The sequence below is a fragment of the Nonomuraea sp. 3N208 genome (genome assembly GCF_052245935.1).
Lineage (GTDB): Bacteria > Actinomycetota > Actinomycetes > Streptosporangiales > Streptosporangiaceae > Nonomuraea.
Genome location: NZ_JBQQBR010000031.1, coordinates 53616 through 108974, shown reverse-complemented (window position 1 = coordinate 108974; position 55359 = coordinate 53616). Strand labels below are relative to the sequence as shown.

Annotated in this window: 60 protein-coding genes (1 of these 60 cut by a window edge); 37 read left to right on the top strand and 23 right to left on the bottom strand. The window is 68.9% G+C overall.

Annotated elements, in window-relative coordinates; genetic code table 11:
• Positions 1–461, top strand: partial view of a LacI family DNA-binding transcriptional regulator gene (locus ACTWPT_RS39110; RefSeq protein WP_443182554.1) — the 3' portion only. It extends 568 nt beyond the left edge of the window; only the last 461 of its 1029 coding nucleotides appear in the window; its start codon lies beyond the left edge, outside the window; its stop codon occupies positions 459–461.
• Positions 462–481: 20 nt separating this feature from the next.
• Here ACTWPT_RS39110 and ACTWPT_RS39105 read toward each other — a convergent pair whose 3' ends face one another.
• On the bottom strand, positions 482–1909 hold the full coding sequence (locus ACTWPT_RS39105) for a ricin-type beta-trefoil lectin domain protein (protein ID WP_443182553.1): 1428 nt from the start codon (positions 1907–1909) through the stop codon (positions 482–484).
• Positions 1910–2107: 198 nt separating this feature from the next.
• Here ACTWPT_RS39105 and ACTWPT_RS39100 point away from each other — a divergent pair, with 198 nt between their 5' ends.
• Both ACTWPT_RS39100 and ACTWPT_RS39095 read left to right on the top strand, forming a co-directional pair.
• On the top strand, positions 2108–2566 hold the full coding sequence (locus tag ACTWPT_RS39100; protein WP_443182552.1) for a GtrA family protein: 459 nt from the start codon (positions 2108–2110) through the stop codon (positions 2564–2566).
• A gap of 207 nt (positions 2567–2773) precedes the next feature.
• Positions 2774–3502, top strand: a complete 729-nt coding sequence (locus tag ACTWPT_RS39095) for a YoaK family protein (RefSeq protein WP_443182551.1) — start codon at positions 2774–2776, stop codon at positions 3500–3502.
• Between the two features lie 27 nt (positions 3503–3529).
• On the opposite strand, the gene ACTWPT_RS39090 is transcribed toward ACTWPT_RS39095, so the two are convergent.
• A complete protein-coding gene (locus ACTWPT_RS39090; protein WP_443182550.1) occupies positions 3530–4624 on the bottom strand; it encodes a sensor histidine kinase in 1095 nt (364 codons plus the stop codon).
• Positions 4625–4651: 27 nt separating this feature from the next.
• Between ACTWPT_RS39090 and ACTWPT_RS39085 the strand changes: the two genes are divergently transcribed.
• Positions 4652–4927 carry a hypothetical protein gene (locus ACTWPT_RS39085; RefSeq protein WP_443182549.1) on the top strand — a complete coding sequence of 92 codons (276 nt, stop codon included), beginning with the start codon at positions 4652–4654 and terminating at the stop codon, positions 4925–4927.
• Here the strand turns inward: ACTWPT_RS39085 and ACTWPT_RS39080 are convergent.
• The 4 genes from ACTWPT_RS39080 to ACTWPT_RS39065 form a co-directional block, all read right to left on the bottom strand.
• Positions 4911–5048 carry a hypothetical protein gene (locus ACTWPT_RS39080; RefSeq protein ID WP_443182548.1) on the bottom strand — a complete coding sequence of 46 codons (138 nt, stop codon included), beginning with the start codon at positions 5046–5048 and terminating at the stop codon, positions 4911–4913. The genes ACTWPT_RS39085 and ACTWPT_RS39080 overlap by 17 nt on opposite strands.
• Before the next feature lie 82 nt (positions 5049–5130).
• Positions 5131–6582 (bottom strand): MFS transporter, encoded by a 1452-nt coding sequence (locus tag ACTWPT_RS39075; protein ID WP_443182547.1) that lies wholly within the window; start codon positions 6580–6582, stop codon positions 5131–5133.
• Between the two features lie 71 nt (positions 6583–6653).
• A complete protein-coding gene (locus ACTWPT_RS39070; RefSeq protein WP_443182546.1) occupies positions 6654–7142 on the bottom strand; it encodes a MarR family winged helix-turn-helix transcriptional regulator in 489 nt (162 codons plus the stop codon).
• Between the two features lie 67 nt (positions 7143–7209).
• Positions 7210–7941, bottom strand: coding sequence for a dienelactone hydrolase family protein (locus ACTWPT_RS39065; protein WP_443182545.1), 732 nt, complete (start codon positions 7939–7941; stop codon positions 7210–7212).
• Positions 7942–8296: 355 nt separating this feature from the next.
• On the opposite strand from ACTWPT_RS39065, the gene ACTWPT_RS39060 reads away from it, so the two are divergent.
• Together ACTWPT_RS39060 and ACTWPT_RS39055 are read left to right on the top strand one after the other, a co-directional pair.
• Positions 8297–8689, top strand: coding sequence for a hypothetical protein (locus ACTWPT_RS39060; RefSeq protein ID WP_443182544.1), 393 nt, complete (start codon positions 8297–8299; stop codon positions 8687–8689).
• A gap of 220 nt (positions 8690–8909) precedes the next feature.
• Positions 8910–9215: a DUF3817 domain-containing protein gene (locus ACTWPT_RS39055; RefSeq protein ID WP_443182543.1), complete on the top strand. Its 306-nt coding sequence runs from the start codon at positions 8910–8912 to the stop codon at positions 9213–9215.
• A 312-nt stretch (positions 9216–9527) separates the two neighbouring features.
• Here ACTWPT_RS39055 and ACTWPT_RS39050 read toward each other — a convergent pair whose 3' ends face one another.
• Both ACTWPT_RS39050 and ACTWPT_RS39045 read right to left on the bottom strand, forming a co-directional pair.
• Entirely contained in the window at positions 9528–11414 is a 1887-nt protein-coding gene (locus ACTWPT_RS39050) for an adenylyl cyclase (RefSeq protein ID WP_443182542.1), read from the bottom strand.
• A gap of 221 nt (positions 11415–11635) precedes the next feature.
• Positions 11636–12094, bottom strand: coding sequence for a MarR family winged helix-turn-helix transcriptional regulator (locus tag ACTWPT_RS39045; protein ID WP_443182541.1), 459 nt, complete (start codon positions 12092–12094; stop codon positions 11636–11638).
• A 62-nt stretch (positions 12095–12156) separates the two neighbouring features.
• Between ACTWPT_RS39045 and ACTWPT_RS39040 the strand changes: the two genes are divergently transcribed.
• Positions 12157–12639, top strand: coding sequence for an SgcJ/EcaC family oxidoreductase (locus ACTWPT_RS39040; RefSeq protein WP_443182540.1), 483 nt, complete (start codon positions 12157–12159; stop codon positions 12637–12639).
• A 72-nt stretch (positions 12640–12711) separates the two neighbouring features.
• Here the strand turns inward: ACTWPT_RS39040 and ACTWPT_RS39035 are convergent, their stop codons facing one another.
• The 3 genes from ACTWPT_RS39035 to ACTWPT_RS39025 form a co-directional block, all read right to left on the bottom strand.
• Positions 12712–13086, bottom strand: a complete 375-nt coding sequence (locus ACTWPT_RS39035; protein WP_443182539.1) for a chorismate mutase — start codon at positions 13084–13086, stop codon at positions 12712–12714.
• A 281-nt stretch (positions 13087–13367) separates the two neighbouring features.
• Positions 13368–14576 (bottom strand): sensor histidine kinase, encoded by a 1209-nt coding sequence (locus ACTWPT_RS39030; protein ID WP_443182538.1) that lies wholly within the window; start codon positions 14574–14576, stop codon positions 13368–13370.
• 24 nt (positions 14577–14600) lie between these two features.
• Positions 14601–15416: a sensor histidine kinase gene (locus tag ACTWPT_RS39025; RefSeq protein ID WP_443182537.1), complete on the bottom strand. Its 816-nt coding sequence runs from the start codon at positions 15414–15416 to the stop codon at positions 14601–14603.
• A gap of 271 nt (positions 15417–15687) precedes the next feature.
• Between ACTWPT_RS39025 and ACTWPT_RS39020 the strand changes: the two genes are divergently transcribed.
• Positions 15688–16902, top strand: coding sequence for a low temperature requirement protein A (locus ACTWPT_RS39020; RefSeq protein ID WP_443182536.1), 1215 nt, complete (start codon positions 15688–15690; stop codon positions 16900–16902).
• Positions 16903–16925: 23 nt separating this feature from the next.
• On the opposite strand, the gene ACTWPT_RS39015 is transcribed toward ACTWPT_RS39020, so the two are convergent.
• A complete protein-coding gene (locus ACTWPT_RS39015; RefSeq protein ID WP_443182535.1) occupies positions 16926–17843 on the bottom strand; it encodes an RNA polymerase sigma-70 factor in 918 nt (305 codons plus the stop codon).
• Between the two features lie 432 nt (positions 17844–18275).
• Here ACTWPT_RS39015 and ACTWPT_RS39010 point away from each other — a divergent pair, with 432 nt between their 5' ends.
• The 10 genes from ACTWPT_RS39010 (at position 18276) to ACTWPT_RS38965 (ending at position 25834) form a co-directional block, all read left to right on the top strand.
• Positions 18276–19025: an SDR family oxidoreductase gene (locus ACTWPT_RS39010; RefSeq protein WP_443182534.1), complete on the top strand. Its 750-nt coding sequence runs from the start codon at positions 18276–18278 to the stop codon at positions 19023–19025.
• A gap of 31 nt (positions 19026–19056) precedes the next feature.
• A complete protein-coding gene (locus tag ACTWPT_RS39005) occupies positions 19057–19494 on the top strand; it encodes a cupin domain-containing protein (RefSeq protein ID WP_443182533.1) in 438 nt (145 codons plus the stop codon).
• 77 nt (positions 19495–19571) lie between these two features.
• Complete coding sequence (locus ACTWPT_RS39000) at positions 19572–20366, top strand: class I SAM-dependent methyltransferase (RefSeq protein ID WP_443182532.1); 795 nt, start codon at positions 19572–19574, stop codon at positions 20364–20366.
• Positions 20363–20602 (top strand): hypothetical protein, encoded by a 240-nt coding sequence (locus ACTWPT_RS38995; RefSeq protein ID WP_443182531.1) that lies wholly within the window; start codon positions 20363–20365, stop codon positions 20600–20602. Before ACTWPT_RS39000 ends, ACTWPT_RS38995 begins: the two co-directional genes overlap by 4 nt.
• Before the next feature lie 55 nt (positions 20603–20657).
• On the top strand, positions 20658–22469 hold the full coding sequence (locus ACTWPT_RS38990; RefSeq protein WP_443182530.1) for a ferritin-like domain-containing protein: 1812 nt from the start codon (positions 20658–20660) through the stop codon (positions 22467–22469).
• A complete protein-coding gene (locus ACTWPT_RS38985; RefSeq protein WP_443182529.1) occupies positions 22466–23428 on the top strand; it encodes an alpha/beta hydrolase in 963 nt (320 codons plus the stop codon). The genes ACTWPT_RS38990 and ACTWPT_RS38985 overlap by 4 nt, the downstream gene beginning before the upstream one ends.
• Positions 23425–24150 (top strand): alpha/beta fold hydrolase, encoded by a 726-nt coding sequence (locus ACTWPT_RS38980; protein ID WP_443182528.1) that lies wholly within the window; start codon positions 23425–23427, stop codon positions 24148–24150. Before ACTWPT_RS38985 ends, ACTWPT_RS38980 begins: the two co-directional genes overlap by 4 nt.
• 268 nt (positions 24151–24418) lie before the next feature.
• Positions 24419–25141 (top strand): hypothetical protein, encoded by a 723-nt coding sequence (locus tag ACTWPT_RS38975; RefSeq protein WP_443182527.1) that lies wholly within the window; start codon positions 24419–24421, stop codon positions 25139–25141.
• Between the two features lie 54 nt (positions 25142–25195).
• On the top strand, positions 25196–25696 hold the full coding sequence (locus ACTWPT_RS38970; protein ID WP_443182526.1) for an Ohr family peroxiredoxin: 501 nt from the start codon (positions 25196–25198) through the stop codon (positions 25694–25696).
• A gap of 12 nt (positions 25697–25708) precedes the next feature.
• A complete protein-coding gene (locus tag ACTWPT_RS38965) occupies positions 25709–25834 on the top strand; it encodes a thioredoxin family protein (RefSeq protein WP_443182525.1) in 126 nt (41 codons plus the stop codon).
• Positions 25835–26024: 190 nt separating this feature from the next.
• Here ACTWPT_RS38965 and ACTWPT_RS38960 read toward each other — a convergent pair whose 3' ends face one another.
• Positions 26025–26954 carry a LysR family transcriptional regulator gene (locus tag ACTWPT_RS38960; protein ID WP_443182524.1) on the bottom strand — a complete coding sequence of 310 codons (930 nt, stop codon included), beginning with the start codon at positions 26952–26954 and terminating at the stop codon, positions 26025–26027.
• Positions 26955–27022: 68 nt separating this feature from the next.
• Here ACTWPT_RS38960 and ACTWPT_RS38955 point away from each other — a divergent pair, with 68 nt between their 5' ends.
• Positions 27023–28510 (top strand): sensor histidine kinase, encoded by a 1488-nt coding sequence (locus ACTWPT_RS38955; protein ID WP_443182523.1) that lies wholly within the window; start codon positions 27023–27025, stop codon positions 28508–28510.
• On the opposite strand, the gene ACTWPT_RS38950 is transcribed toward ACTWPT_RS38955, so the two are convergent.
• On the bottom strand, positions 28492–29055 hold the full coding sequence (locus tag ACTWPT_RS38950) for a CGNR zinc finger domain-containing protein (RefSeq protein ID WP_443182522.1): 564 nt from the start codon (positions 29053–29055) through the stop codon (positions 28492–28494). The two genes, ACTWPT_RS38955 and ACTWPT_RS38950, sit on opposite strands and share 19 nt — an antisense overlap.
• Between ACTWPT_RS38950 and ACTWPT_RS38945 the strand changes: the two genes are divergently transcribed.
• The 6 genes from ACTWPT_RS38945 (at position 29054) to ACTWPT_RS38920 (ending at position 37480) form a co-directional block, all read left to right on the top strand.
• Positions 29054–29434, top strand: a complete 381-nt coding sequence (locus ACTWPT_RS38945; protein ID WP_443182521.1) for a DMT family transporter — start codon at positions 29054–29056, stop codon at positions 29432–29434. The genes ACTWPT_RS38950 and ACTWPT_RS38945 overlap by 2 nt on opposite strands.
• 79 nt (positions 29435–29513) lie before the next feature.
• On the top strand, positions 29514–32351 hold the full coding sequence (locus tag ACTWPT_RS38940; protein ID WP_443182520.1) for a BTAD domain-containing putative transcriptional regulator: 2838 nt from the start codon (positions 29514–29516) through the stop codon (positions 32349–32351).
• Positions 32352–32537: 186 nt separating this feature from the next.
• The gene (locus tag ACTWPT_RS38935; RefSeq protein ID WP_443182519.1) at positions 32538–32672 is read left to right on the top strand and encodes a hypothetical protein; all 135 of its coding nucleotides are present in this window, start codon (positions 32538–32540) and stop codon (positions 32670–32672) included.
• Between the two features lie 24 nt (positions 32673–32696).
• A complete protein-coding gene (locus ACTWPT_RS38930; RefSeq protein ID WP_443182518.1) occupies positions 32697–34079 on the top strand; it encodes an NAD(P)/FAD-dependent oxidoreductase in 1383 nt (460 codons plus the stop codon).
• Positions 34080–34157: 78 nt separating this feature from the next.
• Positions 34158–34493, top strand: coding sequence for a hypothetical protein (locus ACTWPT_RS38925; protein ID WP_443182517.1), 336 nt, complete (start codon positions 34158–34160; stop codon positions 34491–34493).
• Between the two features lie 119 nt (positions 34494–34612).
• Complete coding sequence (locus ACTWPT_RS38920; RefSeq protein ID WP_443182516.1) at positions 34613–37480, top strand: AfsR/SARP family transcriptional regulator; 2868 nt, start codon at positions 34613–34615, stop codon at positions 37478–37480.
• Between the two features lie 71 nt (positions 37481–37551).
• Here the strand turns inward: ACTWPT_RS38920 and ACTWPT_RS38915 are convergent, their stop codons facing one another.
• A complete protein-coding gene (locus tag ACTWPT_RS38915) occupies positions 37552–38397 on the bottom strand; it encodes an acyl-CoA thioester hydrolase/BAAT C-terminal domain-containing protein (RefSeq protein ID WP_443182515.1) in 846 nt (281 codons plus the stop codon).
• 206 nt (positions 38398–38603) lie between these two features.
• On the opposite strand from ACTWPT_RS38915, the gene ACTWPT_RS38910 reads away from it, so the two are divergent.
• Together ACTWPT_RS38910 and ACTWPT_RS38905 are read left to right on the top strand one after the other, a co-directional pair.
• Entirely contained in the window at positions 38604–39626 is a 1023-nt protein-coding gene (locus tag ACTWPT_RS38910; protein ID WP_443182514.1) for a CehA/McbA family metallohydrolase, read from the top strand.
• A gap of 85 nt (positions 39627–39711) precedes the next feature.
• Entirely contained in the window at positions 39712–39891 is a 180-nt protein-coding gene (locus tag ACTWPT_RS38905; RefSeq protein WP_443182513.1) for a hypothetical protein, read from the top strand.
• A 72-nt stretch (positions 39892–39963) separates the two neighbouring features.
• Here ACTWPT_RS38905 and ACTWPT_RS38900 read toward each other — a convergent pair whose 3' ends face one another.
• Positions 39964–41334 (bottom strand): NAD(P)/FAD-dependent oxidoreductase, encoded by a 1371-nt coding sequence (locus tag ACTWPT_RS38900; protein WP_443182512.1) that lies wholly within the window; start codon positions 41332–41334, stop codon positions 39964–39966.
• Between the two features lie 93 nt (positions 41335–41427).
• Positions 41428–42372, bottom strand: coding sequence for an RNA polymerase sigma-70 factor (locus ACTWPT_RS38895; protein WP_443182511.1), 945 nt, complete (start codon positions 42370–42372; stop codon positions 41428–41430).
• 389 nt (positions 42373–42761) lie between these two features.
• Here ACTWPT_RS38895 and ACTWPT_RS38890 point away from each other — a divergent pair, with 389 nt between their 5' ends.
• The 4 genes from ACTWPT_RS38890 to ACTWPT_RS38875 all read left to right on the top strand — a co-directional run bounded on the left by ACTWPT_RS38890 (position 42762) and on the right by ACTWPT_RS38875 (position 45368).
• Complete coding sequence (locus tag ACTWPT_RS38890; protein WP_443182510.1) at positions 42762–42887, top strand: hypothetical protein; 126 nt, start codon at positions 42762–42764, stop codon at positions 42885–42887.
• A gap of 205 nt (positions 42888–43092) precedes the next feature.
• The gene (locus ACTWPT_RS38885; RefSeq protein WP_443182509.1) at positions 43093–44487 is read left to right on the top strand and encodes a hypothetical protein; all 1395 of its coding nucleotides are present in this window, start codon (positions 43093–43095) and stop codon (positions 44485–44487) included.
• Positions 44488–44706: 219 nt separating this feature from the next.
• On the top strand, positions 44707–45198 hold the full coding sequence (locus tag ACTWPT_RS38880; protein ID WP_443182508.1) for a hypothetical protein: 492 nt from the start codon (positions 44707–44709) through the stop codon (positions 45196–45198).
• 17 nt (positions 45199–45215) lie between these two features.
• Positions 45216–45368 carry a hypothetical protein gene (locus ACTWPT_RS38875; protein WP_443182507.1) on the top strand — a complete coding sequence of 51 codons (153 nt, stop codon included), beginning with the start codon at positions 45216–45218 and terminating at the stop codon, positions 45366–45368.
• On the opposite strand, the gene ACTWPT_RS38870 is transcribed toward ACTWPT_RS38875, so the two are convergent.
• On the bottom strand, positions 45323–46345 hold the full coding sequence (locus tag ACTWPT_RS38870; RefSeq protein WP_443182506.1) for a hypothetical protein: 1023 nt from the start codon (positions 46343–46345) through the stop codon (positions 45323–45325). The two genes, ACTWPT_RS38875 and ACTWPT_RS38870, sit on opposite strands and share 46 nt — an antisense overlap.
• 161 nt (positions 46346–46506) lie before the next feature.
• Between ACTWPT_RS38870 and ACTWPT_RS38865 the strand changes: the two genes are divergently transcribed.
• Entirely contained in the window at positions 46507–46656 is a 150-nt protein-coding gene (locus ACTWPT_RS38865; protein WP_443182505.1) for a hypothetical protein, read from the top strand.
• Between the two features lie 614 nt (positions 46657–47270).
• Here ACTWPT_RS38865 and ACTWPT_RS38860 read toward each other — a convergent pair.
• From ACTWPT_RS38860 to ACTWPT_RS38850, 3 genes are read right to left on the bottom strand one after another with little or no spacing between them, the layout of a single operon-like run.
• Complete coding sequence (locus ACTWPT_RS38860) at positions 47271–47468, bottom strand: hypothetical protein (protein WP_443182504.1); 198 nt, start codon at positions 47466–47468, stop codon at positions 47271–47273.
• Between the two features lie 13 nt (positions 47469–47481).
• Complete coding sequence (locus tag ACTWPT_RS38855; RefSeq protein WP_443182503.1) at positions 47482–47898, bottom strand: S26 family signal peptidase; 417 nt, start codon at positions 47896–47898, stop codon at positions 47482–47484.
• Entirely contained in the window at positions 47895–48236 is a 342-nt protein-coding gene (locus tag ACTWPT_RS38850; protein WP_443182502.1) for a MauE/DoxX family redox-associated membrane protein, read from the bottom strand. Before ACTWPT_RS38850 ends, ACTWPT_RS38855 begins: the two co-directional genes overlap by 4 nt.
• A 380-nt stretch (positions 48237–48616) precedes the next feature.
• Here ACTWPT_RS38850 and ACTWPT_RS38845 point away from each other — a divergent pair, with 380 nt between their 5' ends.
• The 5 genes from ACTWPT_RS38845 to ACTWPT_RS38825 all read left to right on the top strand — a co-directional run bounded on the left by ACTWPT_RS38845 (position 48617) and on the right by ACTWPT_RS38825 (position 51910).
• Positions 48617–48979 carry a hypothetical protein gene (locus ACTWPT_RS38845; RefSeq protein WP_443182501.1) on the top strand — a complete coding sequence of 121 codons (363 nt, stop codon included), beginning with the start codon at positions 48617–48619 and terminating at the stop codon, positions 48977–48979.
• A gap of 52 nt (positions 48980–49031) precedes the next feature.
• Complete coding sequence (locus ACTWPT_RS38840) at positions 49032–49556, top strand: hypothetical protein (protein ID WP_443182500.1); 525 nt, start codon at positions 49032–49034, stop codon at positions 49554–49556.
• Between the two features lie 31 nt (positions 49557–49587).
• The gene (locus tag ACTWPT_RS38835) at positions 49588–50079 is read left to right on the top strand and encodes a hypothetical protein (RefSeq protein WP_443182499.1); all 492 of its coding nucleotides are present in this window, start codon (positions 49588–49590) and stop codon (positions 50077–50079) included.
• 325 nt (positions 50080–50404) lie between these two features.
• On the top strand, positions 50405–50785 hold the full coding sequence (locus tag ACTWPT_RS38830) for a hypothetical protein (protein WP_443182498.1): 381 nt from the start codon (positions 50405–50407) through the stop codon (positions 50783–50785).
• A 192-nt stretch (positions 50786–50977) separates the two neighbouring features.
• Positions 50978–51910 (top strand): zinc-dependent alcohol dehydrogenase, encoded by a 933-nt coding sequence (locus ACTWPT_RS38825; RefSeq protein ID WP_443182497.1) that lies wholly within the window; start codon positions 50978–50980, stop codon positions 51908–51910.
• A 267-nt stretch (positions 51911–52177) separates the two neighbouring features.
• Here ACTWPT_RS38825 and ACTWPT_RS38820 read toward each other — a convergent pair whose 3' ends face one another.
• Both ACTWPT_RS38820 and ACTWPT_RS38815 read right to left on the bottom strand, forming a co-directional pair.
• On the bottom strand, positions 52178–54838 hold the full coding sequence (locus tag ACTWPT_RS38820; RefSeq protein WP_443182496.1) for an ATP-binding protein: 2661 nt from the start codon (positions 54836–54838) through the stop codon (positions 52178–52180).
• Positions 54839–54987: 149 nt separating this feature from the next.
• Positions 54988–55293 (bottom strand): tannase/feruloyl esterase family alpha/beta hydrolase, encoded by a 306-nt coding sequence (locus tag ACTWPT_RS38815; RefSeq protein WP_443182495.1) that lies wholly within the window; start codon positions 55291–55293, stop codon positions 54988–54990.
• Positions 55294–55359: the final 66 nt, after the last annotated feature.

Here is a 55359-nt window from a genome sequence, read left to right as displayed (position 1 = left end):
GGCACATCGCCGGTCCGGCGCGGTCGTTCGCGGCGGCCGCGCGGGCGAAGGCGTGGAAGGAGACCTTGCGTGCGTCCGGCGTCCGCCCGCCGCGCGTGCTCGGCGGCGACTGGACCACGCAGTCCGGCTACCGCCATGGGAAGAGCCTGGCCGCGGACAGGTCGGTCACGGCGATCTTCGCCGCCAACGATCAGATGGCGCTCGGGGCGATGCGTGCGCTGCACGAGGCACGACGGGCCATCCCGGGCGAGGTCAGCGTGGTCGGCTTCGACGACATGGAGGACTCGGACTCGTTCTGGCCCCCGCTGACCACGGTCCACCAGAACTTTGACGAAATCGGGCGGCTCTGCGTGGACAGCCTGCTGGACGAGATCCGCCACCACACCGGTGCGCTGCGCACGCACATCGTGCCGACCTCTTTGGTCGTACGGCAGAGCACCGCGCCTCCGCCGGCCGGGTGAGGCGCGGTGCTCCTTGCTCCCTAGGAGCGCCTCCACTGCTGGTGGGCGGTGCCGGCGCACTGTCCCACGTCGATCAGCGTGCCGTTGCCTGTTCCGGCGCCCGCGGCCTGCAGGCACAGGCCGGTCGCCGGGTTGGTGATGGTCAGGTCGGCGTTGATCCCCCATTTCTGGGCCGGTGTGCCGGCGCAGTCATTGATTTGCACGGGGCTGCCCGGCGAGACGCCGTCGCCGCCGATCTCCATGCACTTGTTGCCGTAGACCATGAGCGTGCCGTCGGCGGTGTGGTTCCAAGACTGGTTGGCGCCGCCGTTGCAGTCCCACAGATCGAGCTGGGTGCCGTTGGCGGTGCTCCATCCGGGCACGTCGACGCATCGGTCCGAGCCGGCTCCCCTGATCACCTCGCCCGGGGGAGCCGGCGGGTCGTCGTTGACCGGCGGCTCGTCCCCGAAGCCCCAGCCCCACCTCAGCTGGGCGAGACCGGTCGCGCTGTTGGGCGTCAGGCTGCCGTCGGCGTTCTGCGAGAGCAGCGAGTAGGCGTCTCCGGCACGCAGTCCGGGCCAGTAGACCAGGCCCATTCGCTGCTCCCTGGCCGTGTTGGTGGTGGCGGCGAAGTAGGAGGTGTAGATGTTGCCGTTCCACGCGCCGTAGTTGAGCCCCGTGGTCATCGGCGCGCCGGCCTCGTCGATGAGCGTGCGGTAGGCGTATTCACCGAGCCGCGCGGCCAGATCGGCCTTCCACTCGGCCTCGGTGGTGTGGGCGGCCCAGAAGCCGTAGAAGTGCAGGGACAGCAGGGTGCCCTGGAGCTCGGGTGCCGCGCCGACCCCTGTGACGTTGTCGTTGTAGCCGGTGCCGCTGACAATGACTCGGCCGCGCGGCACATGACGGTGCGCGGCCAGCCAGTCGGCGCCGATGGTGACCCATTCGTCCAGGCCGTAGCCGAACGGCTCGTTCATGGGCTCGAAGTACACGCGGGAGTGCTTGCCGTACTTGCGGACGATGGTGTCCCACATGGCGTTCCACGCCGCCACGTCGTCGATCTTGCCGTCCTTGCTGGTGCTCGCTTCCCAGTAGCTGAGGATGACCTTCACGCCACTACCGAGTGCGGCGTCGATGGCGCCCGTGTAGGAGGACCACCAGGCGGTCCCCACACTGGAGGGGTTCACCGGCATCCGTACGGTGTTGGCGCCCAGCACCGACTGGAATCCTGAGACGATCCGCTTCGCCTTGGCGTGGGTGGCGGCGTAGCCGTCGGAGGTGGACAGGCCGGTCGGCACGACCTGGTCGGCCGCGTAGTTGTCCCGCGGGTCGGCCCAGTTCACTCCGCGGAAGTCGCTCGTTCCGCGGGAATGTGCGTCGGCCGGCTGGGCGAGTGCGGCGGTGAGCGCGCTCGCCAGCAGGACGGCCGCCGCCACCGCGCGCGGGACCAGCCCGCGTGTCAGCGCAGCCATGCGTGTAGGTCTCCTTCATTGGGGGTTCACGGGGGTGGAGAAAGAGCTGTGATGGTTGCGCAACCATTGAACGGATACTGATGCGCTGCGGTCACCGTGTCAACACCCTGCGTGCGTGCACCTGCTTCGCGGGATTTCTCACCTGCGTTTAATGCTTGGCCAAGGGGGCTCCCATGCCGGCTCTCGATCATCGACGTCATGAGCGTCCTGACCACCACTCCTCACATCCCGGCCGCCGCATCGGGCTCCGCCCCCGCCGCGCTCTCCCGCCGGCTGCCGTCCTACGCGGTCGTCGGGGCCTCGTGCACGGTGGCCTATCTGGTGCTGTTCTGGGCGCTCTCCGCGATCCTGCCGTCGATGGCCGCCAACACCGCCGCCATGCTCACCACGGCGATCGCGAACACCGCTGCCAACCGGCGATTCACGTTCGGGGTGACCGGCAGGGCGGGAGCCGTGCGCGACCATCTGGGCGGGCTCATCGCCTTCCTCATCGGCTTGGGGATCTCCACGCTGAGCCTGGCCGTCCTGCCGTCGGGCTCGTCGGCGACGGCGGAGCTGATCGCGGTGATCCTGGCCAACGGGCTGGCGTCGGCGATCCGGTTCGCTCTGTTGCAGGGATGGGTGTTCAACCCGAGGCTGCGTTCAACGACGCACTGACCACCTGCGGGATGGCTCCGATCGTCAGGGGTCACCCGCTTTCGCGGCACCGGCAAACTGGACGAGAAGCTCACCTGGACGAACGACAAAGGAAGGGAACAAGAGGGTTCCCGCCTGTTTGACCTGGACATGATCAGGCACGGCTGCAGTCCTGAGGGCTGACGTGACGGCGGCCACCGTTCTCGGCTGGACAGGGGAGGACGCGGCATGTCACCCAAGGAGATGAGGCCGCCCGAGGACGCGTCGAGCGGGGCGGGTCCAACGGTGTCCGAGCGGCTGGTGGTACGTCTGCTCGTGGTTCTCGCCGCGGCCGCGGGTTGTCTGGACGCGGTGTGCGTGACGCGGCTCGGAGGCCCGTTCGCCAGCGTCGTCACCGGCAATCTCGTGCAACTAGGGCGTGGCGTCGCGACGCTGGACGGTGCGCTGGCGGCGGGCGCCACCACAGCCGTCGCCGGTTACGCTCTCGGCGTCGCGGCCGGCAGCGCCGGGCTCGGCCGCAGCACGGGCGGTTGGCGCCGGCGGGCCTGCTTGATCGCCGTGGCCGAGCTGGCGCTGCTGGCATGCGTGTGCGCGGGATGGTTGGCCACCGACGGGCAGCCGAACGCGAACATCGCCGTGCTGCTGCTCGCGCCGGCATCCACGGCGATGGGTGTGCAGAGCGCGCTGACGATCAGCTCCGGCGTGCCCGGAGCATCGACCACCTACCTGACCGGTACGCTGACCAGCCTCATGCGCACCGGCAATGGGACGCTGCACGGGCGCGCCGCCCTCGCGGGCGGCGTGGGCAGGCTGGCAGCGCTGCTGTGCGGCGCCACTGTCGGCGCGCTGCTGCTGCGCGTGGCGCCGTTGTGGGCCCCGGCCCTGCCGGCGGTGCTGGTCGCCGCCGTCGTTGCGATCACCGCGATCTCCACCCGTGGGCGGACGGAGGGCTCGTGAAACCGCCCGCCAAGATGTGAAACGCGGTCAACCTTGCGGAAGGCGAAGGATCAGCCGCCCTCCTGAGCCGCCTCCGACCTCCAGCGTGCCCCCATGAGCCCTGGCGATGTCACGGGCGATCGGCAGCCCCAGCCCGCTCCCCCCGGTATCCCGAGACCGGCTGTGTTCGAGCCGGGTGAACCGTTCGAACACCCTCTCCCGCATCTCCTCAGGAATCCCGGGCCCGTCGTCCACCACCTCCACCACGGCCTGATCCGCGTGTCCCCGGACGGAGATCCACACGCGGGAATCGCCGTACCGATCGGCGTTGAACAGCAGATTCGTCAGCAGCCGCCCCAGCCGCAACCGGTTCCCCCGGACGCACACTCCGGGCTCCACGTCGATGCTCATGGGCAATCGGGAGGGCCGCCGCGCGATCTCCTCCTCGACCAGCTGCCCGAGATCGAGCCGCTCCTGCTCCATCGGCGCGTCCGTGTCCAGCCGGGCCATCAAGAGCAGGTCGTGCACGATGTCCGACAGCCGCTGCGCGTCCTTGATCGCCGCCCGCCACTCCTTCTCGTCCAGGTCCCCAAGCCCCGACTCCAGCCGTACCAGCAGCCCCGCGATCGGTGTCCGCAGCTCGTGGGAGGCGTCCGAGACGAAGCTCCGGTGCCGCTCCACGGCGTTCTCCAGCCGCGCGAGTGTCTCGTTGACGGTGGTGGCCAGCTCGGCGACCTCCGTGTCCGGCACGTCGATGCGCCGGCTCAGATCCTTGGCGCTGATGTGCTCAAGCCCTGACCGGATCCGCTCCACGGGAGCGAGCACCCGGCCGGTGCCGTACCACGCGCCCCATCCCATCAGCGCCACCAGCACCGCCGCCGAACCCGACAGGACCACCGGCAGGAACGGCGATCTCAGCAGGAACGGCTCCCGCATGGCCGCGTAGGCGACGACGGGCCCGTACACGCTGGTGGGGTTGCTCGTTCCCACCACGACCATGCAGCTGTCAGGCCGGCACACGCGGTCCTCGACCCGGGAGTCGCCCCCGGTGGGCCGGGCATGGGTGAGGATCCGCCTGGCGGCGGGTCCGTCGTTGGCGGCCAGCACCTGGCCGGACGCGTCAACGATCTGCCTGATCTGCACACACCGTCCCACGGCGGGATGGGGCCGGTGAAACGCACGTTGTCGATGGCGGTGGCGAGGTGGCGGCTGGCCTCGTCCGCCTGCGCGACGAGGTCGGCTCGGGCGCGGACCGGGTACATCACCGAGATCGCCAACACCCACGCCGAGAAGATGGCGCTGAACAGCGCCACCGTTGCGATCGTCATCCGGGCCCTGATCGAGCGGCCGCACACCATGCTCATACTGTGTCACTTACCGGAGAAATCCCAGGTAAAGCGGCACACACGCCCGTGGGGCGCCGATCTCCTCAGTCGCGCGGGATGATCAGGGCGGGCCGGAGTGCGAGGAGCACGCCGAGGGTGGCGTAGCCGAGGAGCAGATGTCCGCCGCCCACCCAGCGAGAGGCGTCCTCGCCGACCAGGATGAACAGCGGCACCGTCACCACGGCCCAGCTCTCCGCGAGCAGCGGCCACCTGCGCGCCTGACCGCCCGGCGGGCCGCAGCGCGCCGGGCGGAATGGCCTCCTGTCAGGAGGTCGCAGAGGTCTCCCTGGCCGCCGCTTTCTCCTGCGTGGGCCCGTCGACGGCGGGCTGGCGCAGGACGGCGAGTGCCACGGCGAACGCCGCGAGCAACAGCCCGGCGGAGATGCCGAACGCCAGCCGGTACCCTCCGGTCAGCGCGGCGGCCTGGCCGGCTCCGGAGGCCAGCAGCTCACCCGTGCGTGAGGCGGCCATCGTGGACAGCACTGCCACGCCGATGGCCATGCCGACCTGCTGGGTGGTGTTGAACAACCCGGACGCCAGACCCGCGTCGCTCTCCCGCGCGCCGGACATGCCCAGCGTGGCCAGCGCCGGAAGCACGAGCCCGCCGCCGGAGATCAGCAGCATCGCAGGGAGCAGATGAGTGACGTAGCCGGCGTTCACCGTGACCTGGATGAGCAGGAGCATGGCCCCGATGAGCAGCGCCAGGCCGGCCATCAGGACGGCGCGGGGGCCGAAGCGGGCACTGAGCCGGGCCGAGACGAACAGCGAGATCGAGCCGATGCCCACGGCGGCGGGGAGCATCGCCAGCCCGGTGTCCAGCGCCCCATACCCCAGGACCCGCTGCATGTAGAGCGCGACGAGGACCTGGAAGGCGAACATCCCCGACAGGGCGAGCATCTGGGCGAGGTTGGCGCCGACCACATTGCGCGACCGCAGGATCCGCAGCGGCATGAGCGGGGCCTTGGCCGTGGCCTGCCGGGCCACGAACGCGGCGAGCAGGGCCAGCGACACCGCGCCGAGGCCGAGGGTGTGGGCGGCGAACCAGCCGTACTCCTCGACCTTGACGACGGTGTAGATGCCCAGCATCAGGCCGGTGGTCACCAGCACAGCCCCGAGGACGTCCGCGCCGGCGGCCAGCCCGATCCCGCGGTCGGCGGGCAGCGCCAGCAGCGCGAGCACGACGGTGATCACGCCGATCGGCACGTTGATGAAGAAGATCCACGGCCAGCTCAGGGCATCGGTGAGCACACCGCCCAGGACTTGGCCGATCGAGGCGCCGGCGGCCCCGGTGAAGCTGAAGATCGCGATGGCCTTGCCCCGTTCGCGCGGGTCGGTGAACAGCGTCACCAGGATGCCCAGGACCACGGCGGAGGCCAGCGCGCTGCCCACGCCCTGCAGGAACCGGGCCGCGATCAGCAGGCCCGGGCCGGTGGCCGCGCCGGCCAGGAGGGAGGCGCCGGCAAAGATCATGTTCCCGGTCAGGAACATCGTCCGACGCCCGATCAGGTCGCCCAACCTGCCCGCCAGGAGCAGTAATCCGCCGAAGGGGATCAGGTAGGCGTTGACCATCCAGCTCAGCTCCGCGCCCGAGAAGCCGAGGTCCTCCTGGATGGCCGGCATCGCCACCGTCACGATGCTTCCGTCCAGGATCGTCATCAGTCCCGTCGCGGACAGCACTCCCAGGGCGGTCCAGCGCGAGTTACGCACGTACGACATGGTCTCTCCCGTCTCAAGTCGACATGAGAGACCGTAGCAGATAGTTCCGTAATAGACGATCCTCTTCGGACCTACTTTCCGCGCTCCCGTGCCCTGCGCGCCTGCTGGGCCCCCTCGGCGGGGGCGGCAAGATGCCCGCTGACCAGGCGATTCAGGGCGCGGACCAGGACCTCGCGCTCGTCCTCGGGCAATGCGGCCAGCGCAGCCCGATGCACGCCGTCCGCGATCTCCTGGCTGCGCCTGGCGATCACCGCGCCTGTGTCCGTGACCGCGATGATGCGCGCGCGGCGGTCGGTGCTGGACGGGCGGCGCTCCGCGTACCCGGCCTTCTCAAGTGCGTCGACCGTCACCACCATCGTGGTCTTGTCCATGTCGCCCAGCTCGGCGAGCTGGATCTGGGTGCGCTCCTCCTCCAGTGCGTGGACCAGCACGCAGTGCATGCGCGGCGTCAGCCCGATCTCGGCGAGCGCCGCCGTCATCTGGGTGCGCAGCACGTGGCTGGTGTGGTCGAGCAGGAAGGACAGGTCTGTTTCTGTGCGCGCGGGAGCCATCGCTGTCATGTCATCAGCCTACCCAAGTCGTCCCAGTGCGGATTATCTGCGATGGAACGATGGGGTGCCGCCCACGTCACCCGTTGGCGACGTACTTGTCGAAGAAGGCGAAGGTGCGCTGCCACGCGTCGTTCGCGGCCGGCTGGACGAGGCCGTGCCGCAGCGGGAACAGCGCGAGTTTCGCGAGGGGGTGGTGGCCGTCGGTCATGAAGGAATGCCCGGCCGCCGAATAGATCTCGACGTCGTGCTCGAGGCCGAGCGCCCTCATATGCTCCACCAGCCGCGTGCCGTGCGCCCGGAAGCCTCGGTCCCGCCCGCCGTAGGAGCCGACGACCGGACACACCCTCCGCAGTTCTTCCTGGTCGCGGGGAACCGCGCCGTAGTTCACCGATGCGGCCCGCACGCCGGGGGGCGTGCTCGCCGCGTAGGCGAGGGCGAACCCACCGCCCATGCAGAATCCGATGACGCCGAGCCGGCTGCCGTCGACGTCATCGCGGTCGGCCAGCCATTGCCGGGTCGCGTCGATGTCGGCGGTCGGCCGCCCCGGCTTACCGGTCGTGAACTGGTGCATGGCCCGCGCCAGGCATGCGATTCTGGTGCCGTGGCTGTACAAGTCAGGCAGGATTGCCGCATATCCATGCTCGGCGAACCGGTCCAGGACATCCAGCATGTCCGGTTCGATGCCGTAGATCTCATGCACGACCACCGCCCCCGGCCATCCGGTCGCAGGTGCGGCCCCCTCCGGCAACGCCACAGTCGCGGCCAGTGAACTGCCGTCCGGCAGCGGAATGCGCACGTGTTGCCTCATCAGCGTCCTTAGCCGACCCGGTTCGAGAACCGTAACGTAACAGACGCCGCGATCAGAGGTCCGCGGCGCCGGGCAGAACGCGGAAGCGCAGCCACCGCATATCCCGCGAGCGTGTGCTGAGGCAGCTCAGCGCCTTGACATGCCGACGGTTGAGTGGATCAATTGCGGACTTGTGCGCATTCCTATAGGAACACTGGTGGTCGCTGTCACGGTCGCAGGGTGCTCGAGCGGCCCCGTCGACGCGTCGCCGCCTGCCGCGCTCGCGCCCCCTTCGCCCACCGCCGCGAGCCCTCGGCCGCCCGCGGCGGCTGTGACTCGTTCGCCGACCCCTTCGTCGCGAGCGACGCTGAGCCCGGTGCCGCTGACCGTCAAGCAGGCGGCCCGGCGTTATCTGGGCATCGTTCGGCCGTACAACATCGCGCTCGAGCGACTCGAGCAGGCGATCAACGGCGGCCAGCCGGTTTCGGCGCTACGCCGCGGAGCAGCGCAGGTCGCGGCCGCGAACAGCACGCAGATCCGGCGCCTGACCGACACCGCCTGGCCCAGGGCGCTGCGCGGGCCGATGAGGCAACTCAAGGCCGAATCGCTCAAGGCGCAACGGCACTGGCTCCTGGCCGCTCGTGCCCGTGCCCGCGGCCCGCTCATCCAGGAGGTGCTGAACGCCGCCCGCTACGACGGGAAGCCGGCGGTGGGAAAGATTCGCACCCTGCTAGACCTGGAGCAGTACGACGAGGACGACTACTCGTGACCGGTGCTGCCGGAAAGTCATCCACTACTGCCACGCCCGCCCCGGAACCGACGTCTGAGGGGCCTGGCGATCACGGCCGGTCGTTCTGCCGGTGTTACCACAGTGCTCTACGCGTCGTAGAGTAAGTGACGTTGCCTCCAGGAGTCCCGACGGCCCTCAGGGCGCGGTGGGCCTGGGAAAGTCGCTGTAAGTCTGGGGAATCAAGGAAAGGTGGCGTGTGGTGGAGCTTCGTCTGTTCCGACTCGTGGCGATCGCTGAGGCGCTGTCGTGGACGGGGCTGCTCGTCGGTATGTTCTTCAAGTACATCGTGGTGGCCGGCGAGCTCGGCGTGAAGATCTTCGGTCCGATCCACGGCGCTCTGTTCCTGCTGTACGTCGCCGCTGTGATCTCCACCGGGCGCGCCCACGGCTGGCGTACCGGGACGATCGTGCTCGGCCTGGCCTGCGGGGTGCCGCCGTTCGCCTCGGTATGGTTCGAGCGGCGCATGTCCCGCCGGGCGGCGGAGGTCGCCCCCGAAGCCGTCTGACCCAGCCCCCGTTCGTACACCGTCGCGATGTACGGCGGCTACCCGCCTGCCGATCCTCCGGCCCGGCACGTCCGGGCCTTCTGTTCCTGATCAGGTGCTCTGACGGACACGGCGCAGGAGGCGGGCGATCAGCGCACTTTCCGCCCTTTACTGTCTCCGCTGCCGCTCTGATCGGACGCCCAGCTGCAGGCAGAGCACGCATCTCGTCAGGCACCGGCGGTGGTGTGACCGTACGGTGCAGGCCGTCGGCGATCGTCACGACAGCGTCCCGGTGGGCCGGGGCGCGGAGACTCCGGCCCACCTGGGCGGGCCCTAAGGGGCCGGGTAGTCCGCGAGGTAAACCGGCACACCGACCTTGGTCGTGTCGGCCGCATCGCCCACGCCGTTGACGACGTGGTCGATCGTTCCGGCGCTGAGGTTGACGGTCATGATGTGGTGCAGCTTGACGCCCGTGGTCTCCGGAACCTCGAAGCCGTTCTCGGTGTGGATCTGCGGGTTGTTCTGGTTGAAGACGTAGACCCCGCCGCCATAGAGGCTGTGCGTCTTCACGCGGTTGCCGACCTTGTAACCGGCCCAGCCCTCGACGTCGCCGTTCATCCAGTCGACCTGGGTCGGCGGGTCGTACGGCAGCTCGTTCTGGTAGAGGATCGTCGTGCCGTCGTCGCCGTTCCAGACGGTGTTGTACTGCTGGAAGTGCTCGACGAACAGGCCGGTCGCGGTCACGTGGTCGCCGTTGATGACGGCGCCGTTGCGGCCGATGTTGGTGTTCCAGCGCTGGGTGTCGGTGAAGCCCTCGACACCGTGGTCGGCGCGCCACACCCAGGCGTGGTCGATGAGCACGTTGTCGCTGTTGACCTCGAGCGCGATGTCGGACTTGCCGACGTGCGGTCCGCCGACCCGGAAGTACACGTCGGACAGGGTCGTGGGGTTGTCCGCCGAACTCCAGCGGTGCCCGTTTTTCTTGCCCACCCTCAGCAGAACCGGCGACTTCTCGAGACCCGCGTCGACGGTCACTCCGGCGACGACGACGCCGGGGACGTCGGCGACGTCGAGCGGGATCGAGCCGTGGGCGGCGGTGAGCGTGGCGTGCCCGAGACCGAGGACGACCGTGTTGGGGCGCTTGATCTCGATGCTCCGCGCGATGTCGTACACGCCGGGTGTGAGCAGCAGGTGCTTGCCGCGCGCGAGCTGGTCGTTGATGGCCTGCACCGAATCCGACGGCTTCGCGATGAAGAAGTCGGTGATCGGCAGCGTGCGGCCCGGCGTCATGCCGTCGGCCCACGAGATGCCCCGCGTGTCCTTCCGGGCGGCGGGCACGCGGACCTTGTACCTGCCCTGCGCGTCGACGTACAGGTAGGGCTTCTCCCGGCTGACGGGAGTGGCGTCGAGGGTCGTGTAGGGCGGACTCGGGAACCCGGCGTCGTCCGGTGCGCCGACGACGCCTGAGAAGACCTGGTTCCACACGCCGTTCGACCAGCCGGCGACCTCGCTGTTGCGGGTCAGCCACTGCTGTTGCGATCCGTTCGTGACGGACGGCAGTTTGGAATCGGCGATGAACCCCCCGCTGGCGTACTGCGGGCCGGCGGTGCAGTAGTCCATCAGCGACAGGTTGCCGCCGCTGACGTTGAGACGGCGCAGGGACACCGCCTGGGAAACGGCCCAGAAGTTCGCCGACGCCCGGCAGCCGTCCTGGCCGGCCGCGTTGACGTTGATCGACAGGTTGGACAGGGTGCGCCAGAAGTTGACGAGCGCGAGGCAGTTGCTGGTGCCGCCGTCCGCCAGGCAGCGGTTGTAGACCTCGACCTTGCCGTTGATGACGACGTCGGTGGGCGAGGCGCCCAGGCCGGCGATCTCGGTGTAGTAGCCGACCTTGATCTGGAGCGGGTGCTCCGTGGTGCCGTACGTGCCGGGCTTGAAGAGGTACGCGTGGCGCGTGGTGCCCATCTCGTTGTCGACCTGGGCGGCGTGGGCCGCGTCGAGGGTCGCCTGGATTTCGCTGACCGGCGTGCTCGGATCGAAGAGGGTGACGTTCGGCCCGAGGTCAGGGGCGCCGGGGGCCGGCGATGCGGCGATGGCGGCCGGTCCCGCCGTCATGACGGCGCTCGCCAGAACGAGACCGAGCGTTAACGCCCGGCCGATCTGCAGGCGGCCGGGGCGCCGCCTCGTGAGACTCCCATCGCCGGGAGGCTGGGTCGTCATACGGTTCGTCCTTTCCGCTGCGTGTGCAGCGCACCATGGACAGTGGACATCGGGGTGGATGAGACCCTTCGACGGGCGGCCGGGACACCACCGGATCGTGAGAGAGCGCTCTCTCGCGGACTAGCGCTTGTATCAAGGCCTGAAAAATGTGTGGGACGTTTCTATCGCGTGGATTGGGCGGATCACAAGTACATGGACCGTTCATGGGGACTCAGAGGATTTCAGTGCAGTGCTGCGACGCGGGCGGTCTGTTCTTCCTGGACCCGCAGGACGGTTTGGAGGAAGTCCACGATGACGGTGAGCTGGTCATCGTTGTAACGGGTCAGGGCGTGGGTGCCCGCCTGACCGACCGGGGCGAATAGTTCCGCCTCTGCCGCCCGGGCGGTTTCGGTCGAGGCGACCAGGACGAGGCGGCGGTTGCCGGGGTCGCGGGTACGTGAGACCAGCCCGGCGCGTTCCAGCCGGTCGATGGCAGTGGTGGTGGCCGCTGGGCTGAGCTTCAGCGCGACGCTGAGCTGTCCGGCGGGCAGTGGGCCGTCGCCCAGCACTATGTCAAGACAGCGCAGGTCGGTGCGGTTGAGGCCGAGCCGCGCGGCGGCGGCCTCGTCGAAGGTGTCGAAGCTTTGCTGCAGCTGCCGCAGGAGCATGGCGATCTCCCGGAGAACCTCATCTTTCGACATTCGAATCTTTCTGATAACGTACTTTTCGTTGGTCGAAACAACCTTACCTTGGAGGCGCCGCCATGAACACCACCGACGACACCCAGATCAAGAACCTGTTCCAGGCATTCATGCAGGCCTGGACCGACAACGACGCCCACGCCTTCGGCGCGCTGTTCACCGACGACTCCGACTACGTCTCCTATGACGGCACCATCGCCCGCGGCCGCCAGCAGCACCAGCACAACCACGACCTGCTCTTCCGCGGCGTGCTGGCCGGCTCGGCCCTGGTCGGCGACCTGGAGTCGATCCGCTACCTCACCCCGGACGTGGCCATCGTCTACGGCACCGCCTCGGTCCTGATGCCCTGGCGGAGCAGACTGCCCAAGCGGCGTCTGTCCCGGCAGACCATCGTCTTGGTCCGCACCCCCGCCGGCTGGAAGATCAGCGCCATCCACAACGGCCGGGTTCGGCCCATCGGCGTCCCCGCACCCGACGCCTTCCCGTCCAAGATGTCCCAACTGATGAGCCGTGTCGCCCGCCGCCTCGGCCTCGGCCGACGCTGAACCCGCCCCCGCATCGGACGTGTACGGTAATGCGCAAATCGCCTGAACGGTCGGCGCCCGCTGAGTCGATAGCTAATCTTCGCGAGCCGCCGACATGCTGTCGGCGATCAACTCGTGGTGGCGAACCACCTCTTCGATGATGAAACCCAGAAACCTTTCCGCGAAAACTGGGTCGAGTTTCGACTCCTCCGCCAGTTGACGCAACCGCCTTATCTGCTGCGTCTCGCGCTCGGGATCCGCCGGTGGTAGCCGGTATTGCGCTTTGAGGCGGCCGACTTCCTTGGTGTGCTTGAATCGCTCTGCAAGAAGGTGGACCAGGGCGGCATCGAGGTTATCAATGCTGTCGCGGAGTCGCTGGAGTTCTTTTCGGGCGAACGCGTCCGGGAGGGACAGATCTTCGGCTGCGGCTTCACCGGATTCCCGAGTCCGCCCATGGAAGTTTTCCATGCAGATATTCCCACTCATCCCCGTCGCGACTCTAAAGGAGGGATCTTACCATAGTATCCAGCAGGCATTATGTGGCCAGTGTGGTCTCGTCGCCCCGACGGCGGACGACCGCCGTCGCTTCGGGCAATTCGCAGCAGTGCGTTCGCCCGGTCCACGTTGGTCGCCGCTGGTCTGGTCATAGTGCACCGGTAATTTCATTCCCCGGTGCTTTCCCTGCGGTGATTGTTCCATGGGGCGCGCGACCAGATGACGCCGCGCATGCCGGCTCCGGGAGTATCCGATCAGTGGACGAGGGGAATGCGGAGGACAAAGCGCGCGCCCCCGTCGGCCGAGTCCTCGACGTGCAGGGTGCCGTGGTGAGCTGACGCGATGTCACGGGCGATGGCCAAGCCCAGGCCGGTGCCTCCGCGGTGACGGCTGCGGGCGGTGTCCAGGCGGACGAAACGCTGGAATATGCGTTCGCGGTCGGCTGGAGAAACTCCTTCCCCGTCGTCGGCCACGGTCAGCTCGGCATGGTCACCGGCGCGGCGCAGGTCCACCTCTACTCTGCGCGTGGCATGACGCCGGGCGTTTTCCAGCAGGTGGGCGAGTAGTCGGACGATATGCGTGGAGGTGCCCTTCACCGTCACCTCGGGGTCGAGGCCGAGTCGTACGTCATGGCTCTCGACCCACCGAGCCGCCTCCGTCCTCACCAATCCCGTCAGATCCACTTCCTCCAGCGTTCTGTCGAAGTCGGCCTCGAGCCTGGACAGAAGGAGCAGATCGGTGATGATGTCCTCCAGCCGATCGAGGTCGTCCGTAAGGTGGTTCAGCAGGTCGGGCAGGTCGATGTCGTCCGGGTGCAGTTGCGCCGCCTCCACTTGCACACGGAGCGCGGCGAGCGGCGTACGCAGCTCGTGTGAGGCGTCGGCGGTGAATTGACGCTGCCGATCCAAGAGCCGCTCCGTATCTGCTTTCGCCTCCCTCACCTGCTGGTCCAGCTTCCGTAGCTCCTTGGTGCGCGTGTCGAGCTGGGCCCTCATCTCCTCCTCGCGCGCGCCCGGTCCGCTCACTCGCGAGCCGTTCCGTTGCCGCTGCCGCTGCCGGATGAACGCGGTCACGTCGTCGGTGCGGTGGACGAAGAGCACCGCCGCTCCGCTCGGGCCGAGCACGGGAAAGTTGATGGTGCTCCAGTACCGTTCCTCGAAGAGGTGCGCGCTGCCCAAGATGGGCGTGCCGTATTTCTGTGGTGCCATCACGTCCGGTTCGCCGGTCGCCCGGACCCGGCGCAGCGAGGCTTCGAGGTTGCGCAGCGCCGTCAGCTTGCGAGGGTCGGCGCGGTCATGGGTGGGCGGGTCGAGGACACGCCGGCCCAGCAGCTCCTCCCGCCTGCGTCCGCAGAGGTCGAGGTAGGCCTGGTTGACGGCCACGATCGTCATATCCAGCATCATGACCAGGCAAGGGCTTGGCACGGCCGCGAACAGGGCGGCGTAGTCGACGTTCTGTCTCATCAGGCTTCCCTTCCAGGCCCAGGCTCATGGATCCATTGCTTCGTGCAGGCACCGCTCGGCCGGAGCAGCTGAGCCTGCGAGGGGAAGCCGCAGGACGAAGCGTGCGCCACCGGTCTCGGACTCCTCGGCGTGCAGGTTGCCGAGGTGGGCCCGGGCGATGTCGCGGGCGATCGCCAGGCCCAGGCCAGTACCGTTGCCATTGAGGCGGCGTGCGGCCGGCAGCCGGGTGAAGCGTTGGAAGATCCGTTCCCGTTCGGATTCCGCGACTCCTCCTCCGTCGTCGGTCACGATCACATCGGCGTGGTCGCCGTCGCGGCTCACCCGCACTTCGACCATGTGCCGCGCATGCCGTTGGGCGTTGTCCAGCAGGTTCGTGAGCACCCGGCCGATCCGGATCGGGATGGCCTCGACGATCACCCCGGGTTCCAGCCGGAGTTGGATCGCGATGCGGTCGACCCTGCGGGCGATTTCGTCGCGAACCAGTTCGGCGAGGTCGACCTGCTGTGGCTTCACGGGCGGGCCGGCCTCCATCTCGGCGAGGATGCGCAGGTCGGTGATGATCGCGTCCAGCCGGTCGACGTCCCTCAACGCTCTGACGAGCAGGTCGCCGAGCTCGGTCTCGTCGGGATACAGGCGGGCCTCTTCCAACCCGGCGCGTAGCCCGGCGACCGCCGTGCGGAGCTCGTGCGAGGCATCGGAAGCGAATCGCCGTTTCTTCTCCAGTTCACGTTCCAGCTCGCGTACCGCCTCGGAGGGTGTCTGCGTGATCATCGCGGTCGGGCCCTCGTCGGCCGGGAGGAGAATCGTGCGGTCGCACAAGGGCGTCAGTCGCGCTGTCACAGCGCACACTCCTTTCGTTCGCATTCTGCGTGGGGTGTCACCTGAAAGCCGCCATGGTGCAGATGCCTTGCCGTCGGGGCGTCCGTCGCCATCCGGCCACCAGCTAAGACAGGACAGGTTCGCGGGTTGTGACGGTTGATCTGTGTATCTTTGTGCTGCGTTGTCACAGGTTTTACCCCTGTGCTGTGCTCCTAGCTAGAGGACGGACTCACGGGGTGACAGGAGCGGGATCTTGCCGGTAGCCAGCAGCAGAAGTCGGATCCGAGTTCGGATGAGCGCGCGTCCCATCGACGAGCCTCACCGCGTTGCGAGCCAGCTCGAGCTCCTGTTCGACCTCACCTTCGTGGTCGCGGTCGCGGCTGTCACCGCCCAGTTAGCACATAGCATCGCCGACGGTCACGCCCTCGCCGGTCTTGTCCCGTTCCTGCAGGTGTTCTTCGCGATCTGGTGGGCGTGGATGAACTTCACCTGGTTCGCCTCCTCCTACGACACCGACGACGTCGCCTACCGGCTGCTGACCATGGTGCAAATGGGCGGCGTACTGGTGCTCGCCGTAGGTGTGCCCGCCGCGGTCGGCCACTCCGATTTCGGCATCGTCACGCTGGGCTACCTCATCATGAGGATCGGACTCGTCGCCCAATGGCTGCGGGCCGGGCTCGAAGACCGCGCGAGCCGTCGCACCGCGCTGCGTTATGCCGCCGGCATCAGCATCGTGCAGGTGGCATGGGTGCTGCGACACTTCCTCGCAGAGACGGGGATCCTGCCCTCATCCGCCCAGGTGCCCCTCTTCGCCTGCCTGGTCGTCCTGGAACTCGCCGTACCCCGGTGGGCGGAGCGGGTCAGGACCACCAACTGGCACCCGCACCACATCGCCGAACGCTACGGCCTGTTCACGATCATCCTGCTCGGCGAGAGCGTCCTCGCCGCGAGCAGAGGAGTCGAAGCAGCGCTCGAAGCAGGCGAGATCAGCAGTCCGTTCGTCGTCATCTCCGTCTCCGGTCTTGTGCTGCTGTTCGCCCACTGGTGGCTCTACTTCCTCGTAGAGGCAGGTGAAGGTCTCAGCGCCCGCCGTCATCGGTCCTACCTGTGGGGGTACGGCCACTACGGCCTCTTCGCGGCCCTCGCGGCCCTCGGCGCCGGGCTCGAAGTCGCGGTCGAGCAGAGCGGGCACGGGGTGGAGACATCACCCCTGGCGATCGGCTATGCCGTTGCCATCCCGGTCGGTTTGTATCTCACCCTGCTTTGGGCGGTACACGCGCTCGTCGTCGAGGAGTCCGTCATCCGTCTCGTTGCGGTTCTGGGCTGCGTCACCGGCATCTTGTTGCTGCCGCTCGCGTCGCCCTGGATCGGAGTGGCCGCCGTGGTCGCAGCGATCGCAGCCATCTGCGTCCTCCTGGTCGTCGTCACGATCGCGACCAAAGCCGACGGGGCCCGCGCCGGAATGCGTCGTCAGGCCCCGGTATTGGAAAGCTCCGGCGAGTCGTAAGGATCGGCCGCCCTGGCCGGACGTCAGCGTCCGTGACCCTCCTGCCGGTGCGCGGTGGACACAGCGGTGATCTTGGACGGGTTCATGATCCACAGCACTTGGTGGATGCCCTCCTTCGAGGCGTTGATCGCGAGGACCGTGAACACCTCTCCGTCGCGGCTCAGCAGAGCGGCGGTCTCCCCGTTCGCGTTCGCCCACGTCACATCGACCCCGGTCCAGAAGCGGTTCGCGAACGCCCTGATGTACTTCGCCACCCGCGGCGACCCCACCACGGGGAAGCGGGAGGCACGCACGGCGCCGCCGCCGTCGGCGTAGCTGGTCACGTCCGCGGCGAAGAGCTCTTCCAGCGCGGTCAGGTCGCCGGCGCGGGCAGCGGTGACGAAGGCGGCCAGCAGCCTGCGTTGTTCGGCTCTGGTCACGGGAGTGCGTCGTTCGACGAGCACGCGCTTGCGGGCCCTGCTGACCAACTGGCGTACGGCCGCCTCGTTGAGTTGGACGATGTCGGCGATCTGCCCGTACGGGTACTCGAACGCCTCTCGCAACACGTACGCCGCCCGTTCCGTGGGCGAGAGCCTCTCCAGCAGAAGCAGGACCGCGAACTCCAGAGCCTCACCCCGCTCCGCCCCGAGGTGCGGATCCGCGCCGGTGTCGACGGGCTCAGGCAGCCACGGGCCGATGTAGGTCTCACGGCGGGCGCGGGCGGACTGAGCGGCATTGATGGCCAGGCGCGTGATGGTCGTCGCCAGGAACGCGGCCGGGTTGTTCACCTTGCTGCGGTCATAGCTCTGCCAGCGCAGCCAGACGTCCTGCACCAGATCCTCGGCCTCGGTGACGCTGCCCAGCATCCGGTACGCGATCCCGAACAGGCGAGGCCGCACGCTGGCGAAGACCTCCGCGGCCTGTTCGAGACCTGCCGGACCGCCCGATTCGGTAGCCGCCACCGCCATCGCCCCCCTGTCCCCGACGCTGCCCCGCTCTCCGTCGATGCTCCCATTCGCCGGATCCCATCCCTGGACCGGCACCTGCCGCCTACCCCTTGAGCAGCTAGAACAGACCAGCGGCAGTACCAATCACGGGAGATCTCCTCAGGCGAAGCCGGCCGGCGGCGCGGCCTCCGTGTGAGGTGCGGGACGAGCGTCCAGCAGGTCGCGGGAGTGCTGTTCGCCTGCGGCAGCGGACGCCGGAGCGGTACGGGCCGAGCTGACGCGTGTACCCGCAGGGGAGTTCTTTGCCAGCTGACGTGCGCAAGAAGAGGCTGCGCGGGAAGGGTGCCGGAAAAGATTTCGCGGGGCTGTCACAGGCTGGGGGGGCTGTCCTGTCTTAGCTGGCGACCGGTTGGCGACCAAGTGCCCCGGCGGACAGGAGGGTTCATCATGAAGATCGTGGTTATCGGCGGGACCGGCCTGATCGGGTCGAAGCTCGTGAGGAAGCTGACGGAGCACGGTCACGAGGCGGTGGCGGCGTCGCCGAACACCGGCGTGAACACCCTCACCGGCGAAGGGCTGGCCGAGGTGCTGACGGGCGCGCAGGTGGTGGTCGACGTGTCGAACTCCCCGTCGTTCGAGCGGGCCGCCGTGCTGGAGTTCTTCGAGACCTCCACGCGTAATCTGCTCGCGGCGGAGGCGGCGGCGGGCGTGGGTCACCACGTCGCGTTGTCGATCGTCGGCACCGAGCGGATGCCGGAGAACGGCTACTTCGCGGCGAAGATCGCTCAGGAGCAGCTGATCGAGAAGTCGTCGATCCCGTTCTCGCTCGTGCACGTGACGCAGTTCTTCGAGTTCGCCCGCGCCATCGCGGATGAGGGCACGGTCGATGGCAAGGTGCACATGGCGCCCGTGCGCTTCCAGCCCATCGCGGGTGACGACGTGGCCCAGGCGCTCGGCCGGACCGCGGTGGGCTCGCCGCTGAACGGCAGGGTGGAGGTGGCCGGGCCCGAGCAGTTCCGGATGGACGAGTTCTTCCGCGAGGCCCTGGCTGCCTGGGGCGACCCGCGCGAGGTGGTCACCGACCCGCAGGCGCGCTACTTCGGCAGCGTGCCGGGCGAGCGCACGCTGGTGCCCGGTGAAGGCGCCACCTTCGGCCAGATCCGATACCGCGACTGGCTCAAGACCGCCGCTCAGTAGCAGCGCGCCTCAGATCACGAAAGGCAGTTCCATGCCCGATATCGACCCGGTCGCCGCCGGCCAAAAGCCGAGATCAACGGCCTGGCAGACGGCGCTCACCATGCTGCAGGAGGCCGAGCCGCCCTTCATCCCGGAGGGGGCGCACGCGATGACGGTGGTCATCGAGTACCCGCCCGGCGATCCCGGCACGCCGCCGCACCGCCACTCCGGCCCCGCCTTCGGCTACGTCGTGGAAGGCGAGATGCTGCTGGAGATCGAGGGTCAGCCGGAACGCGTCGTACGCTCCGGCGAGGCGTTCTGGGAGCCGGGCGGGGACGTCATCCACTACCAGGACGGCAACAATCGCGACGACATCCCGCTCCGCTTCACCGTCACCATGCTGTGCGAACCCGGCAAGCCCATGCTCGTCCTCGTGGACGACGAAGAACTCGCCCAGCGCAAGGAGCGCCGCGCTCCGCGCCCGTCCTGAGCGCGGACGGCTCCGTGTGGCCGGACAGCACCAGGCGGCCGTTGGACAACGCAAAGCGACTGGAGGGGAGTTCTGCTTTGACCGCATTAGCGATGGTCGCCGAGTTCGATGATGTCGCGGGTTGGACGGCGGACGCCGTCCAGATACTGGGGGAGCGGCACGCCATACCTGCCGCCTGCCGTGGCAGCGCGAGCCCGGCGGCACTGGCCTGGCTGGCCGAGGCGTGTGAGTTGTCGCCTGGAATGAGGCTGCTGGACGTGGGCGCGGGAGCCGGCGGCCCAGCGGCCTGGGCGGCAGAGCGGTTCGGGGTCCGGCCGATCCTGCTGGAACCGATGCCGACCGCGTGCCGGGCCGCCTCGCGGATGTTCGGATTGCCGGTCATCGCAGCGGATGGCCGACGGATTCCGCTCCGCACGGGGTCGGTCGACGTCGCCTGGTGCCTGGGGGTGCTGTGCACCGTGCAGGACAAGGCCGCGGTGCTCAGCGAGATTCACCGGGTGCTGACGCCTGGTGCCTCACTAGGGCTTTTGGTGGTCGTTGCCCGAGGCGCGGAGATTCATCCGGCTCCGGACGGCAACCACTTTCCCACTGAGCAAGAACTCGTCGCGCTGCTCGACGACACCGGGTTCGAGCTGCTCGAGCAGATCGACCAGCCCAACGGCGCGCCGCTGTCGTGGTCGCGACGCGCCGAGCAGGTCGCGGCGGTCGTCGCGACTCGCCACAGGTCCGACCCCGCCTACGCGCTGGCAGCTCACCAGGGTGAGCGCTTCACCCACTTGTTCGCCTCCGGGCAGATCCGCCTGCGCGCGATCCACGCGGTCAGCCGGCGGCCCGCCGGACATACACCCAAGACACGCATGGAGGAAAGATGAGCACTCCCACCGGCGACGACGACTCCCTGTACGAGCTCCACTTCGAGCTCGAGGCGGAAATCAGCTTGGCCGAGTCGAGCCACCCGGAGGAGGCCGCCGACCTGCCGATCAGCGACTGGTTGTTCGATCCGACGGACGTCGAACGCGAGGAGATCGGCCTGCGAGGTCTGCGCGATGCCGTCGACGCACTGGAGGGCGACTCCCATCCCGACGAACCTCGCGCGGGAAATGCCTGAAACGCCCGCCCGGACCCGTGGAATTGGCCACCTTCCAGAGCCGAAGCGAGACAGCATGAATCACCCAGAACGGTACGGGACCGCCACCGTGCCGGTGCCGATCGCGACGCTCGAAAGCCTTCGTGAGCACCTTCAGTGGGCGATCGAGCTGGAACATGCGACCTTGCCTCCGTACCTGTGCGCGCTGTACTCGCTCGACCCGGAGCGCAACCCTGAAGCCGTCGAAGTGGTGGGCAGCGTCTTCGCCGAAGAGATGCTGCACCTGGCGCTGGCCGCCAACCTGCTCAACGCCGTCGGCGGCCGGCCGCGGCTGGACACGCCACGGATGCTGCCGCCACATCCCCGGCGGCTGCCCCACGGCGACCGCTCCCTCGAACTGTCGCTCGTTCCCTTCGGCCAGGAAGCACTCGAGATGTTTCTGCGTCTCGAACGACCGGCACCGCCCGGCGCTCCGGCGGAGGGTGAGGGCTACGAGACGATCGGGCAGTTCTACGCCGCGATCGAACACGGTCTGCGCTACCTGTGCGACCGGCTCGGCGAGCGGGAGGTCTTCGGCGGCGATCCCGCTCGCCAGGTGAGCGCCGGCCACTTCCGGCACACTGCCGGACGACTGATCGCGGTCGACGGTCTGGACTCCGCGCTGGCGGCACTGGAGGAGATCGTCGAGCAGGGCGAAGGCACCTCCCGCGGGGAGGTCTGGGACGGTGACCAGGACGTCTTCCACCCCGATCGGGACGAGGTCGCGCACTACTACCGCTTCCAGGAACTCAAGATCGGCCGGCGGTACCGGCGGGGCGACACCCCGCAGTCCGGGCCCACCGGCGAGGCGCTCTCGGTGGACCTGGCCGGCGTACGTCCGATGCGGCGCAATCCGCGGCTGTCCGACCACGCTCCGGGCAGCGCGATCCGCACGGCGCAGGAAGAGTTCAACCACACCTACTGCGCCGTCCTGCACCTACTCGAGCAGGCCTTCAACGGCAGCCCGAAGCTGCTGGCGGTCGCCACCGGCACGATGTACGCGCTCAAGGCCCAAGCCCAGGCCCTGATGCGGATGCCCGACGAAGACGGCACCACGGCCGGGCCCACCTTCGAATACGTGGCACCCGAGTTGCGCCGATGGAGCGTCGGCGACCGGCAGCGGATCGTCGTGCTCCGCGACGGCCCGTACGTCGTGTACGGCGGCGTTCCGCTCAGACGCAAACGCAAGATCGTCTCGGCCGAGAACAACGCGCTGACCTGGAAGACCAGCGAAGCCATGGCGACCGAGGACACCTACGCGCTCTGCCGCTGCGGCCACTCGGGCTCCAAGCCGTTCTGCGACGGGACCCACGCCGTGATCGGGTTCGACGGTACGGAAACGGCGGGCGTCCGGCCGTATGAGGAACTGCAGCACGTACACGACGGCGTGGGGATCTCGGCCCAGCGGGTGGGGGAGCTGTGCATCCACGCCGCCTTCTGCCTGGGACGCACCAGGCCGATCGCCGAGATGCTCGCCGACACCGGTGACAGCGACGTGCGCTCCAACATCATGGGGCGCATCGACCACTGCCCTTCCGGCTCCTACAGCTACGCCCTCGAACGCGGAGGCGACACGATCGAGCCCGACCTTCCGCAGGCCATCTCGGTCCTGGAAGAAGAGGACGGACTGGCCAGCGCGCTGTGGGTCACCGGTGGAGTACCGGTCCTGCGGGCGGACGCCCGCCCACTGGAGACCCGCAACAGGATGACGCTGTGTCGCTGCGGCCATTCCAGCAACAAACCGCTGTGCGACGGGACCCACCGAGAGATCGGCTTCCGCGAGGAAGCACCGGGTGACGGTGCGGTCGCCGGCCATCGAGAAACCACGAGTAAAGGAAGCACATCATGAGCAGACACGTCCTGGAGCCGGCGGCACAGGAACTCGCCGACGCGACCTCCAAGCCTCCGTTCCTGTACCAGCTGGGCGTCGAGGGCGCCCGCAAGGTGCTGGACGACCTACAGACCGCCCCGATTGACAAGCCCGACGTCGACGAGAAGTGGATCACGATCCCTGCCGAGGTCGGGGACGTGCGGGTGCGGATCGTCAAGCCCACCGGGGCGGCCGGGGTGCTGCCCGTCGTCCTGTACGTCCACGGGGGCGGGTGGGTGCTGGGCAACACCGGCACCCACGACCGGCTGGTGCGCGAGCTGGCCGTCGGCGCGGGAGCGGCGGTGGTCTTCGTGGAGTACGACCGCTCGCCCGAGGCGCGTTACCCGGTGGCGATCGAGCAGGCGTACGCCACAGCGCAGTGGATCACCCGGCACGGCGTCGAGGAGGGCCTGGACAGCTCCCGCCTGGCGGTGGCCGGCGACTCGGTCGGCGGCAACATGAGCGCCGCGCTGACCATCCTGGCCAAGCGGCGCGGCGACGTACGGTTCGCGCACCAGTCGCTGTACTACCCGGTCACCGACGCCGCCCAGGACACCGACAGCTACCGCGAGTTCGCCGACGGCCCGTACCTGACCGCCAACGCCATGGCCTGGTTCTGGGACGCCTACACCACCGACCCGGCCCAGCGCGCGGAGATCACCGCCTCACCGCTGCGCGCCACCCTCGACGACCTGGCCGGCCTGCCGCCCGCCTTCGTCATCGTCGATGAGAACGACGTGCTGCGCGACGAGGGCGAGGCCTACGCCCGCAAGCTGACCGAGGCGGGCGTCCCCACCACCAGCGTCCGTTACAACGGCACCCTGCACGACTTCATGATGCTCAACCCCGTCCGCGCGACCGCGGCGTCCAGTGCCGCCATGGCTCAGGCCATCGAGGTACTCAAGAGCGCCCTGACCCCCGGAAAGGCAAACTCATGACCACCGCAGAACAGCCCGTCGTCGTCCTGGTCCACGGCGCCTTCGCCGAATCGGCCAGCTGGAACCGCGTCATCCAGCGCCTGCACAGCAACCAGCTGACCGCCGTCGCCGCGGCCAACCCGCTGCGCAGCGTGGAGGGCGACGCCGCGTACGTGCGCGACGTGATCGCCGGCCTCGGCCGCCCGGTCATCCTGGCCGGCCACTCCTACGGCGGCATGGTGATCACCCAGGCGGCGGCCGGCAACCCGGCCGTCCGCGCTCTGGTCTACGTCGCCGCCTTCGCCCCCGAAGCCGGCGAGAGCGCGCTGCTGCTGTCCGCCAAGTTCGAGGGCAGCACCCTCGGCGGCGCCCTGAACGCCTACCCGGTCGCCTCCGGCGGCAACGAGTTCCGCATCGCCGAGGACAAGTTCCACCACCAGTTCTGCGCCGACCTCGACGCCGGCGAGGCCGCCCTGATGGCGGCGACCCAGCGGCCGGTGACCGAGCGGGCGCTGACCGACGGGCTGACGGCGGACGAGCCGGGCTGGCGTACCAAGCCGTCCTGGTTCGTCCACGGCGAGCGCGACCTCAACATCCCGGCCGCCGCACTGCGGTTCATGGCCGAACGCGCCGGCTCGCGCGGAACCCGCGAGATCGCCGGCGCCTCACACGCGATCGCGGCGTCCCAGCCCGACGCCGTGGTCGCCACCATCCTCGACGCCGCCGGCCACGTACAGGGCTGACCGGCGCCCAGTGTGGGGGTTGTGCACGCGACCGCGTGACGGATCGCCGGCCAGCGGCTACGGCCGCTGGCCGGCGGCATTTCGCCAAAGGCGTCACAACAGGACCGGCTGTCCTGTCTTAGCTGGGCGACACCGAGAGAACAGAGGACATCGTGCAGAGGACCTCGTTGGCCGGCGGCCGCGCCGGCCCTTCCACGCTTTGGAAGCAGGAGAAACTCGCTCGCTCTCCGGCATACGCACCCGCTCACGAGGCCGGCGAGGGCACGCTATGACAGAGGCGGGCGCCGAGTCGCTGGCGGAGATGCTCGACGAGCGGCAGCACCTTCTCGAGATCGCTTTGTGGATGTTCGGTTCGCCCGTTACAGCCGACCGGATCGTCCAGGAGACCTACCGCCGCTGGTACGCCCTCGACGAGGACGAACGTGCCGGCATCGCGGTGCCGCGAGCCTGGCTGACGCGCGTCGCCGGAGGCATCTGCCTGGATTTGCTCACCGCAACTGCCGAAGGCTCCATCAGCGAACCGGGCTCGGTCATGGCGTCTGTTACCGGCGGCTCGGTTTCACTGCCTGCCCATGTCACCGGCGCGGTGCAGCACCTGTCCGCTCAGGCCGGATCCCGCCAGGCGATGCTCGACAGGCATGATCGTGTCGTGCGCAGGCTCGCGGCGGCCTGCGACACGGGAGATGCGGCGGCAGTGAGGACAGTGCTGGCGGCGGACGCGATGGTCGTGAGCGACGGTGGCGGCAAGCTGCGTGCCGCGGCACGCCCGACCTACGGCGCGGACGCGGTCGCCCGGTTCGTCACGGCTCTGCTGACCGGCCAACCCGGCACCGACGTGGCCGTCGGGTCCGTGAACGGCCGCACGGGCCTGGTGCTGCGCAGGTCTGGCCAGGCCGTGGCCGTGGCCTGCGTGAGCGTCGCCAGGACGGAGGTAACCGCCGTATGGATCGTCCTGAACCCCGACAAGCTGCAGCGCTGGCACCGCCCGTGAAGAGCGCGTCCCCCACAGGCTCCTCGCGCGCCTCGGCATGAAAGGCACAATCCGGTGAACGACTCGATACTGTCCACGGACCACGACTACAGCGGCACCGTGTTCAAACCGCTCTACGTCACGCACGTCTCCGTGACCGGCGGCAGCTCCGCCCATGGAAGGGCCACCGGCTGGGCCCGCTCCGCCGACGGCGCCCTCGACCTGGAGCTGGGGATGCCCGAGGAACTGGGCGGCGACACCTCCGGCCCGAATCCCGAGCAGCTCTTCGCCGCCGGGTACGCCGCCTGCTTCCACGGCGCCCTCAGCCTGGTGGCCCGGCAACATTCCCTCGATCCCGGACAGATCATGGTGAAGGCGACGGTCGCCTTCGGCCGCGATCCCGCAGACGGCGGATACCAGCTACGCGCCGACCTCGTCGTCATCTGGCCCGGAGTCGAACGCGAGACGGCCACCCCGCTGCTCGCGCGGGCGACCGCGTTGTGCCCGTACGTGAAGATGACCCGCCAGGGCATCCCGGCCACGATCAGCCTCGCCGCCTCCCAAGCACCTCGGTAGGAAGCGCGCCGGGTGGCGGCCGCGCTGGCGGGCCGGTTCGAGATCATGGCGCTGCCGACCCTGATCGTCTTCGTCGATGGGCAGCCCAAGAAGCGGCTCACCGGACCGCACACCAAGGCCGAGCTGGCCGAGAGCTGACGATGCCTACTCCGGATTCGAGCTCGGGGCGGTCGAACGCGCGCGCTTCCAGCGGCGCGCCGGGACTGGGCATGACGACTGCGGAGATCATATTGCTCTCTTTCCCCGGATTGGATCAGGTGGACGGATGCGGCGTCGGCGGTGGGCCGTTCGGGCAGAGGGCTCGTAGCCATGCGGCCAGAGCACTCGATCATCGGCCGGTCCCGCCGCCTGGTGCGGCCGCCGCCCCTGCCGTGGCGGGCGGACGGTGGCGTTGAGCTCGCGGCGGGGCGGTCGCGTACAGCTGACGGGTCATTTCCAGCAGCGCGTCCAGAAGCGGGGGCGGGTCGTCCTTCCACCAGGCCAGCCGCACGTCGATGAGGGGCGCGTCGGTGACGACGCGGTACGCGACGCCGGGACGAGGATTCTGATTGGCGGTGGCCTCGGCGGTCATCCCGACGGCTTGGCCAGAGGCGATGAGAGTGAGCCACTCGTCGACCCCGTCCGTGTTGCGGGTGGTCAGTTGGGCGTCGGGCGGCCACAGGTCCGGGCTGGTCGTACCGCTGCGGTAGTCGATCGCGACGGTGTAGCGGGCGAGATCGGCCAGCCGCACGGAGCGGCGCCGCGCGAGGGCGTTGTCGGTGTCCACCGCGGCGTAGCGGTATTCGATGCCGATCGAGGCGACATCGAAGCGGTCGTCCTCGAGGGGCCGGCGGATCACGGCGACGTCGGCGATGCCCCCGCTGAGACCGGCCGTCGGGCTGTTGGAATGGAGGAACACCAGCGACACCCGCGGGTGGGCGGCGGCCCACGCCTTCTGTAGGCGCCGCGTGTGCTTGCCCAAGGCGGCGTAGGCGTAGCCGACGCGGAGCTCGGCACGGGACTCGTCAGCGATCCGCCGAAGGAGGGCTACCTCGTCGAGGATGCGCCGGGCGTGGGCGACGACTCGGCTACCGGGCCCCGTGAGCAGAACATGATGGGTGGAACGATCCAGCATGCGAGTGCCGAGGATTGTCTCCAGAGCGGCGATCGAACGTGACACGGCAGCCTGCGAGCAACCGAGCACGGCTGCCGCGTCGGTGAAAGTGCCCGCATCGACGACAGCGACGAGCGTTCGGAGATGGCGCAGTTGCACATCCATACGCCTAGCGTATAAAACGGACAAAATACGCATTTCCGTCACCATGTGATGAGTCTGACACTGGAGGCATGACCTGGTCTTGGAAGCGTTCCATTCGGGCCCGGTACGCGCTCGCAGTGGCCCTGTTCTCGCTGATTGTCCTTTCCGCGCTCGGCGCGACGCTGGACCTGGCGATCCGCTACAAAGTCGAAACAATGACCTTCGACGAGGCCGAGCGGGTGGCGAGTCAATGGAGCGCGGTGGCCCGCAGCGGTGACGTCCCGCGCCGGATCCCCGCTTACGCCCCCATCGACCTCATCCAGGTCGTCGACGTCCACCAGGGGGTGGTGGCCAGCAGCAAGATGGCGTCGGCGACCCGTCCACTCAGCCAGGTCCGCCCGCCGCCGGACGACAGGTTCCAGCGGTACATCGAGTGTCGCCGGCCCGGCCACTGCCTCGTGCTGGTGGCCATCCGCCTGACCCCGGCGCCGGACTCCGGCGTCGTCTACGCGGGCCTTCCCGAGCCCGACGTCCTGTCCACGCACCGCCTCGAATATGTCATCGGTGCGGGGATCGCACTTACCGTCGCTGTCGCGGCATGGACGACGTGGGTACTGGTGGGGCGTACGCTGCGTCCCGTCGAGGCGATCCGGGCGCGGATATCGGAGATCACGGTGAGCGATCTGAGCCTGCGGGTCCCCGTTCCGCCGGGCCGGGACGAGATCGCGCAGCTCGCCGTCACCGCCAACCAGACACTCGCCCACCTGGAGGGCGCGGTGGAGCAGCAGCGCCGGTTCGCCTCGACCACCTCGCACGAGCTGCGAACCCCGATCACCGGGCTGCGCATGCAGCTGGAGGAGGCGGTGCGCTACCCCGACGACGTCGACCCGCACGAGACGATCCGCACCGCATTGGCGGCCACGGACCGGCTGGAGGCAATCGTCGAGGACCTGCTGCAGCTGGCACGCCTGCGCGCCGCCGAACCCACCCCTCCGGAACAGATCGACCTGGGCGAACTGGTCGCCACGGAGGTGAACGCCCAGCCCGGCCGCGTGCCGGCCGGCGTCCGCGCATGCCGCGCGCTCGTGATCCGCGGGCATCGGATGCAGCTCATCCGCGTACTGGATAATCTCCTGGCCAACGCGCAGCGGCATGCCGAGTCGGCCGTCGACGTCACCGTCGAGCGGGACGGGGACGAAGCCGTCGTCGCGGTGACCGACGACGGCCCCGGCGTCGCCCCTGCCCATCGGGAGCGCATCTTCGAACGCTTCGTCCGCCTCGACGACAGCCGCCGCCGCGACCCCGGCGGAAGCGGACTCGGGCTGGCCATCTCCCGCGACATCGCCCGTGCCCACAACGGCTGCCTGAAGGTCGAGGACTCGCCACGGGGAGCCAGGTTCGCGCTGCGGCTTCCGCTCATCGAACGGCTCCACACGCCTTCCGGCGACCCGTCCATCAACGGGTTCGCGCATGACGACATTGGGGACGAGGATTTGCGGGAGCGGCTGGTGGGGACCGGTAGGCCTGCTCGGGTTCAAGAAGATCGCGAGCTTTCGTTCTACCCGCCGACGGCTTGACGTTGCCGCCAAGCGCGATTCTTGGCCCGGTTTCCGCATTCGGCCATGTCGCACCAGCGGCGGGACCGATTGCGTGAACTGTCCAGGTAAGCCCATCGGCAGTCGGGCGCGGCGCAGGCTTTGACCCGCGACCACTCGCCGCTGGCGGCTGCGGTGAGGTAAGAGCCTGCGGCGTCTGCGAGCGCACGTTCGGCCAGGCCCGCAGCGGAGTACGGCCCGAGCCGGGGCGGCGTCTCGGGCCCGCCGAACTCGACGACCAGGGGCACCGACCGCAGCACGGCCGCAGCCCGATCCGCGATCTCCTCGTCATGCCGCTGGCGGTTGTTGGCGGCGGCGAGCTGCCGCAATCCTTCGCGCAGGTCGCGCAGCCGGGCCACCGTCCCCGCGTCGACGGCCTCTTGTCGCCTGCCGTCCGTCCAGTTCTGAAGCCAGGCGACCGCCCGCTGGTCGGCCAGCACACCACCCGCAAAGCCACGGCGCTGGTCCTGATCGGCGCCGGCGTCGTTGTCCTGCGCTTGCAGAACACGTAGCGAAGGAGGCTCCATGAACACCTCGGCCCTCGACCGCACCATCGCCGAACCGCGGGCCCTGGTGAGCTGGGCCGCACTGTACGGCGCGATCGCCCTCGATGTCGTGCAGGTCTTCGCTCTCGTCTACTCCGACGGCTTCACCCGGCCACTCCTCATCGCCGCCGCCCTCGTCGCGTTCATCGTCGAGCTGCTGCTACTCGCGGTCGCCCTGCGACGCATCTCGAGCAGCGTCGCCTACGGCCTCTTCGGACTCAGCACAGCCAGTGTCGCCGCCGTCAGCATCGGCTGGCTCGGCGAGCCGCTCACACCCGTCAAAGCCATCGCACTGCTCGCCGTCGTCACCGGCGCTGTCCTACTCAACACCGAGCCGACAACGCGGAAGGCAAGGCGCTAGCCGGTCGGCGTGCACTCTTCGGATATGTGGATGATTCGGATATTCTCACAGCGCGTTGAGTGCGGCGGGAGGTCTGCTGGTGAGCGTGGCCGAGGGCGTGAGGTTCGGCGTTCTGGGACCGCTCCAGGCCGAGGTCGGCGGTCGCCCGGCAGGGCTTGGCGGACCCCGTCAGCGGGCCGTGCTGGCGCTGCTGCTGATCGCGCGGGGCAGGAGCGTCTCAGCAGAGCGGATCCTCTCCGACCTGTGGGAGGGGTCGCGACTTCCCTCCCCGACGACCCTCCATGGGTACGTCGCCGATCTGCGCAGGACGCTGGAGCCAGAAAGGGCGCCCGGTGCTCCGGCCCAGCTGCTGGTGCGCGAGGGACCCGGATACGCCCTTCGGGCAGTGCCCGCCGCGGTCGACGCTGAGCGCTTCACCGATCTGGCCGCTCGTGGGCGGCGCGTGTTGGATGGCGGCGAACCGCAACTCGCCGCGGACCTGCTCGGACAGGCGCTCGCGCTGTGGCGGGGCCCGGCCTATGCCGATTTCGGCGGAGCCGCCTTCGCCGTGCCCGACGCGACCCGGCTGGAGGATCTGCGGGCCACAGTCAGCGAGGACCGGCTCGCCGCCGTCATCGCGTCGGGGCAGCACGCCGCTGCCGTAGGCGAGCTGGAGGCGCTGATCGCCAAATATCCGCTGCGGGAGCGCGGCTGGGAATTGCTGGTCCTGGCCCTGTACCGGTCGGGGCGGCAGGCCGACGCGCTCGCCGCGCTTCGGAAGGTCCGCAGAAAGCTGGCCGACGAGCTGGGCATCGACCCGGGACGCGGCCTGCGCGACCTGGAGGCGGCCGTACTCGCCCAGGACCCTCGGCTGGCCCCGGTGCCGGCCGAGCCCAGCCGCATGTCATTCTCTCCGGCCGCGGCTCCGGCACCGCCCTCGGGCAATCTGCCGTTCGCGCTGTCCAGCTTCGTCGGCCGCGACGGCGACCTCGCGGCCGTCGCATCTCTGCTGGATGGGCACCGGCTGGTCACGCTCACCGGCCCGGGCGGCGTCGGCAAGACCCGCCTGGCCTTGGAGGTCGCACGCGCCCGTACCGACGCCGACGGGCCCTGGCTCGTGGAGATGGCAGGTCTGCACACACCCGAACTGCTCACCGCGACCATGGCCGCCGCCCTTGGGCTGCCCGCCGCGGCGTCCCCCGATCAGCTGGCCGGGATCATCGCCGGCCGTGACATGTTGATCGTCCTGGACAACTGCGAGCATTTGCTGGTCCCCGCCGCCATGCTGGTCCACACCCTGCTGACCCGCTGCGGCACTGTGCGGATGCTGTGCACCAGCCGTGAACCCCTAGGCATCTCGGGTGAAACGGTCTACGAAGTACCGCCCCTGGATGCCGCCACGGAGGCCGCGGACCTGTTCCTGCGCCGTGCGGCAGCCGTCTCGCCCGGGTGGGCGGCCGAGCCGGGCGACAGGGAGAGGATCGCCGCCCTGTGCGCGCGACTCGACGGCATCCCGTTGGCCATCGAACTCGCCGCCGCGCAAAGCCGGGCCCTGTCCGTCGCCCAGATCGCCGATGCCGCAGAGGACCGCTTCACCCTGCTGGTGGACGGATCCGCCGGACGGCCGGACCGCCATCGCACTCTGCTGGCCACGGTCGCCTGGAGCGATCAATTGCTGCAGCCGGACGAACGCCGGCTCTTCCACCGGCTCGCCGTGTTCGAAGCCGGCTTCGACCTGGAGGCGGCCGCCGCCGTTGGAGGGGTCGATCCCGTACTGGCGCCGCTGTCGGCGTTGGTCCGCAAATCGCTGGTCACCGCCCAACCCGGCACGGCGCCACGCCGCTATCGGATGCTGGAGACCTTGCGTCAGTACGCCCTGGCCGCGCTCTCCCCGGACGAGATGGCCCGGGCACAGGAACGCCACCGCGCCTGGGCCGTGGCCCGGGCTGAGAACGCCGAACGCCATCTCCGCGGCCCGCAGGGAGCGGCGTTGCTGAACGGGCTGAGCCGCGATCAGGCGGAGTTCCGGGCCGCGTTCGCCTCGTCGCTGGCGGCGGGTCACGGCGAGTACGCGCTACGGCTGAGCGGCGCGCTGTTCTGGTTCTGGTTCCGCATGGGGCATGTCGCGGAGGGCCTGGCCTGGCTGTCCGAGGCGTTCGCGGCGGCCCCGCGAGCCGGTGCGGATGTCCGGGCGCGTGCCTGGTACGCGCTCACGGGACTGCACTACCTGGCCGGACAGCCGCCACAGGCGTACCAGGCGGCTCGTTCGGCGATGGAGGAGGCCCGCCAGGCGGGTGACCCGGTGACGGAGGCGGGCGCGACTGCCTACGCCGCCTACCTGGGCCTGCTGGCCGGGGTGGCGCTGGACGCCGAGGCCCTCACCCGCGAGGGCGTCGAGATGGCCCGGCGTAGCGCCCTGGACTGGCTGGAGGCCGAAACGCTCATGGTCCGGGGTATGGCGCTGCGGGTGCTGGGGGATCTGCCGGGCGCTGACAGGGTCTTTCATGAGGCCATCGGCGCCGCTCGCGCCAGTGGCCACGACTGGGCCGCGGACGGGGCAGCCTGGTGCGAAATGAAGACGGCCTCGGACCGCGGGGACGGCACTCGGGCACTGGCCATCGCAGCGGACATCCTGGCCACGATGGACCGTTACGGAGACATCTCCTTCTGGCTGGTGACGGTGCACAGCGCGGCCCGCGCCCTCGCGCTGACCGGGCAGGTCGAGCACGCGGCCGTGCTGATGGGGGCCGTGGAGGCCATCGGCAAGCGAGCCGGCGTCTCCCCGGAGCTGATGGACCCGTTGGACGGGCCCCGCGAGGCCGCCGCCGTACGCGGCGCACTTCCGCCGGAGGAGTACGAACGCCATGCGGCGCGCGGGCGCGCGATGTCTCGGCAGGATGCGAGCGCCCTGCTCACCTCGTCGATCGCTGGACGATGATCGTCTGATCGCAGCGGCCCCCAGCCATCGGCGGAGGCGCTGATCCGGGGCGCTGGGAAGCCTTGGAAGTCGCTGGGAAAGCCCGTTCCCAGCGGCCCCGAAGCAGGCCGGCCCACTCTCGTTGTCATGAACGCGGCGCCGCCCGGTCCGGGCGGCCGGACAACGAGGTGAATCATGATCGAGCGAATGATCTGTACCGCAGCGGCGGCGGGAATCGCCCTGGGAGTCCTGCTCGGCCTGGGCGCCACGGCGGCCCACGCCACCGACGGCGACCCCAGCCAATGGGTGGCTGTGGCAGGCGACCCCTCCCAGTGGGGCTGATCCGGAGAGAGGGGTGAGGAAGCCATGACCAGCATCGGACACCCGCCCACCGGACACGCCGTCGTCGCGGGAGCGGGGATCGGCGGCCTCCTGGTGGCCCGGGTGCTCAGCGAGACGTTCGAACGGGTCACGGTGATCGACCGTGACGCATTGCCCGCCCAGGGCGTCCCCCGGCGGGGCGTGCCCCAGGGGCATCACGCGCACGGGATGCTGTCCCGGGGCTGCGAGATCCTTGAGGAGCTGTTCCCGGGGCTGACTGCGGACCTGGTCGCGGCGGGCGCCACCACCTGCGACATCCAGGACGACGTCCGCTGGTACAACGACGGCCGGCTGCTGCACCCAGCGCCTTCGCAGATGCGCGGCCTGACGGTGAGCCGGCCGGAACTCGAACGGTATCTGCGATCCCGGGTCGCGGATCTTCCCGGCGTGGTGATCCACGAGTGCTGCGAGGTGGTCGAGCCGATCGCCGGCAGGGACGGCGTGGTCACCGGAGTACGTCTGCAGCGTACGGGGCACCAGCCCGAGGACATGGCCGCCGATCTCGTGGTGAACGCCGTGGGCCGGGGAAACCGGGGCACGGAATGGCTGCGGCGACTGGGATACGAGCCCGCACCGGAGGAACGTGTCGACTCCCGGCTGCAGTACGTTTCGCGTGATTACCGGCGCCGGCCGGGCGACGCCGACTTCGTCGCCATGGTGGTGGGGCACAGCGCGTCGGTCCCGAGGGGCGGGGTCGCCCTCAGCGGTGAGGGAGACCGCTGGCTCGTCACCCTGTTCGGCATGGGCGACGACGTCCCACCCGTCGACCCGGACGGGTACCACGGCTTCGCCGCCCGCCTTCCTGTCCCGGACCTTCACCGCCTCCTGGAGCGCCTGGAACCGCTCGGGGAGCCGCGGCGGATGCGCATTCCGGTGAGCATTCGGCGCCGCTACGAACAGCTGGGCCGATTCCCCGAGGGCTATGTGGTGTTCGGTGACGCTCTGTGCCAGTTCAATCCCAGCTACGGGCAGGGCATGACGGTGGCCGCCTGCGAAGCCGTCGCCTTGCGTGAGTGCTTGGAGAACGGCCGGCGCGACGGCCTGGCCCGCCGCTTCTTCGAGCGGGCCGCGCGGATCATCGACGTGCCCTGGGACATGTCGGTCGGTGGTGATCTGCGGTTCCCGTCCGTCGAGGCTCCACGCCCTCTGCGCGTGAAGCTGCTCAACCGCTACATCACCCGCCTCCACGTGGCCGCGGAGGCGGACCCGGTGGTCGGGCACGCCTTCCTGAGCGTCGCCAACCTGCAGGCCCCTCCACAGCACCTGTTGTCGCCCGGCGTCCTGGCCCGTGTGCTCCGGCCGCGTCCCAGCGGCGGCCCGGCCCACCGCCGGCTTCCGGCCCGGGAGCAGATCCCAGCCGGTCAGTGACGTCTCCGCTGCCCATCCTGGGGCCGCACACCCGAAACCGAAACAGTCCCGAAGGGATTGGAGAGAAAGGACATCATCATGATCAAACACATCACCGCAGGCATCGTGCTGGCGACCGCCGTGGCCGGTGGGCTGACGGCCATCGCGGCCCCGGCCTCGGCGGCGACGGCCGGTGCGGGCAACGCGGTCTGGGTCGAGCCGGGCATCACCAGATCCTTCCTGGTCATGTGCCCTTCATACGCTCCCACGATGCTGACCGATACGATCACCATCACCGCCGCCACCGGGGTGTCGGTCTCGACCAGCCTGGACACGACCTCCGACGCGTTCAGCCGCGACAAGCTCACGGTGACGGCCACGAATGGAGACGCCGTCCGCCGGTACGTCTCGGTCAAGGCCACCTGCACGAGCTGACGGTTCCCGCGCCCCTTCCTGGGCCGCAGCCCTTCGGGTTACCCTCGCATGAGATCTTCACGGGGTGTGCGAGAGGGGGGCCGATGGGTGGCGTCGCTCCCGATACGGTGCGGTTTGCGGTGCTCGGTTCCCTCCGGGCCGAGCTGGCGGGACGGGCGGTCGGCCTGGGTGGTCTGCGGCAGCGGGCGGTCCTGGCCGCCCTGCTGATCGCCAGGGGCAGGATGATCTCCGCCGAGCGGATCACGTCCCAGGTGTGGGAAGGCTCCCCGCCCTCGTCACCGACGACCCTCCACGCGTACATCTCCCAGCTGCGCCGGGCCCTGGAGCCGGAACGCCCGCCCGGCGCTCCTGCTCGGCTACTTGTCCGTGAGGGGACGGGATACGCGCTGCGGACTGATCCGTCCGCGGTCGACGCCGAGCGCTTCGCCGACCTCGCCGTGGCGGGGCGGCGCGCTTTGGACGGCGGCAGACCAGGCCCCGCCGCGGAACTGCTCACCGAGGCACTGGAGCTGTGGCGTGGTCCCGCTTACGCGGACTTCGACGGGGCCGGTTTCGCCTTCACAGAAGCGGCCCGGCTGGAGGACCTGCGTGCGGCCGCGTACGAGGACCGGCTGGCCGCCACCATCGACCTGGGCAGGCACGCTGCGGCGGTCGGCGAGCTGGAGGCCTTGGTGACCGAACAACCGCTGCGGGAACGCGGCTGGGAGCTGCTCGTCCTTGCCCTCTACCGGTCCGGGCGGCAGGCTGACGCGGTCGCGGCGCTGCGCACGGTACGGCAACGGCTCGCCGACGAGCTGGGCATCGACCTCGGACTCGCGTTACGCGACCTGGAGTCGGCGGTGCTCGCTCAGGATCCCCGACTCGACCCGCCGCCCGCCCGCTCCGCCGCAACCGTCGGCGTCCACGTCGGCGACGCCACTCCCGCCGCCACCAGGCCCCGCACCGCCCCGGTCGCGCCTGCCCGCCGTCCTGCGGCGGCGCCCGTCGGTAACCTACCCTTCGCCTTGTCAAGCCTCGTCGGACGCACGGGCGACATCGCCGCCGTGGACCGTCTGCTGGCCGAGTACCGGCTAGTCACCCTCACCGGCCCGGGGGGAGTGGGCAAGACACGCCTCGCGCTGGAGACGGCCAGAAGCCGTACCGACAGCGCCGACGGGCCCTGGCTGGTGGAACTGGCCGGCCTCACCTCGCCCGAACTGCTGGCCGCCACGATCGGCGCCGCCGTCGGCATCCCCGGGGCATCCTCCGCCGGAGACCTGGCGGCCGTGCTCGCCGGGCGGCGACTACTGCTGGTGCTCGACAACTGCGAGCACCTGCTGGACGAGGTCACCACCCTGACCGGTCTGCTGCTGAGCCGCTGCGGTGGCCTGCGGGTCCTGTCCACCAGCCGCGAAGCGCTGGGCGTGGAGGGCGAGGCGGTCTACGAGGTACGGCCGCTTGACCCGGCCGGGGACGGCACCGAACTCTTCAGGAAACGGGCTGCCGCGGTGCTGCCTGCCTGGTCCCCCGATTCGGACGACCTCGACCGGATCCCCGGGCTCTGCGCCGGCCTCGACGGCATCCCGCTCGCCATCGAACTGGCCGCCGCGCAATGCCGGATGCTCTCCATCGGCCAGATCGCCGACGCCTTGGAAAACCGCTTCGATGTACTGGTCGACGGCCCGCTCGACCTGCCCGCCCGGCATCGTGCGCTGGAGTCCACCATCACCTGGAGCCACCGGCTCCTCGAACCCGGGGAACGCCGGCTCTTCCACCGGCTGAGCGTGTTCGCCGCCGGATTCGACCTCGACGCCGCGGCCGCCGTCGGAGGCCAAACCCCCGTGCTGCCTCCCCTGTCCGCCCTGGTCCGCAAGTCGCTGGTCGGTGTCGAGCCCGGCACCGCACCGCGCCGCTACCGGCTGCTGGAGACGCTGCGTCAGTACGCGCTGCGGGAACTCGACCCGGACGACCTCGCGCAGACCCAGCAACGGCACCGAGCCTGGGTCCTGGCCCAGGCGGAGAGCGCCGAACGCAGGCTCCACGGCCCGCAGGCGGCCGAGCTGCTGGGCCGGCTGACCCGGGAGCAGCCGGAGTTCCGCGCCGCCTTCGCTTCCGCGCTGGCCGCCGGGGATGGTGACTACGCGCTGCGACTGGGCGGAGCGCTGTACTGGTTCTGGTACCGCATGGGCCACATCGCCGAAGGCCTGTCCTGGATGTCCAGGGCCTTCGCCGCGGCCCCGCACGCCGAGCCAGCGGTCCGGGGGCGGGCACGGCTCGCCGTCAGCGGGCTCAGCTATCTGGCCGGGAAGCCGGCGCAGGCGTACGAGGCCGTCGTGCTGGCGGAGCAGGAGGCACGGGAGGCCGATGACCTGATGCTCGAGGCATCCGCACGGGTCTACCAGACGCACTTCGGCGTACTCGCCGGCATACCCGTTGACGCTCCGGCGCTCGCCCGCAGCGCGGTCGACCTCGCCCGGCGTGCCGGCGAGGACTGGCTGGTGGCCGAAGCGCTGATGGTGCAGGGCATGCTCGCCCGGGTTCTAGGAGATCTTCCGACCGCCGCCACAGTCCTGGCCGAAGCCGTCGCGACCGCCGACTCCTGCGGCCACGACTGGGCGGCCGGTTCCTCGGCGTGGGCCGCCATGAAAACCGCGTGCGATCGCGGCGACGGTCGGCGTGCCCTGGAGATCGCCGCCGGCATTCTGGACGCGCTCGACCGCCACCAGGACGTCACCTCCAGGCTTGTGCTGATCCACACCGCCGCCCACGCCCTCGTGCTGACCGGACAGGCCGACCAAGCAGCCGTGCTGATGGGCGGCGTGGAGGCCGTCGGCCGCCGGGTGGGCTTTTCCCCCGAGTTGATGGACCCGCTGGATGGCCCCCGCGAGGCCGCCGCCGTACGCGAAGCCCTCCCGCAGGACACGTACGAACGCCTGGTGGCCCAGGGACGCGAACTGTCCCTGGCGGAACTGACCACCCTCCTGGTCGGTCTGCTCAAGATCCGCTGACCAGGGTCGAATCGCGTAGCAGCCCCACCGTGCACTTGAAACGGCCGGGGGGCCGCCAGAAGCCGATCGTGTCAGCCGCGAAGCAGATTGAGAATGTGCGGCCAGGCGGCAGCTCCGAGCTCGGCGTCGGCGACAGCATCACCCCCGTAAAGGAAGTGGGGCGACTCGGGAGCGGGACCTTCCCCTGGAAGACGCGGACGATGGCCGGCTTGGGCTCGGCTGATCAGACGAGCTGTACGACCAGCGGTGCGGCGACGGGCGACAAGTCGCTCAGCGAACGGGAGGGACGGCCACATCGCATCGTCCCCTCCTGCCACCAGCAGCACGTCAGCCTTGGTCTCCTCGATAGGGATCTCGGCGGTGAAGAGCATGTCGGCGAACGTCCGTTCGCTGCGCTCGTACCAGCCGCGAATAGCCACCGGACCGTTCGCCGGTTCAGCAGCCGTCCAGTCATCGTCGTATGGGACGAAGGGCAGCGGCTGTCCCTTCCATGTCCAGGACGACCGGTAAGGGCGCTGCTGCCCATCCAGCCCTGGGCCGACATTGCCCCATATCACCGAGGTAGGCGACATCGCCACGACGCCGTCAACACGCGGGTCGTGGACGGAGGTGAGCAGGGCGGCCTCCGCGCCTTTGGACGCCCCCAGCAGGTAAATGCGGCGTACGCCGGTGGATTCGAGCAGATCGATGGCGGACACGAAAGTCTCCAGAGGAATCTCGCAGATGCCCGGTGATTGTCCGGGACCGCCGAACCATCGAATCGACATCGCGGTCATTCCCTCCCGGGCGAGGATACGAGCCCTCTCCCGTTCGATACGTCCGCTCGACCCCGCCAGAACAAGGACACCTGTGTGACTGATGGGGCCCGGAGTGATCAAGACGCCTTCCCACGGCTCGGTCAGTTCTTGCTCATCCATGTTCACCCTCACCTCTCGGCACTCGGCGGCACCGCACTCTACTGGGGGCGCCTGCCACCGGTGTCCCGCCACCGTCGGATAACGATCCCTCCGCCACCCTCCTCCTCGTCTCCCGTACTGGAGCCGAATCATGTTCGCTGTAGGCGGCCGTTGAATCGCCATCTGGATCTTGTGGATCCCTACACTGGGGTGAGTACGCTGCCCGGATGGTCACGGACGATGGGACGGCGGAGCAGGTGTCAGAGTCACAGTTCCCGCCGAGACGGGTGGCTGGTCGGGGTCATGGCTGGTATCGAGGTGACTGTCATGTGCATTCGGTCCTCTCGAACAGCGGAGAGCTGACGCCGGAGCAGCTTGCGGCCGGTGCCCGTGCGGCTGGCCTGGACTTCATCGCGACCACTGAGCACAACACCTCAGATGCGCACGGCGCCTGGGGTTCGCTCGCCGGTGACGATTTGCTGGTGGTCATCGGCCAGGAAGCCACCAGCCAAACCGGGCACTGGCTGGCGATCGGCATCAATCCGGGGCAGGTGGTCGACTGGCGCTATCGCGTCCGCGACGACCTGATCGGCAAGCAGTTGGATCAGGTACATGAGGCCGGTGGGCTATGCGTGGCGGCCCACCCGCACGCGCCGTACCCCTCTGGCACCTTCATGTACCCGTTCGAGGGATTTGATGTGGTGGAGGTGTGGAACGGACTGTGGACCTCCGATGAGCCGTGGCAGGCGGACAACGAGGCGGCACTGGCCGAATGGGGTCGCAGCCTGGCCGTCGACATCCGCAGTGGTCGGTGGCGGCCGGCGATGGGCAACAGCGATACCCATCTGGAGGGTCAGATCGGCACGCCGCACACCGTCGTGCTGGCCGACGAACTGAGTACCGACGCGGTTCTCGCCGGCATCCGTGCCGGCCGAAGCTGGATCGCCGAATCGGCCACGGTTGAGCTGTCGCTCCAGGTCTCCGCTGGTGATCGCAGTGCCGACATCGGGGGGCGGCTGGATACCTGCGGCGGACCGGCGGTGGTACGGGTGGACGTGCGTGGTGTGCCGTCCGGCCGTGTCAGCTTTCACACCGATCGAGGGACGGTGCACCGCGAATCGTTGCCCGGCAATGGATCAGGCGTATTGGAGTGGCGTACCAGCGCGGAGGAATCGGCGTTCGTCCGCATCGAGGTGCGTCACCTGAGCGGGCACATGGCGGCGCTCACCAACCCCATCATCCTGAGCTGACCGATGCCCCAGCCGGTCAGCACCGTGCTCCGCCCGATCGAAGGCGCCGAACAGGTCGCGCTACGCCGTCGAGGTCAGCGGCAGGGTGCCGCACCTGACGATCCTGGAGCGTACGGTCAACGGTCAGCCCGGTCTGGTGGTTCAGCGCGACGGCGTCACCGTGGTGGTGATGGCGTTCGACGTCGCAGGCGACCGGATCAAGCACATCTGGGCCGTACGCAACCCCGACAAGCTCCGGCCGTGGACGGCGGTTCCACAGAACTAGTCGGCTGAGGTGAACACGCAGGATGCTCAACTGACTTGGCCGGGGGGGTTCAGCCCACGTGCTGAGCGGTGATCAGGAGATCCGTTCGGGCGACCAGGTCACCGTCGACATCGACGCTTGGGAGCTCCCGGCCGCGCCCGCCGCGGCCTGCTCCCGCGTGACGCGGCGGCGCCGGGTCGGCAGCCCGAGCGTCGGGTTGGCGACGCCCCAGGCGGCGCCCTTGCAGACCAGCTCCTTGTAGACGGCGGCGAGCCGTCCGGTCAGGACCACCTGCACGCTGCGGTCGTCGGCGGTGACGTACTGGATCAAGCCCTCCTTGCGGCCCAGTGAGATGCACTGGTTGAAGTAGCGGATCGGCGTGTTCGGGAGCTTCCCGCCGGTCAGGCGCGCCGCGATCGCGTCGGTGGCCTGCCACGCGGTCGGAATTCCCGAGGCGCACGACATACGCAGCGGCTTGTCTCCGGGGCCCATCACCATGGCCGCGTCGCCGACGGCGTACACGTCCGGGTGCGAGACCGAGCGCATGGTCCCGTCGACCACGATCTGGCCGGTGTCGGTGACCTCCAGGGTGGTCGCCTTCGCGATCGGGCGGACCGCGAAGCCGGTGGTCCACACGGTGACCGCAGCCGGGATGGCCGTGCCGCCGGCGGTGGCGACGCGGTCGGCTTCGACGCCGGTGACGGCGGCGTGCTCGTGCACGGTGATCCCGAGCTTGCCGAAGACCTTCCGCAGGTGCTCGCGGCCCTTGGGCGAGAGCCAGTCGCCGAGGCCGTCGCGGGCGACGAGGGCGACGTCGAGGTCTGGGTGGGCCTCGGCGATCTCGGTCGCGGCCTCCAGGCCGGTGAGGCCGCCGCCGACGACGACCACGGTCTGCCCGGCGTCGAGGCGGGCCAGGCGCTCGCGCAGCCGGAGTGCTCCGGGGCGGCTGGCGATCTCATAGGCGTGCTCGGCGGTCCCGGGGACGCCTTGGGCGTTCCAGCCGCTGCCGAGGGCGTAGACGAGGGTGTCGTAGGCGAGTTCTTCGGCGCCGGACTCGGGCGCGATCAAGCTGGCGCCGGACTCGGGCGCGATCAAGCTGGCGCCGGACTCGGGCGCGATCAAGCTGGCGCCGGACTCGGGCGCGATCAAGCCGGCGCGGGACTCGGGCGGGGTCATTCCGGCGCCGTTCGTGTCCATGACGGCGACGGTCTTGCGGTCGACGTCGACGCCGGTGACCTTCGCGAGCCTCAGTTCGACGCCGGTGCCCGCGAACATCTCACTGAATGGCCGGGGCTGGAGGTCCTGGCCGGTCGCCAGCTGGTGCATGCGGACGCGTTCGACGAAGTCGGGCTCAGCGTTGACGAGGGTGATGGCGACGTCCTCGCGGCGGAGCCGCTTGGCGAGGCGGCCGGCGGCGATGGCTCCGGTGTATCCGGCTCCGAGGACGATGATGCGGTGCTGCATTCCCTTGCTCCTGTCCTGCGCGGGTTTGCCACTTGAACCGGGCAGCCCGCCGTTTCCTGACAGCAACGCGATGTGAAGCACCTCACATAGCGTTCAGAAGGCCTTGAACAGGGGCTCCCCGGGGTCGGCGGCCGCCCACTGCGCGGTCGCGCGTTCGAGCTTGTCGGGGTTGACCTGGTTGCGGAACGCGGCGATGCCCTCGGCGGTGACCTCCAGGCACATGACGCCGACGACCCGGCCGTCCACGACGGCCACGACGGCGGGGTCGCCATTGGCCGTCCAGGCGTAGACCTCGGGCGCGCCGCCGACAATGGCGCGCTTGGCCTCGCCGGGTTTGAACAGGCCCCACACGAACTTCGCGACCGCGACGGCGCCCTCGAACGCCTTGGCGCGAGCCGGGACCTTCCCGCCGCCGTCGCCGATCGAGATGGCGTCCTCGGTGAGCAGGCGTACGAGGGGCCCGGTCTGGCCGCTGGTGGCGGCCGCCAGGAACTCCTCGACGATCCGCCGGGCGGCGGCCTCGTCGATCTCGGTGCGGGCCTTGCCATCCGCAATATGCTTCTTGGCGCGGTGGAAGATCTGCTGGCTGGCGGCCTCGGTGATGTCGAGGATCTCGGCGATCTCCCGGTGCGGGTAGTCGAAGGCCTCCCGCAGCACGTACACCGCCCGCTCGTTGGGGGAGAGGCGCTCCATGAGGGTGAGGACCGCGTACGAGACCGATTCGCGCTGCTCGGCGGTCTCGGCCGGGCCGAGCATCGGGTCGCCGGCGAGCAGCGGCTCGGGAAGCCATTGGCCCACATAGGTCTCGCGGCGCGCCCGCGCGGAGGTGAGCTGGGTGAGGCACAGGTTGGTGAGGACCTTCGTCAGCCAGGCCTCGGGGACCTCGATGCGGTCGACGTCGGCGGCCTGCCAGCGCAGGAACGTCTCCTGCACGGCGTCCTCGGCCTCCCCGGCGGAGCCGAGGAGGCGGTAGGCGATGGCCTCCAGGCGCGGCCTGGAGGCCTCGAACCGGTCGACGTCGTTCGCGGTCAAGGGCATGGTCCGATCCTAGGTCCAACCAAGATGCGGGGCCGTGTCTCGGTCGGCAACGCTGTATCTACTCCTGCCTCGTGCCCGGATAGCTGCCAGAGATCCGCGACTCGCGCCCGCGGTTCCGTTCGGGTGTCGAAGGTCTGGCGCGAAGCACGCACGTAGCCGACATCACCGACAACACCGTCATCGGCAGCGGCTTCGCCGTCAAAACCCTCACCGCCACCGGACCCGACTGGATCCTCGGCACCACGGCCGAAGGCCAGCTCATCTCCTACAACATCAGCGGTGCCGGCTCCTGGAAGCGCTACCAGCTACGCGACTCCACCTGGCAGATATTCGACCACCTGCTGTCGCCTGGCGGGGGTGTCTACTACGGCCACCACCGCGACAACTCCATGCGCGACTACCTCGACATCAACCCCTACGACGGCCGAAACGACGACCTGACCGGCCAGGGCACCGTCGACGCCGCCGGCTGGGTACAGACCCTCCTGTCAGCCCAGCCCTCCACTGTCACGTGAGCGAATGACAGATTGAGCGTCATCAGGGTGTCCGGTCAGTCAATGGTGTATCTCGATCTTGAATGATCATCGCGTGGTCGGGGTCAGGGGGCCTTCGCAGGTGATGGTGAAGGCGTCCGGGGCGGCGCGTCACGCCATACCGGCGACATACCGGTGTTCCCTATGCTGACGAACCCTCGTCTACGGATCATGCTGAAGGAACGTCGTGCCCCGTCCCGTGCTCGTAATGGTCGTCGCCCTGCTGCTGTCGCTGCTCCCCGGTGTGTCCCACGCCGCGAGCCCCGGCGTGGTGGGGACGGCGGGGAACCTCATCCGGGAGGTAGAGGCGCGGGCCGATGGCATCAAGCACATGGACACCAAGGCGATGATCAGCGCGTTGAAGGCACTCAACGTGAACACCTACGTCTATCCTCTGGCCGGTGGCTACGATCACTGGGACGACCTGCGTAACGAGTTCCTTTCTGCCGCCGCGGACGCCGGGATCGACGTGTGGGTCACGGTCTACGCGCCGAGCCAGTCGGCCGTCTCCCGGCCGCACGGGCACGACTACGTGAAATGGTCCAGCGAGCTCGCCATTCTCTCGAAGAGCCATCCGAACCTGATCGGCTGGACCGTGGACGACTACGGCTTCGACCTCAAGACGTTCACCCCGGCGTACGTCAAGCAGATGCGTGCGGCGGCCAAGGCGATCAACCCGTCGTTCAAGTTCATCCCGATCGTCTACTACAGCCAGTTCACCGATACGTTCGCCGCCGAGCAGGCCCCGCTGCTGGATGGGGTGATCTTCCCCTTCCGGGACGAGCCGGTCCGGGACACGTCGTGGACGTGGAGTCTGTCCTACCAGGTCAAGCAGGTCGCCCAGCGCCTCCCCGACACCGATATCTACCTGATGCCCTACGCCCACCCGCTGAGCCGTACCGCCCTGAAACCGACAGTGGCCTACGCCGAGGCGATCACCAAGAAGGCGCTCGAGCACGTCGCCGCGGGAGAACTCGCCGGGATCCTGCAGTACAAGCTCCCTTACATCGCCCGTGACCCCGGATGGACACGCCCCGCGACCGACAACCTCGCCCGGACCGGCAACGGACGGCTGAGCTTCGTCGTCCAGGCCGACACCCTCACCCAGGCCGGGATGTGGTGCAGCGCCACGCGGACGATCCAGCTGACACCCGGCGCCACCAAGCGCACAGTGAGCTTCTGGCACCGGGACAACCGCGGATCCGGGAGCCCGGCCGGCTACCACATGAAGCAGCTTCTCCTCAACGGCCGAGTGGTGTGGGAGCGGGATGTCGCCGCCGATGAGTACGCCTGGCAGCAGACCACGATCGACCTGACGGCCAAGCTGACCGGGGCGACGAGTGCGACACTGCAATGGCGGCTGTACGAGCGCAAGGGCGTGGGCAACAACTTCGTCGACGTGCGCGTGGATGACATCGCCGTCACCGGCCTGCAGATGAGCGACCCCGGCGTGGAGAACGCCGCCACCTGGACGGCCGGCCTGGCCCGTCAGGGCGGCCCTGTCTACTGCTCCGCCCAGGTCTACCACCAGAGCTACGGCGCCGATCTCGGCGCGCGCATCGCCAAGCTGTACGCCGGATAGTCCCGAAGTCCTCGGAGGGAGCCCCTTCCTGCGATCAGACGTCTGGAGATCTTCGTTCTGGACCGGACGGAACTGGAACAGAACGTAGCGAGAGCGTCAACAGCCCCCTACTGCGCTCAACGCCAAGTCGTTATCGCCGGTCAGCGGCATATCCCCGGAATTTCTTCATTGCTACCGGAGTCCACTATTGACGCACGGAATATGTTCGTCTAATTTCCAATGAGAATATCGGTCCAGACCGATATTTGGCAGGACTACGGCGGCAACGGCTCGACTCCCACCCAGACCACGGCCAAGGTCTTCGCCTTCGACGTCGCCTCCGGCACCAAGTTGTGGGAGACCGAACCCCTTCCCGGCGAGCGAGCCATCAGCGGGCTCACCGTGGACGCCGCGGGGCACCTGTGGGGCATCACCGCCGGCAAGCTCTTCGAACTCGACCCGGCGACGCGGGAAACGGTACGGACGCACGAAGTCGCCCCGTTCGACTGGTCGAGCGTCAGCGAATGGAACCCGCTGGCGACGAAGGTCCGCTTTGACGCCCGCGACGGGCAGTTGTACGTGACGGCGCGAGGCCGCTTCCACCGACTCGACCCCCAGGCCTTCACGGACTCCGCTCCGCCGGGTACCGCGGGCGCACAGCTCGTCTCCCACCCCGACGGCGACAAGTACTGGATCAGCGGGCAGCGCTTGTACCGGTCCCGCTGGTACTGACCGCCTCATGAGGACACGTGGCCGCCAATGAGCTGGTCTGCGGACACCGGCGGCTGGGCCCAGACCTTCCTGTCGGCCCAGCCGGGAACGGTGACCTGATCCTGCTGCTCGGCGTCTTCCGCAGCTACCGGGTGTCGGTGATGCGGAAGACGCTGAGCATGTCGGAGTAGCGCGGGTCGCTGCCCGAGGGGTAGAAGGACGCCTCGGCGCCCACCCAGCCGTGGAAGCCCCCGCCGTCGTCGATGATCTGCAGCAGCGGCTTGACGTGGGAGTTGCCGGTGTAGCAGAACTCACCGCGCTCCCTGGCCAGGCACGTGCACCAGTGCCAGAGCGTGTCGCGCCGGTCGTAGCTGGAGACCTTGACCAGGTAGTACTGGATCGAGCTGTCGTTGGTCGCCGTGCCGCCGCCGTAGTTGGGGCAGCCGCCGCTCGCCTGGCAGGCTTTCTCGGACGACGGCTGGGCGTAGGTCAGGCACCAGGTCGTCGTCGTGCACGTGCGATAGGCCGTGTTGGTGAACACCTGCCCGGTCGAGGTGGTCACGTTCTCCTTCGTCCAGGACGCGAGATCCTGCTTGAGCGTCCCGGGGAAGGCTTGCACGGTGCTCATCGCCCGGCGCGTGGACAGCGCCGCGTTGCTGCCGTAGCCGTAGGCGTGGGTGGCGAAGGTGTTGTACTTGCTTTCCAGCCGGACGAGCGTGCCGTCGGTGTTGGGCCGCAGGTACCACTGTTCGGACCAGGCCTGGGCGAAGTTCCACGTGATGTTCAGGACATCGCCGGCGACGTTGAAGGTCCCGGTGCGCGACTCGGGCGGGGAGCCCCTGAATCCGCCCGCCGTCAGCACCTCGCAGTGGCGGGCGCGGGTGTGGCCGACCGCGCCGCTGACGGTCGAGCAGCTGTCGAGGTCGGGTGTGGTGCCGGTGCCCTCGCGGGCGGCAGGCGCGGTCTGCCGCCACAGGTACGTGCGCGCCGTGACGGTGCCGTCGGTCGCGAACTGGTACGTGCCCAGGCGCATCCAGTTGTCCCGGACGTCGGCGCGCAGCCGGCCCAGGGTGACGACGTAGTTGGCCTTGCCGCCGGGCAGTTCGGCGGCGTATGCGGGGGTCGGAAGCAGCGGTAACAGCAGCAGGACGATGGCAAGGAATCGCATCGTGGCTCCAGATTTCGGCCTAGCCCGGAATACCCACTTGAGACAAATAATAGGGCTTTCTAGGTTTCCGGTCATGACCCTTATTTGGAAATTCTTAACTGCCGGCCTCGTGGCGGTGATGGCCCTGGTCCCCGCGCCCGCCCAAGGGGCCGCCTCCCGAGGTGCCCGCCTTCACCGACACCAGCACCACGCTGACCGATGCCGCCCCCTGGCCCGCCGAGCAGATGTCAGGCATCTTCGGCGCTCCCGGCGGGCCCACGCCGCGCGCTTCATCGGCGATGCTGACCGCCACCGCCGAGATCCCCGCCTGACCGCCAAGCCGCCGCTGGCGGCCGTTCCACCGCAGACGTCGGCGCGCCGGGCCGACGCGGACCGGGCCCGGTACGCGGTCGGGTGTTTGCCGCTGCCGCGTGGTGAGCCAGGAGAACAGCCAGCTCGCGGCAGATGGGCACGTTGCGCTGCTTCTTGCCCTTCGGATAGAGCCTGAGCTGCCACTGCCTGCTGCCGGTGGTCTCGTTCAGCAGGTAGGGGTACGTCTGAGTTACGTGGATCAGGCATCACTCGCGAAGGGCCGGTGCCAGCGCGTGACCCGGCGGCAGCGTGAAGCCCGGATGAAGTCGATTTCCATCATCACCACTTCCACCACGGGCTTCACGCATGATCGTCGCTTACTCGACCGAGGAAATACGACTTAGCAGCACCGCTTGCCACCGGTCCTGAGGTAGCAGCCGGATCCCCCGGGCGGGCAGTAGCACACCAGGTAGACCTTCCAGAGCCGGCTGTGACAGTTGGCGTTGTACCGGCACGCTGCTCCAGTACCCGGAGCCGGTACTGCTCGGCGTGTAGGAAACGGTTCCCGCGGCGGCGGCGTTTTCGGGAATCACCCACCCCAGGGCGCGGTCCGCGATCTTTCCGAGGACGGCGTTCAGCGCCCTCTCCCGGACTTCTTGCCGCACGGCACCAGCCGCTTGTTCCAGCATGAGGTGCCCTGGCCATCCATCGTGCATGTCATGACGACTCGAACGCCGAAGACACACGGCCCCTTCTTGACGAAGGCGCTAGCGGCCTCCTCCCGCAGGATCCGGCTCAGCACGCGATCCGACAGTGATTCGATGAATTTCATATGTTTCCTTTCACTAGGTCCCCATCAGCTTTCTGATGGTGACGGCATGGATTTCGGACACCGGGAAATAGCCGAGATCGCGGGAGTCGAAGCTGACGTCCGCGTTATCGCCGAGAAGGATCAGTTGCCCGCTGGGCACCCGCTCTTCGGACAGGACGGTCCGCGGCATCGGGGGGACCGGATCGCCGGGCAGCGCGGCGATGCGCTTGATGAGAAACCGCGCCCCCACCGGCAGCGGGTTGACGACGACGGCGACCTGACCTCGGCGCATGGCCGACGGCGAGACCCGGCGGGCCAAGAGCCTGTCCCCGTCGACCAGGGTGGGGTTCATGCTGTCGCCGTCCACGCGGATGATCGAATACGTACGGCGCAGCCGTACGACCAGGGCGGCGACGAGCAGCATAACGGCGGCGGGAAACCAGATCTTCATGCGACGGCCGCCTCGGCATACCCCTGAGCCTGCAGGCGGAATAGGCATCGGCAGGACACCTGGTGCCCTCGCCGTATCGAGACGCTGATCGCCGCGCTGAACGCGCACAGCAACAGCCCGCTCAGCGGCAACCCCGCCTGCGGGACCGCCATCAGCACGGCCGCCGCTGCCTCCCCTGAGGCCACCACACCCGCCACGGGCATACGGAAACGCTCAGGCAGCATCGCGAGCGACGACGCGAACGACCGCAGGGCGGCACGGCTGCGAAGCTTGCTGAACGCGGCGACCGCGAAAACAACCCCGATGAGCACCTCACATCCGACAAGCAGCAGATCCACGATGGTCGATGTTCCTGTCCCTCACTAGCGCGCCACTAGCAGGGGGTTAGCGGCAGAGGCACTCGGCGCCGGCGGCGGGTCAGGACGGCTCAGGCGTGCGCGAACGGTGAAACCTTGAAGGCCGCGTCGCTCACCACGCCGAACTCCAGACGGCTCACCCCGCCCGAGCTGGGTGAGCAGCGGGCGTGCGCCTGCTGACCGAAGGGATCAGGTGGGCGGTGCGGCGATCTGGCTTCGGGGCATCAGCAGAGGTCGGCAGGAGCGTGTGCGGCCTCGCATGGCAACCCGAACTGCAACCGCGACGGCTCGCTGATTCCACCGATCAAAGGGGAACTAGAGGGCGATTGCAGGCCATGGCAGTCACCGGCAGAGTGGGCTGCGTGATCGAGATCGACGGGCCGTTCTATCGAGTCAGCCCTCCGGGCTTCGAGATGATGATCCCGCGTTGGGAAGGGTACGCCCCCGAGACCGCTGAACAGGCCGACGAGACCATCACGCTGCCAGACGGCAGCCGTCGGTATGCGACGTTCATGACACTTGGCGTCGTCAGTAGGATCATGGACCGCTGGCAGGAGACAGGCGAGTCCCTCAACGGCCGGTACTTCTACTGCACGGATCTCATCATCATCCGCGAGCCTGGCTTCGTCTCGATGATCGCTGCCGTACAAGACGTGATCGCAAGCGGAGACATCGAACATGCATGCGGCCTGATCCCACCCGAGGACGAGGGCGACGCGGATTAAAGTGGATCCCTGCCATCACCCATCGCGCGGCTGCTGAGCTGCGGTAACTCACATGGCCATGGGCTCGGCTTCGTTGATCATTCCGCGCATGCTCCGGATCTTGCTGTGGTGGCGTGTCAAGCTGGTGGACATGGAGACCGGTTCCGTGCGCAGGGTTCTGGCCGTGAAGCCGGATGGTCCGTGGCTGGTGCTCGTTGACGGGAACATCTGGAATGTCGAGTCGCGAAACACCGGGGTGGACAAGCCCCTTGCCCTGTCGAGGATAGGGCTCTTACCACTGCTGGAGCGGCCTCGGGAGGAGGTGGAGAGGCGAGCCCGGCAGGCGCTTGGTCCTGATGATCCAGACTTCGCTGAGGTGCTGCACGCGGTCATCCAGTGCGCGCTTGCAGGGCCGTCCGAGTATTGGACCTCACTCGCGCTGCCGTGGATGATCGCTGATGAAGTCGGGCTCTTCGCCGAGTTGCTTAGGGAGATCGCTGTCGGGCGGTCCAGGACTCAAGCCACGCAGCACGCGGCGAAACGGCTCTTGAAGGAGAACGGTCATTGGCCAATCGTCTGGCGCCATCCTCGTAACTGATCACGTGGTCGGGCGATTGTAGGGTGACGGCGTGGAACAGTTGGAAGAGGCCGCGGTCCGGCTCGTTCTGGAGGACTTGCTTCCCGACGAGCTGCCGCTGCTCGCGGCCGAAGCGCTGGCACGCGGAGTGGACTCGCCCGCGCTGCGCGAGCTGGCGGGCCTGTTCTCCCATGAGGTCCGGGAAGCCCGTGATCTTTTCTACCTGGCCATGGACGAGTTGGGCTCGCCGATTCCGGATATGGAGGAGGCCCGTCGTCGGATGATGGCGATGGTCGCGCGGTGGGCGCTGAAGGGGGAGATGTCCCTTCATTCAGCTGCTCACGAGGTCTGCTGGCAGTCCTACTACGCCTCTGACTCCCGGCCACTCCAGACAGAGTCCATGATGAGATTCCTTAGCCTGCAATCTGCCTGGGAGGACCGTCCCGAGAGGCGAGCGGAGATCGAGGCGGATATCCGTGCGGCGATGCGTCAGCTTCTGGAGGAGCTGGGAAGTTCAGCGGAAATACCGTTATTCATGGGCTAACATCCCCGGTTGTGCCGTTCTGTAGCGGTATAGCAATCGCTGTACTCCCTGTTCTGTTCACGCCCGTGCGAGGCGACGGCGACCAGCCACGTTTCCGGTGAGCCAGGGTGAGGAACGAATGCTGGATCGTCGATCGCGCCCAAGCACGTACAGTGGCCGGCCACGCCGTGGCGATCGTAAGGGCTGCATCTGACGATGCAGCTCACGGCACTCATCGCGATCCCCGTGACTCCCTGCTGTTCCCCCTTGTTCCCACCCCATCGGGCACGCGAGAAGGGCTGTTTGGAGAGCCGGGGGCGGAGCGCGACTGTGCAAGTATCACCGCATGGTAGATGCCCGTCCCCCATTGCGGCTGATCGGCTACTGGTGGAGCCCCGACGCTCCAGAATGGCCTCGGCCGCAGGACTGGATCGATCCTGACTGGAGTCTCGAAGAGCGTGACCTGGTCGCTCTGTACCTTGAGAGCGGTCAGCACATGCCCCACGCCACGGCCGGCTTTTCGCTATGCCGGGTCTGTGACAAGCCCAACGGCAGCCTGGAGTTCACAGATGGCGTGTTCCTGTGGCCGCAGGGGTTGGCCCACTACGTACGGGAGCATTCAGTACGCCTTCCCGACGAGATCATCAAACGAGCCCAGCAGTGGGCTGAGCCGATGAACTGGGAGGTGGATCTGACGTGGTGGAAGGAGCAGAAGGCGCGCGGGTAACGGGAATCGCACCCGCGCTGTCAGCTTAGGACCGTAGGCGTCAAATCTAGATGGCGGCGTCTCTCTGCTCAGAGGGGGCCGGACACGGTGGAACGCGAGGAGAACATGAGCCAATATTTCCAACCTGGCGGGTGACAGGGTGGTTGAAGCACGAGAACCGAGACGGCGGTTGAAGAACGGGAGGGACACAACATGTACGCGGTAGTGAACACCGATGACGGAATCCGCACCATCGAGGTCGATGAACCTGGTGGAGCGGGGGTACGGCTCTCGGTCGCCGCCGCCGGGATCTGCGGCACCGATGTCATGTTCGTCAGCGCCGGCATCACCAGCTTCATCTATGGCCATGAATTCGCCGGAGTGGATGACACCGGCAACGGCTATTTCGTCGAACCGACCATCTACGGTGGGGAATGCGCGGAATGCCGCGCCGGTAATCCACAGCGGTGCACTGAGGCCGGCCACGGAAACCTCGGGATGTACCGAGACGGCGGCCTTGCCGAAGCGGTCGTGGTGCCGGAATACACATTGCTGGCCCTGCCCCCGCAGCTGGACGTGAAGGACGCATGCTTGATCGAACCTGGCGCCGTCGCTTGGCACGCGGTGCGCCGCGCGCAGGCGCAACCAGGAGAGCGCATTCTCGTGGTCGGCGGGGGGTCGATCGGGCTCCTGGCAGCCGCAGCAGCCCAGCACCAAGGATTGGACGCCGATGTGGACACCCGGCACAGCCATCAGCTGACCGCCGCCGAGCGACTTGGATTCGGCCGGCCAGGCGGGACCTACGACGTGGTGATCGATGCGGCCGGCAGTGAGTCGAGCCTGGCTCGATCCGCGGACGCCGCACGTCCGGGAGGCCGGATCGTCTCATTGGGCGTGTACCGGACGACGCTGCCGATCCCGGGGACCCAGAGCCTGGTCAAGGAGCTGACCTACATCAACAGCATCGCCTATGGCAGGCACGAGGGGGTCCGCGAAGTCGAGGAAGTCGCCTCCATGTTTGCCAAGAAACCCGAAATCGCGCAGACGATCATCACGCACCGGTTCCCGATCCAGGAGGCTCGGGAAGCGTTTCGCGTTGCGGCCGACCGCGGCGCCGGCGCGATCAAGGTGGTCATCGAGCCCTGATCAGGCGCCACGGCGGGAGGCCAAGGCCCAGTGGGGTCACCGAAGAGTGGCCACGGTGATCGTGCAGGCTCGTCACCCTCAACGGACGGGAAGCATGAACGCGCTAGCCACCGTTGACCAGCGGCTGGAGTGAGGGATCTTCACCGACTTGGGACTCACCGGGGCGACGTGGGCCGCCGGCCTAGAACTGCTGGAGTTCGTGAAGTGCTGAACGTCCGTGTGGCGGTGAATGCCATGTCGCCCTGGCCGAGGGCGCGGTTCGGTGCATCAGTCATTCGACGCCGCGACGCGGTCGGGGCGGTTCATGGCGTCCCGAAGGGCGGCGCGGGTGGTGACGCCCAGTTTGGGGAAGATCCGGTACAGATGGGAGCTGACGGTACGCGGTGACAGGCGTAGCCGTGCGCCGATCTCCTTGTTGGTGAGGCCGCTGGCGGCGAGGTCGGCGATTCGCCGTTCCTGCCAGGTCAGCGATACGTACGGAGTGGAGACCAGCGGTGCTGCTCCGTCGATCCGCAGTTCGGTGCAGGCTCGCTCGGCCCATGCGGCGGCACCGAGCCGTTCGAAGGTCTCGGCAGCGTGGGCGAGGAGCGGCCGGGCGGCGGCGCGTTCGCGGGCGTGGCGCAGGCGGATCCCATGGGCCAGCTGGATCCGTGCCGTTTCGAACGGGAACCGCGCGGCCGCCGGATGGGATGTGGCGCGCGCGAACATGTCGGCGGCCTCCCGCTCGGAGCCCGCGGTCATCGCGAGCGCTCCGTAACAGGTCAGGGCGAGGCGCGGGGAGAGTTCGGCGAAGCCCGCGTCGCGGGCGGCAAGGGCGTGGCGGCGGGCCTGCTCGGTGCGGCCGGTGGCCAGGGCCGCCTCGACGAGGTCGAGTAGGGTCCGTGACGCCGGGGCGCAGTAGGTCCGAAACGTCCCCGGTGACGTGATGTCGACGGCATGGCGGTACGCGCCTTCATAGTCGCCCGCGCTCAACGAGACTGTCACGGCAACGGAGTCGACGAGGTCGGTGAGGAGACCGATCCCGCGCGGACGGGCCCAGGCTTCGACCTCAGCCCGCAGTTCGAGTGCCTGAGCGACCTGGCCGCGCAGCGCCGCGAGCTGCGCCAGATAGGCACGTGTCTGATAGGCGAGCAGATGGCGGCCGTGCTCGATCTCCAGAGCGAGGGCCCGTTCTCCAGTCCGCACAGCGGCGTCCCAGTCTCCGGACCCCATCTGATCCAGCATGATCACCGTCAGCATGAGCATGCCGCTGAACACGGTGCCGGTCTCCAGTTCGCGGTCTACGACACGTTCCAGATGAGGTCGGTACTGGCTGACGATGTCGAGGTGGTATGCCGCGATGGCCAGGCGGGTGACGTCCCAGGGCTCCCGGTCGTGCAGGTTCGCCGCAGTCCGCTCCAGAGGCCCGGCCCAGCCACGCCCGTGCAGGACCACGTCGCTCCAGGTGTTGCTATAGATCTGTGTCTGCTCGGTGACGAGGTCGCCGAGGGACGCGAGCGTCTTATGAGCCTCGTTCCACAGGGCGGGGTCGGCGGCGTACCGGTTGACGGCGAGCAGGAGGACTTGCAGGCGGGCGAGGGTCTCAGTGGGCTCGCCGTCCAGGCCCTCGATCGCCGCCATCACCTGTCGGTGGGCGGAGCGCACGTCACCGTCCTCGAAGAACGCCTGGTGGATGGCGTTGACGGCTGCGTCCGGCCCGGAGGTGAGATGGACCGGGGGAAGCTCGCCGCCGAGGCGGGCCGCGTATCCGGAGAGGAACGTCGCGTAGCTGAGCCGCCGGGTCCGTTCCACAGCGTCCTCGCTCAGCTCGGCGGCACGGGTCAGCCAGCCGACGGCCGTGATGGCGTCGCCACGGCGGATCGCCGAATTGGCCGCGGCCTCCAGCGCCCGGGCGACCTCCTCGTCGGGTGCGACATAGGCCGCGGCCAGATGCATAGCACGACGTTCGAGGTCGTCCCGGTGGACGTCCGCGAGCGCGCGATGCGCCGCCCGGCACTGCTCGGGGGTTGCCATCTGCACGATACTCGACCGGACCAGCGGATGCCGGAAGGTGACGTCCCCGGTGATCGGTTCGGCGTCCAGCAGGCCGCACGCCACCGCCTCGTCGACGTTCCGCATCCTGTGACGCTTCTTCGGCCCGCCGTCGCCCGGCCGGGTCCCGACACCGTCGAGCGCGCCCATCAACAGCTCCACACGGGCCGGGTCACTGAGCGCGGCGATGCGCGAGCCGTACAGGTGGCGCAGCCTTCGTGGTAGCCCCGCATCGCCGGCCTGGGACGGTAGTTCCAACAGCGCGAGAGGGTTGCCGAGAGCCTGGTCCAGCACCCATTGGCGCACCCGCTCGTCCAGGGACGGGTAGTGCCGGTCGAGCAGGCGCGCCGCGTCCTCGTCGGCGAGCGGGCCGACCGATATCTCGGGCAGCACCGCCCTGTCGAACCGGGAGACGACCTCGTCCCGGACGGCGACCAGCAGCTTCACCGGGATGCCCCCGATCCGGCGCCCGACGAAGCCGAAGACGTCGGCGCTGGAATCGTCGAGCCACTGGCCGTCATCGAGGATCACCAGCAGAGGACGTCGCGTGGCGATGTCCGACAGCAGTTCGAGCGCCGCGATGCCGAGCGTCATCAACGAGGGAGGATCGTCGGCCCGCCGCCCGGTGACCGCGTCGAGCACCGTGCGGCTGTCGTCGCTCAGCGGAAGCAACGGGTAGAGCAACTGGTGCAGCCCGGAATAGGGCAGTTCGGACTCGGCCTCGACCCCAGTGATTCGGCTCACGAGGTGGCCGTCCCGGATGGCCAGCTCCGCCGCTTCCTCGAGCAGAGCGCTCTTGCCCACTCCCGCCTCGCCCCGCACGACGAGCACCCGGCCGGCGGTGGACTCCACCATGCCGGAGATCTCCGCCCGCTCACGATCCCTGCCGATGATCACTTCGCTGACTCCCCCGTTATCCTCCGTGGCCTGCCTGGTGATCAGCTTCGCTCGGCCGGAGGCCCCGGAGCCCCAGGGGGTATCCCTGGCCTGCTCCCCGGGGGGCACGGGTCTGCGCCGGGCTTGGCACGGGCCCGCCGCTCGTGGGGTCAGGCCGGGTCGGTCACCCGCCCGGCCGGGACACAACGGAAACCCTTGGTCTGGCCCGCATAGCGGGAGACCAGCGGGTAGCGGCACAGGTCGCGGTGGACTCGCTCGCCGGACGCGGTCGTCAAGGTGGCGGAGAGAGTGGCCGGGGGCCGGCCGTCCTCCACCCAGGCGATCAGCGCGGCGAGATCGTCGGCCTGGCCCCCGCTCAGGCCGCAGTGCTCAGTGCCCGGCGCCAGGAACAGCCGGAAGAAGTCATCGACGTCACCTCGGGTCGCGCGTTCGACTGTCGCCGCCGCCCTGTTCACCGCGCATCGGTCACCTGACGCTCGGTCGTTCCGGCGTCGTCTGACTCACCGTCAGATGACCGATGC

Bases quoted from the DNA above. Each gene is read 5' to 3' on its own strand.
- ACTWPT_RS39100 (WP_443182552.1), top strand. From the start codon at position 2,108: ATGAGCGTCCTGACCACCACTCCTCACATCCCGGCCGCCGCATCGGGC.
- ACTWPT_RS39035 (WP_443182539.1), bottom strand. From the start codon at position 13,086: ATGGAAAACTTCCATGGGCGGACTCGGGAATCCGGTGAAGCCGCAGCC.
- ACTWPT_RS38975 (WP_443182527.1), top strand. From the start codon at position 24,419: ATGACAGAGGCGGGCGCCGAGTCGCTGGCGGAGATGCTCGACGAGCGG.
- ACTWPT_RS39010 (WP_443182534.1), top strand. From the start codon at position 18,276: ATGAAGATCGTGGTTATCGGCGGGACCGGCCTGATCGGGTCGAAGCTC.
- ACTWPT_RS38860 (WP_443182504.1), bottom strand. From the start codon at position 47,468: ATGAAATTCATCGAATCACTGTCGGATCGCGTGCTGAGCCGGATCCTG.
- ACTWPT_RS38910 (WP_443182514.1), top strand. From the start codon at position 38,604: ATGGTCACGGACGATGGGACGGCGGAGCAGGTGTCAGAGTCACAGTTC.
- ACTWPT_RS38895 (WP_443182511.1), bottom strand. From the start codon at position 42,372: ATGCCCTTGACCGCGAACGACGTCGACCGGTTCGAGGCCTCCAGGCCG.
- ACTWPT_RS38890 (WP_443182510.1), top strand. From the start codon at position 42,762: ATGCGCGACTACCTCGACATCAACCCCTACGACGGCCGAAACGACGAC.
- ACTWPT_RS38840 (WP_443182500.1), top strand. From the start codon at position 49,032: ATGGCCATGGGCTCGGCTTCGTTGATCATTCCGCGCATGCTCCGGATC.
- ACTWPT_RS39040 (WP_443182540.1), top strand. From the start codon at position 12,157: ATGAACACCACCGACGACACCCAGATCAAGAACCTGTTCCAGGCATTC.
- ACTWPT_RS39075 (WP_443182547.1), bottom strand. From the start codon at position 6,582: ATGTCGTACGTGCGTAACTCGCGCTGGACCGCCCTGGGAGTGCTGTCC.
- ACTWPT_RS39105 (WP_443182553.1), bottom strand. From the start codon at position 1,909: ATGGCTGCGCTGACACGCGGGCTGGTCCCGCGCGCGGTGGCGGCGGCC.
- ACTWPT_RS38930 (WP_443182518.1), top strand. From the start codon at position 32,697: ATGACCAGCATCGGACACCCGCCCACCGGACACGCCGTCGTCGCGGGA.
- ACTWPT_RS39050 (WP_443182542.1), bottom strand. From the start codon at position 11,414: ATGACGACCCAGCCTCCCGGCGATGGGAGTCTCACGAGGCGGCGCCCC.
- ACTWPT_RS38960 (WP_443182524.1), bottom strand. From the start codon at position 26,954: ATGGATGTGCAACTGCGCCATCTCCGAACGCTCGTCGCTGTCGTCGAT.
- ACTWPT_RS38880 (WP_443182508.1), top strand. From the start codon at position 44,707: ATGAGAATATCGGTCCAGACCGATATTTGGCAGGACTACGGCGGCAAC.
- ACTWPT_RS38855 (WP_443182503.1), bottom strand. From the start codon at position 47,898: ATGAAGATCTGGTTTCCCGCCGCCGTTATGCTGCTCGTCGCCGCCCTG.
- ACTWPT_RS38945 (WP_443182521.1), top strand. From the start codon at position 29,054: ATGAACACCTCGGCCCTCGACCGCACCATCGCCGAACCGCGGGCCCTG.
- ACTWPT_RS39020 (WP_443182536.1), top strand. From the start codon at position 15,688: ATGAGCGCGCGTCCCATCGACGAGCCTCACCGCGTTGCGAGCCAGCTC.
- ACTWPT_RS38900 (WP_443182512.1), bottom strand. From the start codon at position 41,334: ATGCAGCACCGCATCATCGTCCTCGGAGCCGGATACACCGGAGCCATC.
- ACTWPT_RS38950 (WP_443182522.1), bottom strand. From the start codon at position 29,055: ATGGAGCCTCCTTCGCTACGTGTTCTGCAAGCGCAGGACAACGACGCC.
- ACTWPT_RS39005 (WP_443182533.1), top strand. From the start codon at position 19,057: ATGCCCGATATCGACCCGGTCGCCGCCGGCCAAAAGCCGAGATCAACG.
- ACTWPT_RS38915 (WP_443182515.1), bottom strand. From the start codon at position 38,397: ATGGATGAGCAAGAACTGACCGAGCCGTGGGAAGGCGTCTTGATCACT.
- ACTWPT_RS38980 (WP_443182528.1), top strand. From the start codon at position 23,425: ATGACCACCGCAGAACAGCCCGTCGTCGTCCTGGTCCACGGCGCCTTC.
- ACTWPT_RS39045 (WP_443182541.1), bottom strand. From the start codon at position 12,094: ATGTCGAAAGATGAGGTTCTCCGGGAGATCGCCATGCTCCTGCGGCAG.
- ACTWPT_RS39070 (WP_443182546.1), bottom strand. From the start codon at position 7,142: ATGACAGCGATGGCTCCCGCGCGCACAGAAACAGACCTGTCCTTCCTG.
- ACTWPT_RS39095 (WP_443182551.1), top strand. From the start codon at position 2,774: ATGTCACCCAAGGAGATGAGGCCGCCCGAGGACGCGTCGAGCGGGGCG.
- ACTWPT_RS38985 (WP_443182529.1), top strand. From the start codon at position 22,466: ATGAGCAGACACGTCCTGGAGCCGGCGGCACAGGAACTCGCCGACGCG.
- ACTWPT_RS38935 (WP_443182519.1), top strand. From the start codon at position 32,538: ATGATCTGTACCGCAGCGGCGGCGGGAATCGCCCTGGGAGTCCTGCTC.
- ACTWPT_RS39065 (WP_443182545.1), bottom strand. From the start codon at position 7,941: ATGAGGCAACACGTGCGCATTCCGCTGCCGGACGGCAGTTCACTGGCC.
- ACTWPT_RS38925 (WP_443182517.1), top strand. From the start codon at position 34,158: ATGATCAAACACATCACCGCAGGCATCGTGCTGGCGACCGCCGTGGCC.
- ACTWPT_RS38995 (WP_443182531.1), top strand. From the start codon at position 20,363: ATGAGCACTCCCACCGGCGACGACGACTCCCTGTACGAGCTCCACTTC.
- ACTWPT_RS39030 (WP_443182538.1), bottom strand. From the start codon at position 14,576: ATGAGACAGAACGTCGACTACGCCGCCCTGTTCGCGGCCGTGCCAAGC.
- ACTWPT_RS38990 (WP_443182530.1), top strand. From the start codon at position 20,658: ATGAATCACCCAGAACGGTACGGGACCGCCACCGTGCCGGTGCCGATC.
- ACTWPT_RS38870 (WP_443182506.1), bottom strand. From the start codon at position 46,345: ATGCGATTCCTTGCCATCGTCCTGCTGCTGTTACCGCTGCTTCCGACC.
- ACTWPT_RS38955 (WP_443182523.1), top strand. From the start codon at position 27,023: ATGACCTGGTCTTGGAAGCGTTCCATTCGGGCCCGGTACGCGCTCGCA.
- ACTWPT_RS38830 (WP_443182498.1), top strand. From the start codon at position 50,405: ATGGTAGATGCCCGTCCCCCATTGCGGCTGATCGGCTACTGGTGGAGC.
- ACTWPT_RS38825 (WP_443182497.1), top strand. From the start codon at position 50,978: ATGTACGCGGTAGTGAACACCGATGACGGAATCCGCACCATCGAGGTC.